The sequence below is a fragment of the Enterococcus sp. HMSC072F02 genome, assembly GCF_001837725.1.
Lineage (GTDB): Bacteria > Bacillota > Bacilli > Lactobacillales > Enterococcaceae > Enterococcus_B > Enterococcus_B lactis.
Map to the genome: position 1 here is coordinate 217,582 of NZ_KV833968.1, position 54,053 is coordinate 271,634.

Here is a 54,053-nt window from a genome sequence, read left to right on the forward strand (position 1 = left end):
GCCTATGTTTGTATAGGAGCCTCACCTAACAAGGTTATTACTATATTCTATTTACGAGTCCATGATAGACTTTTCCTAATGAATAGGCAATGAAATTTGAAATGAAATAGTGAAATTTAACAATCTTTAATATTTTTTAGGAAAAAATAACAAATAACGTAAAAAAATCCCAGCGCAGTTTCGTTCAATTGTGCTAGGATTCCTTGATAATCTTTTTATTTTTAGTGTTTTTTTATATGATTTTCACTTTTCGGAATAAATGTTTATTTGTTTAAGTAATTGAATAACCCGCTAATCGTGTGGTCTGTTAATCCTATTTCTTTGCCGTCTAAAGTAACTTTGGTGACGACAAAATGATCTTGTAATGGCGGAACTTCTAAATACTGCCCTTGCAGAAAATCATTCACTGTCTCGTATTCTTTTCCCATTTCTTTTGAATCTGCTGATGGTTTATAACTTATTTTTAACATAACTATTACTCCTTCTTATTGGGGACGTGCGATCGTGAAAATTTCTCCTATTGCTGCATAATCATTTCCTGCCAAACGGCTTATAGCATTCAATTCTCTTGGATCGATTCTTCCCGTCTTTTCATCATAAACTGTTTCATTCAAATGATATTTCTGTACTTCTAGCAAAAATAAATCAGCTGTTACTTTTTTTTTATTCCGTATCTCGACATGTTCATATAAGGTTGTCTCAAAACGAACTTTTGCTTCTGTCAATGCTGGTACTGAAATGATTGCTGAATCCGTTAAAGTCAATTCAGTCAAGTGTAGTTCGCTTTCCTCATTAGGCAGATTAGCAGCTGTTTTATTTGCTTCTTCTACGTTGTCCTCATCAAGGATATGGATGACCGCTTCTCTTGTCTCAAGAATGTTTTTTGCTGTGTCTTTTACTGTATCTTGTTTTCTCTGGATCGCCAAGGATAAGATAGGTGGATTCGAACTGACAATATTAAAGTAACTGAAGGGTGCTATATTCACTATATCATTTACGGATTTAGTCGTTACTACTGCAACCGGCCTAGGGATAACTGAACCAATCAGCAACTTGTAATTTTCACGTTCTGTCAATTCTGAAGGACTTCGTTCAAACATGGTCTCGCCTTCTTTCTATAAAATACGCTAAAAAGCAGATCTGCGAAGACAAAAGGAAAAGCAACGCTTTCCTCTTCTTCTTAGAATCTGCTTTAAACTATCTATTAATTTTTCTTTTTTGTCAAGAATCTGTGCCGTACGTGTTTTTTAGTTCTTTGCTTTATTCGCGGCTTCGACATATCTTTTAGTGATGAATTGTGGACGGGTGATGATAGATCCAATCACGACTGAAAAAGCACCTAATTCATAGGCTTTCTCTACGTGTTCTGGAGAGTCAGTATGGCCTTCCATGACTACTGGTATATTGACTTGTTCTATGATCTGATTCAACAAATCAAAATCAGGCTCCTGTGTTTTTCGAGAATATTCTGTATATCCTGCTAATGTCGTAGACAAAAGATCAAAACCATCTTCTTGCGCTTGAAGCGCTTCCACAAAAGTCGAAACATCTGCCATGGCTAATCGACCGTGATCGTGGATCATTTGGACAAGCTCAGCTGTTGTTTTTTCTGTCGGACGTTTACGAGAAGTTGCATCCAGTGCAATGATCTCAGCTTGCGTCTCCAAAAGTTCTTTCACTTCTTTTTCTGTCGCAGTAATAAATACTTCTGATCCATCGTAATCTCTTTTGATAATCCCTATTACCGGCAAATCAACGATTCGCTTGATTTCATTGATATCTTCTGTTGTATTTGCGCGAATACCAACTGCTCCGCCTTCTTTTGCAGCCAAAGCCATTCTCCCCATGATAAAAGAACTGTGTAATGGCTCATTTTCCAAAGCTTGACAAGAAACGACAACCCCACCTTTTATTTTTTCCAGTACATCCACACTATCTCCTCCAATGACGTTCTCTAGAAATACATCTTCTTATAAAAATGTAACCCTTTTCTATCTAAGAGTCAATAAAGTAGCTATCCTTTTTCTTTTAGCAAGCCTTTCTTGCTAAAAGAAAATTACTTCAAACTCTTCATATACGATTAGCTTCTCTTCTGTAAATGCCATGTTCAGTGCTTCTTTGTAGACATGCTTGAAAAAGTCAGTATGGACTTTCCGCCAATAGGCTAACGTTCGATCTCCTTCTCCTTCTTTCCAAGCATGTTCTTCCGTGATTTCACTAAAAGGCAAGATAGTCACATTTATATTTTTGATGATACAAACTGGTTCATTTTTTCCATTCAGAACCACATCTAACTGACCCACTTTTGGTAAAGGTTCCTTCTCTTTTTTATATAGATCATATCCACTTGATGTACCGGTTTTTATTTTTTTTACAACTAACTCACTCAATTCATCTGCCATTTCTTCTGTATTCCCAAATGAAAAAAAGCTTAGTTCTTCTGATTGATACCTAGGATATTTTTCTTGAAACTTTTTGAAATATTCTTCTACTTTTTGATACATAATAGCATCTACTCCTTTGTTTCGTATAATAAAAACCATCCAGATACTAGTATAAACGATTATCTGGATGGAAAATACGATGGATTATTGAATATTTAAGACACGTAGACTATCCTCAACGATTTGGCTTGGTGTCAAATGATAACGTTCATAAAGTTTAACTGTTGGAACACTATCTGTGAATTCTTTCTTTGCACCGAAATTCAGCACATGCATTGAAGAATCGCCATAATAACGACTGATTTTTTCACCAAATCCGCCTGATAAACTACCATCTTCTAATGTGATGACTAATTCATGGGCTTCTTTTAATTTATCTAATGTTTCTACATCATTTTCTGTGATTGTTCCTGGATTGATCAATGTTGCTTCGATTCCTTTTTCTCTAAAAGCTTCCACTGTTTCTTTTCCTAGTCCAAGAAAACCACCTAAAGCTAAAATTGCCACTTTTTCGCCTTTATTCACTGTCTGATAGGCTGGAATACTGTAATCATTTGCGATAGCTTTACCATGTTCCACACCATGAGTAGGGATTCGAATAGCTACAGGCTGTGCTGTTTGCTCAAAAGCCCAATCTAGCATAGAGATCATATCTTCTTTTGTTGCTGGAGCAAGATATTTGATATTCGGGATACTTGATAAATAAGGAATGTCAAACGTTCCTTGGTGTGTTCGATCACTAGCAGAGATCGTTCCGCCACCAACTAAAATGATGACTGGATTCTCGTTGATTGCTAAATCATGTGATAATTGATCATATGCCCGTTGCAGGAAAGTACTTGATTGGAAGACGACTGGACGTACTCCCTGAGAAGCCAAAGCAGAAGCAAACGTAATGGAATGCTGCTCGGCGATCCCCACATCAAAATAATGATCTGGATGTTTTTCTTGGAATGTTTTCAGTCCAAAGGCGCCTGGTATTGCTGCATTGACAGCGGCAATAGGTGCTGTACTTGTTTGCACTTTTTTATCCAGATAATCCATGATGATCGTATTGAATGTTTCTCCAGAAGCTGCCTGTTTTGCTTCTCCTGTAGACAGATCAAATGGGACGTGCCAATGATATTTCATTTTATTATCGATCGCTGGCTGATAACCGCGGCCTTTTTCCGTATGTACGTGAAGTACGATTGGATGATCAATATCTTTTACTTCTTCAAATAAACGGATCACCGTTTCTAGGTCGTTTCCATCATCCACATAGCGATAATCAAATCCCATAGCTTTAAATAGGTTATTACTGCTTTCACCGTGAGTTTGACGAAGCTCTGCTAAGTTCTGATATAAGCTACCGTGGTTCTCATCAATAGACATCTCATTATCGTTTACTAATACGATTAAATTGGTCTGTAAAGCGCCGCCGTTGTTCAGCCCTTCAAAAGCTAAGCCGCCACTTAGTGAGCCATCTCCAATAAATGCTACCACATTTCCTGATTCTTTCTTCAAATCTCTGGATTTAGCCAACCCAGTAGCTAAGCTGATAGATGTAGATGTGTGACCCACTGTAAAATAATCATGTTCACTTTCGTGTTGATTGGAATACCCGCTTACTTCATGGTAATGTCCTTTTTCAAAGCCATTTTTCCGACCAGTTAGCAGCTTATGACCATAAGATTGATGGGAAACATCCCATACGATTTTATCCTTAGGTGAATCAAATACATAATGAAAAGCGATCGTTAATTCGACTACACCTAGATTCGGACCAACGTGCCCACCTACATCGCTGTCCTTTTGCAAGATCTTTTGGCGCATTTCTTCTGCCAGCTGTTTCATTTCCTCAACAGATAACTTTTTGACATCTGCTGGACTATTGATTGTATCCAATACATGTAATGCTGTACTCATTATACATTCTCTCCTCCGTACTATCTTCTTTTTAGTTGAAAATAGATTTGTAACACTTTATCTATTCTACTCCTTAGAGTTGACTCTAAGTCAATAGTATTTTTAAAAAAATTCAGAGAAAGTTTGTTATATAAGTAGTTCTTCGCACAAAACAGATCACAAATAAAAAAACTTCTACAGTCTTTTAAAAAGCTCTGTAGAAAGTTGATTTTTGTCTTGCTTTAAGATTTCCTCAAGAAATATGTTTTTTTAATAAATGAAGCTCTTGAGCAATACGATACAAAAGGATGTTTGCGCCTTTTAACGAGATAGGATAGACCTTTGTTTTTTCCGTTTCCAAACCAGTTTGATAGCTAGCAGCATCGCATAAAACCACTCGTTTTTTTGAACACAAACATTCATCAGGTAATTCTTCTAAAGAACGAAATAGAATGGGGTTTATTTCAGCCATATCTTCTTCAGCATACAAATGAAATTGAGTTCGATAAAAAAATTGTTTGACTGAACTTTCTGAAACAACAAATATTTCTATCTCTTGCTGTATCATCTGTTCTCTGGTAATCAAAGAAAGACTCTTAACAAATTTTCGGATGAAATTATCATTCCATCTTAGATGAATTTGGTTTTTCTTTTTCCAATCGTCTAGCACTTCTACTATTTTTCTGTATAGAAGCTGTTCTTTTTCTGACAGTAGATAGATTCGTTCCGGTAAAAATACTTGACCGTCTGCCCACAACGTACGGACAAATTGTAAAAAGGATTGCTTAAAAATAAAATTGTCTGCATCGTCGATTTCAGCAACTGGGAGAATCTGTAAAATCAATTCATTGAGTGACAGGTCATTGAGAACAAAATTTTTATACACAACTTCGAAATCTTTTCTTAACAGCTCCATGTTCTCATTGGTATAATTTCTGCTATTGAACAAAGAGAAAATATAATAGATATCTTCTTTCTGTAAGTGTAACATCCCTTTTTGCTCTTCCAATCCTTGACAGACTAATTGAAATAATGGCTTCGTCTCCGCACTTTTCTTATCTTCTTCTTTCAGTTCAAGGGGAAACGTCTTTCTTCCAATTGCAATCTCTATTCCCCGTAAGATAAAGGACTTTTCATCTTCCGAATATCTCCTTTTAAAAAAATGAGTCTCTACATAATCGATCAGCTCGTTACAAGCTTCTTCTACATGTGGATTTTTACTCTCATATCCTTCCCAATTGATATAACGTACTAAAGCTAGCAGAATATTCCGCGAATCAAATTCTGGAATAATGATTTCTTTATTTTTCAAATAATCATTTTCTTTGAAAAAATCCAAGACGCTCTTTTTGATCGTATATACTTTGCTCAAAGAAATAAATTCAAGATCAGCCAGTTCTGTACTCGTGAATATGCCCTTGAAATAATAACTTAAAAACTTTAAAAAATAAGATTGACCATACAAAAATTGCGTAAGCTCAGAAAGAGCGATCCCACGTTTAAATATAAGTTTGTACTTATGCTTCTCTCTTATTTTTTCTTTTATGCAATATTCCAAACACTCGGCTAGACTTTCTAGATCATGAAGGATCGTCGGTGTGGTCACCCCTAGTGAAATAGCTGTTTGTTCGATATCTATTTCTTGGAATTCAAATAATTGTTCGCATAGATACACTTTCCTAAATATATTTCGCTCGATGTATTTTTCCAGCATTCCTGATACACGCCTCCAGTTTTTCTTATAGTTTTATTTAAACATATCCACGAATCGCTTTTTTATTTACTTTTTGTTTAGAAAACCCCTTTCAAAAACCAATAAAAAAGAAGCCGGAACAAAAGTCGATCAAGCTTACAATCCCAGCTATCGTTTAGATAACTTGGCATCGCTTGGACTTTTACCCCAGCCACTTTCAAGAAAGGTTATTCGAAGATATCAGCATCTAGTTCTTTGACTACGTCCTTCAGTAATTGGATGCCAGCTGCACTGTTACCGAATGGATCTAATGCTGGACTGAAGACGCCTATACCGTAACGATTTGGCACAGCTGCCATCAAGCCGCCACCTACCCCGCTTTTGGCAGGTACACCAACATGGACGGAAAACTCGCCTGATTCATCATACAAACCGGCAGTTGTCATAATCGATTTGACGATCGTTGCACTTTCTTCAGTAATGAGCCGGTTGCCATTCCAAGGAGCGATCCCTTTATTTGCCAATACAGCAGCTAATTTTGCTATACCTGTAGCGGTGACATTGACGGAACATTGTCTGAAATAGGCATCGAGTATCTCTGGAACGTCTCCTTCGATCATTTGATTGCCTTTCATGTAATAAGCAAGAGAGCGATTGATATCACCTGTTCTTGATTCAGAATGATAGATTTCTTCATTCAATGTGATATCAGGATCATCACAGATTTCTTTCATAAATGATATGATCCGTTCAAATTTTTCATCTGCATCTTTTCCCGCAATCAAAGAGGTTGTTGCAATCGCTCCTGCATTAACAAAAGGGTTCATCGGATGTTTGCGATGATTGATCTCCATATTCATGATAGAATTGAAAGCAAATCCGGTGGGTTCTGTGTTGATTGTTTGAAAGACTTTTTCAATTCCGTTATCTTTGATTGCTAATAACAATACGGGAACTTTTGACATGCTTTCGATGGCAAAACGTACATCGGCATCTCCTCCCTCGATCAGTTGTTTTGTATCAAGATCATAAATCGCCATACCTAATTGTTTTGGATCCACTTCAGCTAATGCTGGAATGTAGTCTGCCACTTGTCCCGTTTGATAGTAGTGGAAATTTTTTCCAATCAATTGTTCTAATTCTTTTCCTTCCATTTGAATAACCAGCTTTCATTTTTTATTTTTCTGCATGCTGGAATTTATGACGGCATGCATAGATCGTAAATGGAATAACTAAGACGATAAGATAAGAAACGATCAGAATCGTTTCATAAATCCCATGCTGTCCAGCTGCGATACTTGCAGGTGGAACAAATGAGATACAAAAAGCAAAAAGTGAAGTCAAAAGACCTAAACAAGCAACGATTACTTTTACAACTTTTCCGCCTGGAACCTGATAGGCTCTTTCAAGACTTTCATCTTTAAATACTAACTTCAAATAGCCCGCGAAAAACATAAAGTACAACATTAGGTAAATCACAACAGTCAATGACATTGCTGCAAGAAACGAAAGATTATTCCCCCCGCCACTTAATGTAAAGACGGCTGCCCAGATTGTCGCAACAATCCCATTTGCAATCATCAAATGCGCAGGAACACCATGTGCATTTTCTTTCGCAAAATATTCAGGAAGTAATCCTTCTTCTGCCGCTACGTGAAGTGCTTTTGAAGGAGAAGTTACCCAAGAAGCTATTTCTCCGATGACACCTAAACAAACAAGGATCGCAAGGATTTTCGCAACCCATGCAAGACTTGGATCAATGTGTCTTAATAAAAATTCTAACGATTGGATCACTCCTGTATTAAGAGACAAACCCTGTTGAGGGACTGTAGTAGCCACAGTCAATCCGCCAAAAGTGTCTAAAATGATGGCCAGAATGACCAATACAAACATTGCTAATGGATAATCCTTTTTAGGGTTTTCCATTTCATTTGCATGACTAGCAGATGTTTCTACTCCCATATACGCTAAAATAAAGGAAACAAAAACAACCAGCGTAGGTAATTTTGAAAAATCAGGAATCAATGTTTTCATAGAAAGTGTCGTTTGTAGTGGAGCACCTGAAGAGACATAGTGGATCCCTAAGCCAAACAAGAATAATGCAGGCAATAAGATCCCAGCTACAAAACCGATTCGAGCAATTAAAGAAGTGTATTTGGTTCCTTTTAGCTGAGAGAGCAAAATAGCCCAGAAAATAATCAATAAGATGGCCAATTTCAGAAATTTATTGTTTTGTATAGCGTCGATTCCCGTTGCATAGGATAATGCACCAGTTAAGAAATACAGCATAGTCAAGTAACCAACAGTTATCTCAAACCATTGGAAAAAGATAGCGGCAAATCCAAATCGTTTTCCCAATGTCCGACTGACCCAAGTATAGACACCGCCTTTTTCCCAGCCTTTCACCGTTGCCATCTCTGCTGCACACAATGCCACAGGGATAAACCATAGCAAACCGCCTAATAACAAGAAAAATACTAAACTGAAGCCAGAGGTCGCAAATGTGGGATATTCATATAGTGAAACGACCATTGAGATCGTCATGGCTAAAAAGCCGAAGAACGTTAATTTTTTTGCAGGAATTTTCGTTTTGCTTTGTTGCATGAATCTTCCTCTTTTCTATTTGATTTTGTTTCAATTGCGTTTGTTACCAAAGAAGAAAAAGTCTAATCCTTCTTCCTGCTCTTCTTTTGTAGTAGTGATCGTTGTGAAATGCATGGCTGATTTTAGAATCGCTGTTGTTAGCACATAGGCATACACGGCAGTAATGATGACACCAATCACTTGGATTCCTAAGAAGTACCAGCTGCTTGGATTTGTTAATAAATGGCTGTTAGATGCAAAAATTCCGATCAGAATCGTCCCTGTGAATCCGCCCATTCCATGGACGCCCCACACATCAAGTGCATCGTCCCATTGTTTCTTTTTACGAAAATCAACAGCAGCATGACAGACGATTCCAGCAATGATTCCGATCAACATAGCACTTTTTGCTTCTACATAACCAGCACAAGGCGTAATGGCTGCCAATCCAGCAACGGATCCTGTTAGTACGTCGACAAAATCAAAGCCATTTCCTTTTACTTTTGCAATAATCAACCAAGTAACCATCGCAAATGCAAGAGCGATGAATGTTGAACCAAATGCATTGACTGCTTGATCATCTGCTCGAAGTGCACCACCAGAGTTGAAACCGAACCAGCCAAACCAAAGTAGACCTGTACCGATAGCAGCTGCCATAAGACTGCTATGCTGGTTTCTTTCGCCCATAGGAATCTTCCTCTGTCCAAGTGTGAGGATGCATGCCAATGAACCGAATCCAGCTGTCGTGTGGATGACTGCTCCGCCAGCGAAATCTCTAAATCCCATCTGATCCAAAAATCCGCCGCCCCATATCCAATGGCAAACAGGGAAGTAAATCAGCAGGTTCCAACAAACAACAAGGATAATATAGCCTTTTAAATTCAGTCTCCCTGCAAAAGCTCCTGTCATCAAAGGAACAGTAATCACGATAAACATCAGTTGATAAAGAAAGAACATCAAAAATGGGATCGTCGCTCCATGGAACATGTTGGGAAAGCTTGTAACATGTCTCATCAAAAAGAAATCTGCCGGATTTCCAATCATACCGCCAATATCTCGTCCAAATGCCAATCCGAATCCACCGAATATCCACATGATCGTTGTTATCCCAACTGAGAGAAAAGATTGAGTCATGATCGTCAGTATATTATTCTTTCGTGCCAGTCCGCCGTAAAAAAATGCTAAACCAGGAGTCATCAAGCAAACCATTGCTGTACATAAAATCATGAATGCTGTATCTCCTGTATTGATAGGTAATGTATTCATTTTTTCGCCTCCTTTCTACGTTTGCGAGTATAAAAAAAAATCTACTTGTATTTTTCTTCTGTTTTTATAAATACATTCTTGTATTTATAAAAGACAGACAATCAATAAAAGCTTGGTGTGCTGTGCTTTTTTATCGTTTTGACCAAATAAAGACAAAAAAATAAACGATTTTCTTTTATAGAAAACCGTTTATTTTCGTCTTTTTTTATTTTTCAAGCTATTTTTTCATAAGGAATAAAGAATACTTCATATAAAAAAGAACCGCAGCAAGTTTCGCTGCGGTTCTCAAATGTGTTCTTCATTTCAACATAAGTTTTTCTTCAATTTGCTTATAATTTACGTGCAAAGAATGAAACGACTAATACTAAAATGATTGCACCAATCAATGATGGAATGATAGCCATTCCTGCAATTGTTGGTCCCCAAGTTCCTAATAAAGCTTGTCCAATGGCTGAACCTACTAAACCAGCAATGATGTTTGCGATGATTCCCATTGATGATCCTTTATTCGTGATTGCTCCTGCAATTGCTCCGATGATACCTCCGACGATTAATGCCCAAATAAATCCCATTTTAAATTCCTCCTAACTGACTTTTTACTTCTTATTGTACACGTGGTTCGTTATTTTCTTTGACTTTTTGTGCACCTTTGCCTACAGCAGCTTTTGCCTTATCTGTTTGGCGTGAAGCAAATTGTCCTGTTGATTTTGCTGCTTCTGTTACTTTGTCTTGTACTGTTTCTTGATCTTTTTGGTATTCTTCTTGTGTTTTGATGTCTGCAACATTCACATTTACTTCGATAACATCTAAATGTGTCATATTGTTTACTTCAGTACTGATCAATTCTTTAATTTGGTTGTAGATGTCTTCGATGTCTTTACCGTATTCTACAATCACATCTAAATCCACAGCTACTTGTTTCTTTCCTACTTCTGTATTGATACCTGCTGTTACATTATCTGTGTTGACTAATTTTTCAGCCATATTTGAGAAGAATCCGCCATCTAATGTCAATAGACCGTCTACATCTTTCAATGCATAGCCGATGATTTTTTGGATAACTTTGTCTTCATAAGTCAATTCACCATTCATCATGCGGTTTTCCCCTTTTTCATTTGCCAAAACTGATCCATTTGTTGTGTTCATGTTTTTGTTTTCCATCTTTGTTTCCTCCTATGATTTAAAAAATTGATCCACTATTCCTGTCTGTTTCAAATAAAATCCGATTCCTGCGCCAATTGCTGTCATAATGATGATCAACAATGTTTTGAAAAATCCAATTGTTAACCATAAAACAGCTAGCAGTAGTCCAAGACCCCCAAAGATAATAGGGAGCTTGTATGCTGAAAATAGTTCTTTCATTATTTGGCCCTCCTATTCCACTCGAGAGTGCTTGTAGTCTCTTGTATCTTCTTGTTCTTCATAACCGCTGTATGTGACTGCCACTTTGACTGTTTCTTTTGTTCCAAGTACTCTAGTCACTTCTTCTTCGATGTCTTGCATCAGTACACCTGTTTTCCCTACTAATGAAGAAGTTCGCTTCAAGTCTCCGTTGACATGGATATGGATTCGATTTTTCGTTGAACGTATCCGTACTTTAGGTGAATGAATGAACTCTTCTTCGTGTAAATGGGAACGTACCAGCCCTTCGATCGCTTTTTTGTCGATCGTCAATTTGCCATCTTCCCGTTTCATAACGAAAGTTCCTCTTGATTTTGGATAGAAAAGAACGACTAGCAAGATGATAATAGCAAGAACGGCAAATACTACAGCTGCCCAGAAAATATATTGTTGCATGTAGTAATTCGTTAAGGTAAAGAAGCGAAATCGTTCCAATTGTTCAGGCATAATATACGGCGCATTAATTAACGCAATTGCTAGAAACACTGAAAGTAGTAGCAAACTCATGATAACACCGGTTATTTTTAACCCCTTATTCATTTTCCACCTCCTATAAACTTATTTTTACCCTGTAAATAACTCTACCGACAATCACAGTATAGAGAGCGAACAGTTAGTTTAGCACCAATAAATAAATCGCTACCAAACGATATTGGATTATAACGGCATTTTATTGTCATTCTGATACTGAAATAACAACTACTCACTTATTCTCTATTTCTTTTTGATTGCTGGCTATACTTAAAGGATATTATTCAAGATTAAAAATTGCAAAGATTATGCTCAGTTATTATTACAAAATTCTATTTATTTGTTAAAATTTTTCAGTGAAGAAAAAAACGCAATAAAATAACTTAAGTTACTTTATTGCGTTTTTACTTTATTTTTCTATTATCATTTTTCTTATTCTCTTCTTTGGTTTATACTATTCTTATAAAGAAAAACGAGGTATGTCCTATGATGAAAAGATTGTATTATTCATTGATCATAACGATTGGCTATTTGATTGTATCGAATCTTGGAAATATGGTATTTGGTATCAGTAAAGAATTCAGTTGGACTACTACTCTATGGGAATCTTTATTCTTTTTCATCTTTGTATTTTTGTTACAAAACTATCGAAAAAAATAAAACTGTGTCAACGATCTGTTGGCACAGTTTTTAGGACTTACGGTACTTTTTATTCGGTAATCCATTTTATTTTTACTTATTTTTCTACTTCTTTTTTTAATGCTTCTGGTACTTTTGGTTCATAAACTAAACCAATACAGGTACTTCCGCTTATTACAGCCTTTTCGGCAACGCTGATAGCAATTGTTGTGATTGCATGTGAGAGACTAAATTTAGTTTGTGTGTGTTTCATTTGATGATCTTCCTTTCTTTTTTTGGAATGAATACAAGTAAGATTGCGGTCAACATACCCAGTAATATCATGACTCTTGAATCATTTGCTGGAATCACTGAACCTATCAGCGTGAGGCTTATTCCTATTATAACTAGTTTGTTTCTTACGCTTCTTCTTTTTTGTTGGTCTTGTGCGATAAAGGAACCAATGATTCCTAAAACCATACTAAGAATAGCTGCTCCGATGAAATATTCGTAGCGTGTAAGTTCCAAATTGTAATGATTAGCCAAAACAGGTAGCGCCACCAATAATCCCATACTATAGAGCGTGCAGGCCATGCTTCGGCTTGCATGATATCCTTTTGCATATCTTCGTACAGCAATAAAAGACAAATGAGTGGTGATCACAGCAAGAATGCTATGTAAGAAAAACGCTGATACGTAAATAAGCATGAACTTGAAAAGATTAATGAACAGGATCGCTAATCCATAGTTGACTTTTGCTTCCTCCAGTTCTGTTAACCTATATTTCTCTCCGAGTTTTCTGCTCATCTTGCTTGACAGCTTCTCTTCAAGAGACAGATATTCATTTGGCATATCGTTCACCCCTTTCTCACTTTTGATTATACTAAAAATAAGGATGCATATATTAAAAAGTAAAAAGTGCGCGTTTTTTTTACATAACTGCAGTGTTATCTTTCTTAATAAAGCCCTTATATTCTTTATATCTAAATTATTCTATAAAAAAAGAACGTGACATTCGTCACGCTCCTTTGCTAAATGCAATCAATAATTTTTTTAAACTTCGGGTGGAAACAAGACACTTTTCTCCGTTAGACATAAGGATCGTTCTTTCCTTCTTGTCGATGGAACAAATATTATCCACATTTACAACAAACGATTGATGGCAACGGTAAAAGCTCGGGCTAAACGATTCGATCTCTTTGATTTTTCCATTATATTCTAGCATTCGATTTTCAAGATGAACGATCACTTTGTGAGGAACAGGACTGGATTCAAAAAACAAGATTTCGTCTACGAACAATTTTGTATTGATTGGTCCACTCTTAATACGAATCTGTTCTCTTGTAGGTAAAATTGTATCAAGATATCTTTGGTTAGCCACATCGATACATTTTGTCACGCTTTCTTGCAGCAGTGTATCGTTCCCCTTCACAATATAATCCATTGCTTCTACTTTATACAAAAAAGTGAGATAAGCTAAATCCGTGTAACTGGTCACAAAAATAATTTTTGCTAGTGGATCGTATTCTCTAATCGTAGCGGCTAGATTGATTCCGTTCATATTGGAACTTAAGTCAATATCTAAAAAATAGATGCCTTCTGTTTTATTTGAACGTATATATGAAAGCAACACTTCAGGGGCCGAGGTATCCATTTGAAATTTGATGTCATAATCTTGCATCATTAAATAATTTTGAATCATCTTTGCTAATTTTAATCTAAATGTTCCGTCATCTTCGCAAACAAAAATTTTCAACATAAAGATTCTAACCCTCCCAAATGGTCAGTATTTGAATAAACTGTCCTTCTTCGATTTTAGTATCTAAGTACACATTTTTATTCAACTGAACTAATTCATCAAGATTGCTTAGACCAATCCCACGTTCTTTCCCTTTTGATGAATAAGATTTTTTCTTTAATACATGTAAATCAGGTATACCAGAACGACATTTATTGGCAATAATAAAGGTTATCGCTTCTTCTTGTCTCAATCCGGCAAACAAGATTTTCGGCTTATCTATAATAGAAGATTCTTCAACTGCATTATCTAGTATGATCCCCAGCATCCGAACTAGCATGATAGAAGGAACGGGGAAAGAATCCAATTTTTGTGGCACATTTACGTCTATTTCTATTCCTTTTTCATGAGCTAGATACAACTTGCTCAAAACGATGCTTTTTATTTCCTTGGCTTCAAGATTTCTTATCGGTGACATTTCTAATAATTCCTGATCAAAAAGGGTTCCAGTTTCCTTGATGTGGGAGTAAAAAAAATGTTTCAATCCATCTATATCATTAATTTGGATATAATTTTCCATAGAAACTAGTATGTTTTTGTAGTCGTGCTTGAACTTGCGTATTTCCATATAACTTTTTTCGATTTGCTCACTATATTCGATAAGATATTCCATTCGATTCTTTTCTTCTTTACTTTTATATTCTGCCTTTTTTGTATAAACAGCTAAAAAGCTGATAAGAATAGCAAAAAGGCTATATGCCAGCATAAAGATCCCATGAGCACCCTTCATGAAACAGTCTAAATCTGAAAAGCGTTCAATCATAAGAAAAATGAAATAAATCAAAAACGTAGCAATAACAGTATACTTACTAATATCATATACCATCGATTCAAGGGGTACTTTTTTTAATATATGATTCCTTAAATAAAATGCGAAACATAAATATAAAATAATTGATAAAAAACATATACCCAAATCATTCATCATTATAGATAATGATTTTAAGATAACGTAAATCAGATAATTAGAAAAAATAAGTAGGATAATAGATAACGAAGCATAGAATAAAGCTGATTGAAGCGTCTCTTCATGATAAATCACGAGAGCACACATGACTAGCCATACCAAACCAGTGGCAATTACATTTATCCATTGATAAAGAACCGATATTAATAGGATAACTAAGATTGATAATAAAGCATACTTTTTATTTCTTAGTTTCTTGTTCAAATAGCCCAATCCAACAAACATCGTCATCAGCTGCCCTGATATGAGTAGAGAATAACTTAACTGTAAAATATTCAATTTTAGAACCTCACTTTATGCATGTTTTACATAACAAAATAAACAGCAATTATGAATAAAAAAATTTATTTTTTAAGTTTTTCCCCATAAAAATTGTAACATAGTTTACTAACTATTTGTAAATAACATATTTAAAAGTTTCCTTATAAATCAAAAAGAATCAAAGGCTAACTTCAATTAAAACTCTCAAATACTATAAAACCACATTTGCTAAAAAAGGCAAAAATTTATTGTTTTTCGATAAAAATTAATTGCTTTTCAATAATTATCCTGCTATATTTTAGCTATCAAAGATAAAAGAGGGATAAAAATGAAATTAAAAACATTATTATTAAAGTTTGTTGTTTTAGGTATAAGTGCCGTATTTATTTTATTCGGTATACTTTTTTATACTCAGATTGCTACAAGCGAAAAAGGATTCACTTTTGATTGGCAGACGACTTTATTCGTTTCTGTCATCTACTTCGCCCTTCTCTTAGGGATTATTATTGCTTATTTCTTATTGAGACTGTTGAAACAAATCGAAGAAAACCAGGCCTTTTCCAATCAAAGCTTGGACATTCTCAAAAAAATCGAACGAACGATTTTGATTATTGGCTTCGCCTTTTTCGGCTTGCTTCCTAAATTTTTGAAAGTGGCTGATTTAGATGATGCTCCTGGTTTGATGTTGGTAGGAATTGCTGTCGTATTCATTCCTTTTGCCGTATACACTTTGACAAGCGTGTTGGAAAATCTGCTCGAACACGCGATTTTACTTAAGACAGATCATGATTTGACAGTGTGAGGTGCGACATGGCTATTATCGTTAATCTAGATGTAGTATTGGCTCAAAAAAAGATGAGTGTAACAGAATTGAGTGAAAAAGTGGGTATTACGATGGCAAATATCTCTATTCTAAAAACCGGAAAAGCAAAAGCTATCCGTTTTTCCACCCTCGAAAAAATCTGTGAAGTATTAGAGTGTCAACCGGGGGATTTATTAAGTTACCAAAAAGACCGCGATCCTATACAAAAAAAAGGAATATAAAACATAACAATCAGTAAAAAAATAATCTGAATAATAGATGTACGAGACCTTTAGCGGTCATTACATCTATTACTCAGATTTTTTTGATGGAATATCCTGTTGTCTATAGATACGTATTTACACGTAGAGAGACTTTTCTTCTACTACTTGGTACTTCTTCTGATAAAAATGGAGAAGATTTTGGATCTCACGTTGATTTGGAAATAGAGAAATACCGAAGACCGGAATGTTTGTCTCATCATCAATCATTACATTTGTAATAATACAGTCGATATCTAGATGATATGATTTCTTTTCTTTCTGATAAAAGTTTGGCATGACACTAAATTGATAATAGTCTCCCAATTTTTTTTGCAATCTTTTTGCTATGTAATCCGCCTGTTTTTTTCTTGTATTTATGACTATCACTGCTTTTAATTTATTTTCTTTCCCTTCAATGTATGATAGCAATAACGGCCAGTCGAAAAGAATTTCTAAGATAGCATGGCGAACAAATGAATCGAGTTCAGGGATGACGTATCCTTTTTCTCTGCAGTCATCAACCATCCTGCCCTTCAGTTCTTCATATAAACAGGCTAAAATCGGCGGATCGACTATCGTTGTCTGGCTTGGATCATTTAGGATATATTCTGGAAATCGTGGTTGTGTCAGTATCTCTTTACATCGTTGAACGATCAGATCTTTGTTCTCACATTCCAACTGATATTTTTTTTCCAAGCAATCCATCCATGTCATTAAACAATTACTGATACAAAAATGATACTTTCCTTGCTCGCTTGCATTTCTTATTTTCAAAGCAGTATGGATGACTTCTGTATCAAATATCCACTGCCAGATTTTTTCTTCCCATGGCAAAGAAAAATGGCTCAAGTGATTTTTCTCCAAGAATGAAAAGGTGAAACAGCTGATTTTCTTTTGCTCCATTTCCATTTTATTTTTGTTGAATCGTTGTATACGACAAGCAATAAAAAAATGTAAAAAACATAAGGTTTTCGGATCATTTTTTGCTACCTCATACAGCTGATTTTCTTTTAAAAATAGGATAACCACGTCATAAATTGATTCGCTAAAAGAACGATTAAAAATACTAGCAGGAGAAGGATATTTTTCCATCAGCAAACGAGCTGTAAGACCGTTGATCACCTGACCCTCTCCGACAATCCGAGTCAACCCTTTGATCTTCAAATCGTATTTTTTTAATTTTGATTGGGTTTTCTTTACGATTCTTCGCAATGTACTTTCTGAAATAAACAGATACTCTGCTAATTCTAAATAATTCTCTTTTGGATGTAGCAGTATGGTTTCTAAATATTTATATTCAGTAGATTGGGAGATCACGATCTGATAAATATGATCTTTTGTGAAGGCAGGTGAAAATATAGCTGTCACACCAGCATTCCGATCAGTGACGATTTGGATATCGGAAGAATATGTATTGATTTCTATAAAATCGTTCCGCAATGTTTTTCCAGAACTTGCCAATCTTTTTTCCAATTGACTAAGACGGCAACGTTCCTCCTCGAATAGTATTTCTAACAGATTCAACTGACGTTGTAATTTTTTTGAGAGAAGATTCAACATGTTTCCACCCCTTTCTAACAAAATCCTTTTGATACATCCTGATAGATAAATGTAAAAGCACTCAATGTCGGTTTCCCTTATTGAGTGCCTTTAATTATATTATATCGTTTATCTGTTTTAGGAATAGGAACTTTGAGAACTATTTTTTCTTACTTAAGCAAAAAACGGTTATTGATTTTCAACTTTCTCTTTTGCTTTTCTTCTCACAACAATCGCCCCTATGCCTGCTACTAACGCGATACCAATCAACGTCCATGCAGTATTCCTAGTTGCATTGGTTTGTGGCATATTCAGTGAAGATTCATTATCTGCACTTGTTGTTGGATCATCTTGGATGCTTGGTGTCGTTCCTTCATTTCGTTCCGTACTGCCGCTTGTTCCATCATTATTCGTGTTATTATTTTGTGATTCATTCGTACTGGATTCCGTCGTGTGATCACGTACTTCATACGGCATATTCAATTCTGTTGAAAAACCGCCATAAGAACTGTCAGTCGTCACGTTGACTGCGACATTGTTCCGACCAGGAGTCGATGTGTCGATTTCAGAATTTAAAGAGACTGTATAAAGATTTTCTGGAATGACCTTGTCATTTACTTTTACATTTTTGATAAATGATTTAAGATCGAGATCCGTTGCACCTCGTGGGATTTCTACTTTATTAGCTTCTACATCAATTTTCCCGCTTGGTTCGAACCCATATTCTGTGACTTCATAATAAGCATATTGAGAACCGTAAGTGAAGTTCTTCTCCTGCTCATCTTCCATCAACATATTTCGTCTAAACTCTTTCGTATGATAGATCCTGACAATGTCTCCTATATTGACATTCAATGGCTGTCCACTATTGAATCGAGACAATGCTTGTTCGATCGTTCGGTTTCCTGTTACATCATATGTGAATCTGCTAGTGGTATTATCTTTGTTCATCACATCGAATTGATAATAAATCGATCGATCGGAATAATCATGCACTACTTTGGACAACTCTGTATTTGCCACACCTTGAGATGCTCGGATCATCATTTGAGTATTCTGATTGTTCGGATTTGTCTGTTTAATTAGACTGAATGCGCCAATCGTTGCGCCGTCATTGTTTTTGACTCGGATCGTACTTCCCCATTTCACTACATAAGGGATCTTCACTTCTGTGAACCCAGTACCATCAGTCGTGCTTACTCTCACACGAACCCCTTTTTCTCCCACTGTTGTCGTATCGAAGTTAGACAATTGTTCCACCGTATAAAGATCACTCGTTAGCGGACGTCCGTTGAATGTCACATTTTGGATCAATTCTGCCGGATTCACTGTATTCGTCTCATGTCCTAACAGCAGTTCTTGTGAAATCGGATCAGCCTTGATATCTGTAAATGGCTCGAATCCTTCTTCCGTTACTCTGTAATAGGCATAATTAGAACCACCTGTGTAATCTCTGACCATTTCATCCATCATCAGAAGATTTCTTCCTTGTGTCTCCGCGTGATAGACTTTGATGGTATCTCCTACATTGACTGCTAACGGCTGCCCGTTGTTGAAGCCGTTTACTGCTTGACGGATCAAGGTATTCCCTGTTACTTCATAATTGTATTTTCGCGTGTCGTTTTCCAGCACTTCGATGGCATAATAGATTCCTCTGCCGAACGGATTGTTCACTGGACGATTCAAGTCCATGTTACTTGAACCAGGAGAAGCATGGATTGCTAACTGATCGCCTTCTTTTAATAAACTAAACGCGCCTACGGTCATTTCTTCCAGTCCTCGAAGAACGAATGTACTTCCCCACTGTACTTCATAAGGCACTTCGATTTCGGTTTCAGCTAACCCATCATTCATCGTAATCTTTACTTTTGTCGTTCGTTTTCCAGTTGTACTTGTGTCAATCTCTGAAAATTGTTCGATCGTGTAACGATCCTCTGAGATACTTTGATGATTGATCGTGACATCTTTGACTAGTTCTTTGACATCTAATGTGCTGACGTCATCTCTCAAAGAGAATGTTTGCGAAGTCCCTTCTGCTTCCATCACTGGAATCGGTTCTAAGCCAAATGCAGTCACTCTGTAATAAGCATATTCGGAATCATAAGTGAAATCCCGTTCTTCTTCATCAATCATGACAATTGAACTGTTTGGCGATTTCTGCGGATGATAGATCTTGATTACATCATCCAATCGAACGTCAACGTAACCATTTCCACTCCCAAAGTTATCGATCACTTGGCGCAGAGTTCCTCTACCAAGTACCTCATAATTGTAGATTGACTGATTGTTTCTCAGGACTTCCAATGGGTAATACAAGGCATGCATCGATTCTTCCGTACCGACCCGTTCATCTAATGCTGAAGGCAACCCACTGGTAACGGTTAATCTAGCTGCATTCCCACTTCTCAGATGCAAGGAATAAGCTCCTGCTGAACCACCTTCGCTTGACTTGATCATGAACGTATCTCCCCAAAGATAATTGACCGATGTTTCGGCTGTTCCTTTGATCGTCTCCCCTGAAATCGGGTGTTTCGCTTGTACCGTGATCCGAATATCTTGTTTGCCAGCAATCGTATTCGTCGGCTCTGTCGATTCTGCTGCGACAAATTCTAGATCATCGATCGCAACCGATTCCCCTTCAAAAGTGGCTTCTTCAATATAATTTTTAAATGTACTTGCAAGTGACGCAGAAGTTTCTCCTAATGTACGGTCTTCCATTGGCTTCAATTTCAGCTGGATAGCCGGATCAGGAAGTACAGGAAGTGGTTCAAATCCGAAAGCCGTGACACGATAATAGGCGTTATCTGTCCCGTAAGTGAAATCCTGTTCTTCTTCTTCTACCATCAAGACTGAGCTTCCTGCACTCTTTTGTGGATGGTGGATATTGATGATATCTCCCAACTGTACATCAAGGTATCCATTTCCATTTCCAAATGTCGTGATCACTTGCTGTAAAGTCCCCCTACCAGGTACTTCATGGAAATATATTTGCTGATTATTTCGTAAAACTTCGATAGAGTAATACAACGAACCTTCCAGACCAATCCGTTCATCAAGAGAAGAATCTAATCCTCGAGTTGCCACGATTCGAGCATTATTCCCATTCCTCAACTGGAAAACGTATGCTCCAGCTGATTGTCCATTATGGGCTTTCAGTAAGAACGTGTCTCCCCAACGAACATTGATCTTCGTTTCAGCTGTTCCTTTGATCATCCGCCCCGTAACTGGATGTTCCGTTTGAACAGTCAGCTTGAGTTGCTGTTCTCCTGCGATGGAATAATCTGGTTCAACTGATTCAGATTCAACAAGCTCTAAGTTATCGACATCAATCGTTTGTCCTTCCATCCTCGCTTCTTGGATGTATTCTTTGAAAGAAGAAACCAAAGTTTCATAACTTCCAGCAAGTTGACGATTTTCAACTGTTCTCAATTTAAGATCTAATGATGCCACTGGAAGAACCTCCATCGTGATGGAACCAATCGCTTCCCGCCCATCAGCAGCCGTTGCTTTTGCCCGCCACGTTTTCGTACCAGCTGAACTCGTATCAGCATCGAGCCACTCTAACTGATAGGTCTGTCCAAGAGGGTCTCTCACGTCAAAGTAGTCAGCAGGATTAGGGATTGCTTCATTCAGATAGATAGAATGTGGACCTGCTTTCCCATCGATTTGTAAATTTCTCGTTTGAACGGTGATTGGTACATCTATGGTCTTTGTTCTGCCAGATATATCTTCTGTTACCTTGATTCTAGTATTTTGGGGACCTGCTACAAACATTCTTGGCGGGACTTCCCATTCTGTCTTCAGATCCCATTTGACATTGCTCTGATCAATTTCCACATAACTAGATGGATCTGGAAGATCATTTCCTATCCATAGATAATGTGGACCATCTTTTGCTTCGACTCCAAGTTCTCCCATTGCTTCTGTTGCTGAAGGCATATTAAGAACTAGTTCATATTCATACATTTTTCTGGAACCGTCCGCAAAATCGTGTCCATACGCAGTTCTATAGTTCGGGAACACTTCATTGCCGGTTATGGGATTATTCGCATTCCTAGTTAATTCAATCACCAATGGTCTATCTAGTCCAGTATTTCCTCTAAAAGTTAATGTCCAGTTTCCACTTGCAGTGCTTCTATTAGTAGTGTAAACAAAATCAGAGATAGGGTTATAGAAGAAGCTAATTCTTCCACTTGGAATAGCGGTGATGGGAATGGCGGGTCCTACTACTGGTCCTTCCGCAAATGCCCATCCTACAAGTTGGTCAGTAACAGTAATTCTTTCTCCTACTTGAAACGTATGATCATGATTTTTCATTGCCTCAGAAATGATATACTCCATTCTACGTATAACTGCTGCGTATACTTCTTCTATGTCATAGATTGGAGGTGGCGGTGTTGAGAAATTTGAAAATATATTTGTTGTTTCTAATTCTAGATTATTTTCAACTATTGGAAGCTGTGGTAATGTTGATACACGAGCATCCTGTTTTTCTTCTGCTTTTTTATCTTCTTGAGGGCGCAATTGCCTTAATACTGGTAATTCGATCGAATGTAAGGCAGAGGCGGCTTCTACTACGGTACCGCCCATATTCCCTAGAACCAGTCCCAAAGATAGTGTACTAGTTAATAGCTTTTTTATTTTTTTCAATGAACGTTTTACCTCCTTTATTTTTCCTATACAGATCAAAAACGATCTGTTTTAAACCGTCAGCAAAGAAGGTATGCTATTTTCTCTTGTTTTAAACATAAATAAATAGTGTAAAAATAGTTTTGTCTGTTTCTAACCTCCGTAGCTTTTGCTCAATTGACACAAGTCTGATCGATCAAATAGTATTGATTTTGCTAAACACCTAACGATCATTTGTTGTGACAAACTTGACGGTCAGCATTGTACGTGAATTGCTTCTGTTCCCCTTCTTACGATCTTTGAATATGTAGTTCTCTCCCCAATAATCGTAACTGGGTGTCTCCCACTCCTTTCTTTTTGTTTTTATGCGGGAGCAAACTCCCACATTTATACTGTAAAGGGGTTCTTTCTATTATGTAATGCCACTTTTTACCATTTAATATGGAGTTTTTGACAGAATGTTTCGAATAACAACGATCCACTACTCATTTTTCTTTTTAACGTTAATTTGATAATAATGATTATTTATTTAAAAATACATTAGATAACATTTGTTACGACACGAAAAAGCTTCACAAACAAATGTCGTTATTTTAAAATGAGGACGAATTCACACAATTAGGAGAAATAGTATGCCATTCATCGTTTACTTTTTTCTTTCATTACTCGTGATCTATATTCCATTACCAACATTCTTTCTGCTCGTCAATCGTCTAGCTGAGCAACATGATGCGATTACTGCTCTTACGAAACTTTGTTTACTTCTATTTGTTTGTCTAGATTACTTTACGAGCTATTATTGGCTAAAACAGACAAGAGTAAAAAAGAGATATTATTTCTTCCTTGTCTTTTTCAATCTCTTTGAGTTTCTGATCCATTGCTTTTTACTTCATCAGTATCATACGATTCATTTGTGGATCATCTGGGTCTTTCAAGTGGTCGTACTATTTTGTATGTTCACCTTCCCTCTCTCAAGAAAATTTAGGGAGACATTGTTTTATTAAAAAAAGGTGGAGAAAGCTTCTCTGTATCAATAAAGACACAATTAAGGAAAAACTGGTCAACATACTGGTTTTTCTTTAAAAAACTTTTAAAAATCTAATTGGGAATTTACCCACACAAACAAGGGGCTATGACAAAATCTTGTCACAGCCCCTTATTTCGAATAAAAAGCTTGCATCTTCGATAATAAGCCCAACCAAACGAAAAATATGAAAAGCTATTTTTGTTTGGTTGTTCTTATTACTTGATGCAGAACAGCTTTTTCACGACCTTTTTATTAAAAGTCTTTTTACAGTTTTCTAGCAAAAAATGAGACAATCAGTACTAAAATGATGGCACCAATCAATGATGGTACGATTGCCATTCCTGCAATACTTGGTCCCCAAGAACCTAATAATGCTTGGCCAAGTGCTGATCCAACTAAACCTGCTACGACATTTGCAATAATCCCCATAGAAGAACCTTTATTCGTGATTGCTCCTGCAATTGCTCCGATAATTCCTCCGACGATAAGTGACCAAATAAATCCCATGTTTCGTTCCTCCTAATGTTTTGCTTCCTTATTACTGAACGCGTGGCTCTGTATTTTCTTTTACTTTTTCAACGCCGCTTCCAGCTGCTGATTTTACTTTATCTGTTTGATTAGAAGCAAATTCACCGGTTTTTTTCGCTGCGTCAGTTACTTTGTCTTGCACTGTTTCTTGATCTTTTTCAAATTCTTCTTTTGTTTTGATGTCCACTACGTTAGCGTTAACTTCGATGACGTCTAAGTGTGTCATATTTTTTACTTCTTTGCCGATTACTTCTTGCATTTCTTCAAAGATTTTTTCGATATCTTTGCCATATTCCACAATGATATCCATGTCAACTGCTACTTGTTTTTTACCGACTTCTGTTTCGATCCCAGCCGTTACATTATCTGTATTCACAAGTTTTCCTGCCACATTAGAGAAGAAACCACCGTTTGCAGATAATAAACCGTCTACTTGTTCAATTGCGATTCCAATGATTTTTTGCACCACTTTGTCTTCATAATTCAACTCACCGCGCATCGAATCTTCCTGCTCAGAGCCATGGTTTTCTTGGTCATTTGTATGTTGTGAACCAAATTTTTCTTGTCCATTTGAGTGTTCAGAACCAAGTTTTTCTTGTGCTTTCGCATGATCAGAAGGGTGCTTTTGTTCCTCTAATGGTTTAGAAGGATCGATTGCATCATGTTGTTCTGGAACTTTAGATTCTGGAGAGCCGGGATGATGAGGCGCATGTTTTTCTGCGTCATGTTTCTTTTCTTCTACACCTTGTTGAACATTTGGCACGACTGGATCTGGATGTGCAGATACTGGTGCTGTTTTGTTCTTTTCATCGTTCACACCATTTGATTGGTTTGGTGTCGTTGGGTCTGGATGTGCAGACACTGGTTTTTGGTTGTTCATTTTATTGTTATTATTATTTTTGTTATTGTTATTCATGGATGTTTCCTCCTAAGATTTAAAATAGTGATCTAAGATTTTCGTTTGTTTCAAATAAAAACCGATAGCGACACCGATAGCGGCCATGATCAAGATCAATAAAGTCTTGAAAAAGCCGACGGTTATCCATAAAACGGCTAATATCAACCCAAGTACCCCAAAGATGATAGGGAGCTTGTATGTCGAAAATAGTTCTTTCATTTTGGTCCCCCCTATTCTACTCGTTTGCGGTCATTACTTTGTTTAGCTGGTTCTTCAAAGCCTGTGTATTTCACGGATACTTTCACTGACTCTTTTGTGCCTAATATGTGTTGTACTTCGTTTTCGATTTCTTTCATCAATGTTCCCGTTTTACCAATGAGTGCTGAAGTTCGTTTCAACTCCCCTTTTACATTGACGGCGATCTTGTTTTTCGTTGCTTTGACATTTACTTTTGGTGAATGGATAAATTCATCTTCATGCAAGTGAGAACGAACCATTCCTTCGATTGCTTTTTTATCCAACGTCAACTCCCCATCACCATGTTTCAGTAAAAAGGTTCCGATCGTTTTTGGATAAAACAAGAAAACAAGCAACGTGATAATCGTCAAAATAGCAAATGCAACAGCAAGCCAGAATACATATTGTTGCACATATGAATTAGTGATGGAAAAGAATCGAAACTTCTCTAATTGAAAAGGCAGTGGATAGGCTGCACTTAATAGTATCGCAAACAAAAGTATAGATAGCAAAAGTAACGTTCCGATCACTCCAAGCGTTTTTACTCCTTTATTCATTTTCGCACCTCCTCATAGGGGTGAAACGATCAACTTTTTATAAGTTGATCGCTTCTCCACCAGTTACTCCGTAGATTTGAGCTGTGACATAACTTGCTTTATTCGATGCTAAGAAGACATAGACCGGTGCTAATTCTCCTGGCTGACCTGCACGTTCTAGTAAACTTTGCTGACCAAATTCAGGAATTGAATCAGAAGGCTGACCTTCGTCTAGTTGTAGCGGTGTCCAGATTGGACCAGGGGCTACGCCATTTACACGGATTCCCTTAGGAGCAAGTTGTTTTGCTAAGCCAATCGTAAAGTTAGCGATTGAAGCTTTTGTTGCTGCATAATCCAATAAATGTTCACTTGGATTGAAGGCTTGGACAGATGTTGTTGTAACAATCGCTCCTCCTGCTGGGATATGCGGAACTGCTTCTTTCACTAAAGCAAACATAGCGATGATGTTGACCATGAATGTGTCTTTGATTTGTTCAAGTGGCAGTTCAACAATGGACTGGCAAGAAATTTGCTGTCCTGCATTCAATACCATCGTATCTAGCCCACCAAGCTCACTTACTGCTTTTTCAATGATTTCTTTAGGTGCTTGTTCATCACGAAGATCAAATGGTAGTAAGACGATTTTACGTCCTGCATCTTTGACGTATTTAGCTACTTCTTCTGCATCTTTTTCTTCTCCTGGGAAGAATTGAAGAGCGATGTCTGCACCTTCTCTAGCAAATGCAATCGCTGCTGCACGACCGATCCCTGAATCGCCACCAGTGATGAGTACACGTCGGTTTTCCAGCTGATTACTGCCCTCATAGGATTCTTCTCCGCAATCAGGAACAGGAATCATGTTCTGTTGTAAAGCTGGCGTATCCTGATCTTGCTTAGGAAATTTCTCCGTATGGTACAGATTTCGCGGATCGATTAATTTTGGTTCTGTCATTGCTGTATTCCTCCTAGTTTTTCTAAATTGTATTGCCAAAACAAATTTCTTTGTTTGATACCTGTTTTAAATAGTTTGTTTAATTCGTATAATCTTTTCGATATAGATGGTAGCCTAAAACCGCCGCTGCTATCAAAGAGCCGAATACTACGAGGATAAATCCTAAAGCAGAGCTTTTACCCGGCAACCCTCCTGTATTCATTCCCCAAATCCCTGCAAACAACGCCGGAACGGAGATGATTAGTGCAGCTGAATCTAGATATTTCATGATGTGGTTTAGATTATTGTCCATCATCCCATTGAATAAATCACCAATACTCTCCAATAAGTCTCGATAGATCTCGATCATTTTTTCTGTTTGGCGCTGCCTCAAATGGACATCATAAAGCAACTGTTCATCGTCTAAACGTTTGATAAACGTTTCAGAATTCCATAATTGATCCATCGTTTTCCGCTGATCTCTTAAGGTATGATCGATATACACAATGTCTCTTTCAAGATCTGCCTGTTTATACAGTTCCTCATTCTCCGTCGTTTTACGAGCTGCTTTATCCAAAGCGTCAATTCTATGCTTCATTTCTCTTAGTTCTTTCACGTAATGGGTATAAATATCCAGTAATGTATATGTGATGATCTTTTCAAACGAGTTTAAATGATCTCCATGCTTTGTCAGCAAGCGATCCACGAACTCGGTCTTTCTATCAATACATGTAATCAAGAGATTTTCGGAAATTACAAAAGATATCGGTGTCAATTTTTTTTCGATACGATTATCTGACTGATCCAGATTGATCACAACCAAAGAAAATGGATGCGCTAATTTGGTCTCATAAAGGCGCTCCATCCGAGAAACTTCTTCCGGATATTCCGTGCCTACGAAAATATCATCTGGAAGCTCGAATTCTTTGATTGCCTGCTGAATCTCTTCTGGCTTTGTATTATCGAGAATAAGCCAATTGTATTTGTTTTCATCTGTTTCTGTGACTTTCTTTTCATCATCCACAAAGTAGTATCTCAATGTATACCTCCTTTCTGGACTTTTCAAAAACGATTAGCTGAAGAAGCAGTTCTTTAATTTGATATTATAATCGAGTACTGCACTTTCATTTTCTAATGAGAAGCTGTCAAGCTGTTTATTAAAGTCCATGTTTAGTCGTTTATCGAAATAACTTTGTTCTACTTTAGATGTATAGATCTCCAGTAAAGGATGCTCGATTTTTGTTGCATACTCTCCAAATTCCGAAACAAAAGGAATGATTTGGAAAAAGCTGCCTTTTGCAAAAGCACCTTTATCCCTTAAAAATGGATCGGAATCATTGATGAGAGCGAGTGCAATTTTTGTATTTTCCCCCACTTTTTCGATTAACGTCTCTACTGCATTTTTAGACAGTGTAATTTCCATTCCTACTCCCCCTGTTCAGTTGTAGTCTTGTATTATTTAACAACTACGTCTGTTTTTTGTTGAATTTTTGCATATTTTGGATATTTAGGGAATTTAGCCACACAACGGAACGCCGTCATCCCTGCATATTTTTCGTAATATTTCTTCGTTGGTCCTTCAAAATCCTTGCTCCAAGGTTTCACATGTCCTGAGAAATGGATAATGTAAGGATTGTTGCGTGTTTCTTCGTATTCACGTTCACCTGCTGCTGTTGGATGTTTCTTTGCTTTAGCCATGATATAGCCTTGTGCATTCCAACGCGGATGAAGCGGAAGCCAACGATCATGTAAGATTGCATTTAATGCATCTTGGTCATGGAACCTTAATTTTTCTGGATTATGTTCGATGAAGTCTAATACTTTTTGCGTAATATTTTCATCTAACCATTTTTTTACATTGATCAGCATCAATCCTGAGTTGAAGTAACGCATTGATTTAGCTGGAATCTCCATTTTTTCTAATCGTTGATGGAACCCAGCGTCTTCAACAGCTGCTACGATTGAATCACCGAAGTCAAGACGCCATAATTTAGAGATATCTTGTAAAGCAATCATGTCGCAATCCATATATAAGATACGTTCAACTTCCGTGCCGCGGAACAATTCCGGAATCGCTATGCGGTAATAAGCTGTTTCTGGAATACGATCGCTGATTACTACATTTGTAAAGAATTCTTTATTGATTTTCAAAAATTCTACATCTGAATTCATTCGTGCATTTTTCACTGAGAAACGTAAAAGCTGTTTGCTTTCAAAATCGATATCGTCGTCAATCACATAGAACCGAACAAATTTAGACGGGTTGCAATTATCTAATACTGAGACAAATAACGCAGCTAAATGCGGTACGAATTTTGTGTTACAACTTGCGACTACTGCTATTTCTTTTTTATTCATTGATCTCGCCTACTTTCGTTAGAGTACTGTGTGCTAATTTTTTTAAGTATAAATTGGTATACGGATGATCTTTCAACGTATTCCAAGGTTTATCATGTCCTGTAAAATGAACGATTGAAGGTTTTTCATTTCCTTCTTTATACAGACGTTCATATTTTTCATTTGGTGCTGGGTGTCGTTCAAAAATCAAAGAAGTCTGCATGTTCCATTTTGGATGAAGTTGTTCCCAATCTTCATAAAGGACAGCATTCAAAGCATCTTGATCGTGATAAATGATTCGATCACCATTTTCACTTAAATAATGGATAGTTTTTTCTGTAATTTCTTTTTTATTCCATTGATCGATGTCAATCACCATCACCCCTGAATTGAAGTACAAGTCATCGGAATCTATTCCTAATCTTTCCAATGCTTTCACTTGTCCTGGATCGATAATGGCGCCGATCGTTTTTCCATTTAATGGTTCATCATATAGTTTTACGATATCGTCTAGCACTAACACATCTGAATCTAAGTAAAGGACTTTCTTATAATCCTCTTTAGCTAATAAGTTGGGTAAAGAAATTCTTAAGTAAGCGGTAGTTGTGATATGGTCGCTGACTAGGAAGTCTTCGTAGATATCTTTTTCCACTGTCAGGAATTGGATACTTGCATTACTTGAATATTTATTTACCGTTTCTTCCAATCCTTGTTTACTATATTCTGATAGACCATCGTCAATCACATAAAATTTTATGCGTCTTGCTTTATTGCAATTTTCTAATGCAGTTGCGATCATCACGCTCAAGTAAGGAGCATAATTTTCGTCTGAAGCAGTCACCACAGGAACTACGCCGTATCTCTTCTCCATCAAAATCACTCCTTTTTCTAATCTTTTTCTAACCTGTTCTACATCTAGAATATTCCTCATTTGGCTTTAAAGCAAAATATATGCTTTGTTTTCATTGAATATTTTAAAATTTTTTTATTACAAAACGCATTGGTAAGCGCTAACTATTCGTTTTTCATGGCTTTTTATTCAAAGGTATTGACCAGAAACTACTATATATAGCCACCTTTTTCTTAAGAATGTTTTTTGAAAAAATTCATAACGGCAAAGCAAGTTAGTTTCATTTTTTTAATTTCTCATTTAATCTTAAGGTAACAGGAAAATAGATATGTAAAAAGAAAGTAGGAAGATAAAATGAAACTAGCAGCGATTGATTTAGACGGTACCTTGCTTGATCGAAATGGAAAGATACCAGAAGAAAATATCCAGGCACTTCGGAAATTTGATGAAAATGGCGGAATCGTAACAGTAGCTACAGGAAGGAACAGCATTTCTGCTAAAGATATTTTTTCCGAATTAGGGATCGGCGGCTATTTGATTTCTTCCAATGGTTCGCTGATTGCTGAAATGAAGGATGGAAAGATGGCAAAGGTTCTCAGACGTTCGAAAATAGATATCGATACTCTGAAAAAAGCCTTCTTCTATGCTCAAGAAGCAAAAATCTCAATTATTGCCAGCCGAGAAACCCAAGATGATCAGCTGACATTCGATGAGTCAAATCTTGTCAAAGACGACCCCTATTATGAACATTTCAATCTGCAGAATCATTCTTTTGATCAAATTTTAAGTATGTTAGAAGATCCTTCTCTTAGCTATCTTAAATTAGCGTTAACAGATAAGAGTGAAGAAAAACTACAGAAGTTACAAAGAGATCTGCAAGCAGACGGCATCAATTCAGTATTCTCTGATCCGCATTTCTTAGAAATCACGCCTACAGGTATCACTAAAGCTCATTCACTTGTTTTTCTGGCGGATTACCTTGGAATCGAGTCGAGTGATATCATGGCTTTTGGCGATCAAGAAAACGACATTGCTATGTTGAATTATAGTGGGTTGAGTATTGCGATGGGGAATGCACAGCGGCAAGTAAAAGAAATTGCAAACCAAGTAACACTGACGAATGAGGAAGCTGGGGTTGCTTATATTTTAAAAAACTTCTATTGAAAATAAAAAAATGACGTCATGAACGTAGGAGGAAAGAAAATGTTAGTTATTATCGATATGCAAAATCATATTCTTGATCCAAATAGCGAATTTTATATTCCAGAATCAGACCAATTGGCGGAACGCATTGCTAAACGATTAGCTAAAGCACGCAAAAACAAGGAATATATTCTATTCACACGGGATATTCCAGTCGAACTGAAGGACAAAGAAGAGGAACGGGAAGATTTGCAATTGATCCCTCTTCTTTCTCCCCAAGGAAATGAACGAGTGATCAAAAAGTATTACTTTACGATCCCCCCTGAAACTTTAGCTGAAATCAAGGAGACTTTGTTTGAAAGCAAAGAAGAACAAAAAGAGATCGAAGTGGTTGGGATCGAAACAAACTTATGTGTGCTCTCTAATTTGATAGGCTTGCAGAGTGCGTTTCCTGAAGCTGACTTTTTTGTTGATCCAACGTTAGTTTCTAGTAGAAAACATGGAGAATCTGCGTTGGAACTTCTGAAAGATTTCAATGTTTCGATCATTGAACCTAAAAAATAGACAGTCACACGTATGCTACAGTCTATTCTTTATATAAGTTCTATTATCATTTAGCAAGCAAATAAAAAAGAAAAAGCACGAAGAACTGTTTTCAGTCTTACGTGCTTTTTCTACAAAAGTATATTGGCTTTTCCATGACACCTTGGTAAACAGTGTTCTCCTGCCAACTCCTCAGTCCCAAGTCACAATATTCAACAAACATGGGAAGCTGTTTTTTGAAATTGCTCCTTGTGACTCAGAGTTAAACGGTAGGCTCACGACCTCTTTCTTAAATGGTGTTCAATCAGCTGACTCTCGGTATTAGCTTAACAAACGGCAAAATATGAGGAACTATTTTTCCGTTTGTTTCTCTAATACTCAGGTCAGGACGCTGATTTCACAACCTCTTCCTTAAACGGTGTTCAAAAGCTTGCATCTGCGGTAATAAGCCCAACCAAGTTAAAAACATAAGAAGCTGTTTTTACTTGGCTGTTCTTATTAGTTGATGCAGGGCAGCTTTTTCACAACCTCTTATGTACCTTGTAGGACTCGAACCTACGACCGGACGGTTATGAGCCGTCTGCTCTAACCAACTGAGCTAAAGGTACATCATCATGAGATATATTTTAGTTACTTTTTAACTATAGCACGAATTATAGACGCTCACAAGCTTCAAAATATAAATAATATGATATATTTATTCTTATTTACTTGACTTGAAACTTGACTATTTTTTACTTGCTTATTTTAGAAGAAATGCTATTCTTTTAAAAATTCTCAATGCTAGGAGTGATTATTTTGCCATTTATTGCGATTTTATTCGATTTGGTTGCGGCAGCAGTTTACTTTCTCCAATACAATCATCAAAGTTCAGAAGTCCTGTTTGTTGGAATGATTTTCCAAGGTGTGATCACCCTTCTCCTTCTCATCATGATAATCAGCTACAAAGGAAAAAAATATGCACGTGTCCAGACAGAAATATTTGTTAAATATGTTTCTATTCGTTACGGGATCATCATTCTTTCCTTTTTAATGAATGCAATCGTCCTCTTTTTATATGTATTGAATTACTTAAATATCAATCCATTGATTTTTTCTAGATAGATAACTTGTATTTAGCGGAACAGTTCTCGCGTATGAGCAGAGAGCTATTCCGCTTTTTCATCGGTCTATTCTTCTTTGATTTTCCTAGCATTTCATTTGTGATGTATGCAATAACATGTTATCTTTTATTAGAAGAAACGTTGAGGAGTCCGTTACATGATTACGTTGGTTAGAGTTTTGTTTTGGTTGCCTTCGGTCGTCCTGATCGCAATTATTTTTTATCTTATGCATTGGAACAAAGAACGGCTTTATTTAGCTGTTTTGACTCTTCCGGTTATTTATTTTATGTGGAAGGTTTTTAATTACAACTACTTTGAACCTGATAGTGTTTTTGTAGAAGAATTATCAGGGTTGGTTTTGTCTCTATTAATCGTCATTCTTTATTTGATACGTTTAAATAAAAAACATTGAGTCCTATTGATTGCTTGTGTAGCTTTCTATGGTCATTACAACTATCCTATTATGATGAAAGGTGATTAAATGAGTATCGAAGAAGCTATTTTACTGGATACTTTACGTTGTCGTCTGAATTTTTTAAGAACTGGCCGATCTTTATCCCAAGTAGCTGTTTCTAGCGCGTTAAGTATTCCTTTATTCAAATATCGTAAATACGAACAAGGGGAAGAAATTCCAAGTATCATTGAATTGATCTACATCGCCGACTTTTACGATATTTCCGTTGACTACCTGATTGGTCGGTCAGAAACAGCAAGCAAACTGAAATGATTTTTTCCAGCCATTGTGCTGGTTTTTTCATTTAATGTTTAAAGTGAACAAACTATGTACAAAAAGGAGATGTATCTATGCGTTTATGGCATGAAAAATTGATTTCAAAGCTTCCTCGTCAGCAGCTTTTAGGACAACATCGAGAATGCTGTGCGTTAAGAGGAAATGGTTGGGGAAAGAAACACGCTACTGTAGATTATGTCTTCCACTATTCTCCTTATAAATTATTTCAATATCATCAACTTGTCATGGACGAAATGGAAAAGCGTGGCTACAGCCCAGCACCAGAATGGACAGATCCTATGTACCGTGGCAAATCATGCGAAGCATTTTTTGATTTGCCTACTGTAGAACGTAGCGTTCCGATTTATCCGGAACATGATGAAGTGTATCTTGCAGAGTGTTTAGCAAATTTGGAGCAAAAAGGAATTTATCTTACCTAAAAAAGAGGCTGGGATAGAAGCGTTTAACTCCAAGAAATAAGAGGTAATTCACGAAAATTGCTTTTCAAATCTTTGTGAATTTCAGCTTATTTCCGAAGGAGTTGCTTCTGCTTCCGCCGTTTACACATGTTTAGAGCGTGAGACAAAAGTTTTTCTTTACTTTTGTCCCACGCTCTAATATAACATGAAAAACTCTTCTACTCTTTACTCATCGAAAAAGTCTTAACCAACGTAGGGTAAGCTCGAATGGTGCAAGTTGATTCTCAGGTTACCTTCGTCATCACGTATAAATCCGAAAGTATATTCTACTTTTGTTTCATCACCCGTTTTCCCAGAAGTAAAGTAATATTCTCCTGATGCGATTGCTGAATCCGTATCGATGATCGTTTCATGATTGTCGAAGCGGATGTCTGTCCAAGGTTCTAACGCAAAACCAGAATCTTCGCTGATATCACCGCCAACGAAATAAGAAAGTGCTTCTTCTTTTGTTGCCCTGAATGGTAACTCTGCAGCTTTAGTTGGTTTAAAAAGCACAGCACCTTCGTCGTATGCATACAATGTCTCGATGACTTCTTCTGCTTTTTCTGTTGCTTCCTCCATACCTTCTTCGCTTGCTGTACCGATACTTATGATTGCTTCTGCCCAGCGTTCCCGTGCTTCGTCGACTTCGGCTTCTGTGATCGTCTCAACTTTTACCTCTTCTGTCGTGTCTTCAGTTGTTTCTGTTGTTGATTCAGTTGCCGAATCGGTTGTAGAACAACCTGCCATTGCTAGTGTTAATGTTGATAGTAAAAATAGTTTTTTTATCATAAGTTTATCTCCCCCTGAAAACAGACTAAAATAATAACATTTCGTTTTTTTATTTTCAGTTAAAGCTTAATAATTTCTAAATGTTCTTAAATTTTATTTAAAAACTCTTATAACTTTCATAATACATAACATAGTTATTTTTAAATAAAAAAATAAGCTCAATACATTTAAAATAAAAGACATAATTAAAATTAATCAAATAAATATCGTTATCTAAAAACAAAAAAAATCCTTTTAAAATCTTACTACTATTAGGCTTTTTCGTTTTAATTTTCTTTAAATAATTATGCAAAAGTAATAGTTTATCTGTTTTTTTATTGTTTTAATAATCGATACACCACTTTATGTAAAATACTTCTCGAAAATACCTATTGACAAACAAACACAGCTATAAAATGAAAAAGCAAAGGACGAAGCAAAAAAGCACCAAGAAAAACATCCTTCCGCCTATTCAACGATTGATGAATTTCTTCGTACAAAAAAAACCGTCTTTTCGAAAGAAAAGACGGTTAAAAGTCAATTTTTATTAAGCTTTAACAATGTTTGTTGCTTGAGGGCCACGTTGACCATCTTCAACATCGTAAGACACTGCTTGGCCTTCTTCTAAAGTTTTGAAACCGTCGCCTTGGATAGCTGAGAAATGTGCAAATACATCATTTCCATCTTCACCAGTGATGAAGCCAAAACCTTTGTCTGCGTTGAACCATTTTACTGTACCGTTATTCATAAATAAATTCCTCCTGATACGTATCAATGTACGTTTTTTCGTTGCAATAAATATTTGATAGGCAAAAGGAGTTTTATCTATGTAGATATATCGCTCAAATTACGTTTCAAAATAGATTACTTATTTAATATATCATGCTTTTTCTAATAACACAAGAATAATGCAATGAAATATAAAATTTATTGTCTTCGAATCGATAAAAAAGTTGGATAACCGCGTTTGAGCCGCCTATTGTTCTCCATTTATTTGTTTTTATCTACTAGCATTTGTTTAAGTTGTCTGTTTGCTTCAGAGATTTGTTTCTTTTGATATAGTATTCCTTGTGAATCCATCATGAATCGTTTACTAATATTTTCTAGCATTCTCTCTATGCCTGGTATGGCTTCTTCTGGCGCTGCTCCTTGGACGATCCATAGTACTGGTAACTGGTGCAATGGCGCGTTTTCTGAATCAAGTCCGATTTGGAATAATTCTGTCCAACGGTCAATAAACGTTTTAAGCAGTCCACTAATATCCCACCAATAAATCGGTGTACCAATAACTACGTAGTTCGCCTTCGCCAATCTATCCATAACGGCATCAAAATCATCATTAGCTTTGACTTGACCTAATTGAGCAATATGAAAATCTACAAGATCGATCCTCTCATGATCTATTCCTTCTAGAACTTTCGCTCCCCACTTACTAGTCATACCTTCTTTGTTTGGACTTGCATTTATAAATATAGTTGTCATTGTGTTCCCTCCCCACTTTATTTTACAACATGATTGCTAAATTTTGACTTTAAACTTTCTTAACTATGAAAACCTTTCAATTGGTGATATACTTATAAATGGAATTTCGTTATCAACGTGTTCGTTGCCTTTCAGCAAGTATTTAAAGAAAGGAGAATGGCTATGACATTCTATAACAAAGATATACAATATCGAGTAACCTTGGATACAGATTTGAATCTCTTTGTCGTTTTTGACAAAGAAAATAGCAATCATGTTGCAACAGGTGTTACGATCGAACAAGCAGTGCAAGAATTAAAAAAATCTGCATAAGGAGTGGAAACCCTCATATGGACGATTCTCGTTCTTCTCTTTAAACGCATCTACTGGATGATAACAGTAGGTGCGTTTTGTGTTTTCAATAACTTCTTCTCTTCTGACAACCCTCCATCTAATTGACGATTGTATTCGACTAACTCAATCAACTAAATATTTTTTAAAAAAAGGAAGAATCCTACTATAACAGAAAAAGTAAAAAATCCATTAAAACCTAAAAAGCCATTACCAAATATTTGGTAGTGGCTTTTCGGGTTCTGTAAGGGTGGTACAGAACATCAATAGTCGGTGGGTTAGAACGTATGTTATCACATCTTTGGAGAAGGTTGTATTGGTATTATTCGAGTGACTTATTAGATGCGATAACAAGGATAGTATACAGTAGGGAAAAAATTTATTTTTTCTTTTTTTTATTAGTTTTGTTTCTTATTTTCTAAAAAATAAAAATAAATATTTGATGAATCAAGCATTCTCCGGATAAAACTGGCTTTCGAATACATATTAGGTTATCGTTTGTAATTTTATTTCACAGTTGTTATGATTGTTATGTAAAATAAAAAAGTTTAGGATACATCGATTTTTTGGGGAAATTCTTTTTGGGGGGTATCCTAAACCTTTTCTATTATTTTCTCATATTTTCCATTATTGGTCTAGACATATACTAATGAACTTCCTATCTATATGATGGATGAATCCTTTTTCATTTATCATGAGATAACTTTGCTCCAAACTTACTTATGATAGATGGATGGTATTTTTTGTTCACGTTCTAACAAACTTGACACATTTATGAATTCTTAATCTATCTATCCTATAATTATAAAAAAAGGAGGTGCTGCGTATGAAAGCTATTCATATTTCTTTGCTTTTTTTCGCTAGTGCATTGATTTTATTTGCTATTCATCTTTGCTCCCAGCCTTATATCAATAACAACGGAATATTAGTAGAACCAGCATTCTTTTGCTTACCGCTCGGTCTTTTATCCCTTTTTGCCTCCGCTGGATTCGGATTTGTTTCCTTTTTTAAACGATCGAAACAACAAATCTGACTATAAAATTTACGTAAAAGAGACCGTAAAAAAAAACATATCACCTTTCCTTATTCCGAATAAATATTTTCCATAAACAATCTTTTGACAATAGGCTGGACGTCTCTTTCGCGAGAACTGATACACGGTACCTACAAGCTCTTCAGTCACCAGTCCCACTATTCATCAAACCTGAGAAGCTGCTTAGTTCCTTCTGACTCGGAACTAAGCAGTTTCTTCACATCCTCTTTTACATCATGAGCGTTTATTCCTTGAAAAATGCTACTAATTTTTGGTATGTTTCTTGCGCTTGTTTATTACTAAAATCAAACTGATATTCATGGTTCAAGACAACATTTTTCTTCGTATAGTCTACTTTTGTGACTTTCACTCCTACTTTTTCAAATGCAGAAGCTGTTTGTTCCATTTGTTTCGTAAACGTATTTGTGTTCCCATCCGTCAAGAATGTTTTTTGCGTCCAACGGTCTGCATGTCTTGCTAAAGCTAAATGTTTGACGTCTTCTAAACGTTCAAAGTTCTTACTATCAAAATAAGCCCATCCACATTTTGCATAAAGAAAGCTAGAAATCTTATCACTTACTTGGGTAAATGCAGAAGGGTCTAGTAGTCCAGACAAAGAAACAAATTTTGTGATCTGCTTGTTCTCCAAAGTTGGATCAAGTTGATCGGCTTTTTTGATTTCTTCGTTTTGAAGTGCTAACAAATACTCTCCGATAATTTGTGCGCCTGCTGAATCGCCACCAATCGAAATATTCGACCAATCCGCTTGCTCTTTTATCTCTTTTTTGGCTGCTTGAATGGCTTCGTTCAATTGGATAACTGGTGTAGGATGATTTGCTTCAGGTGATCGTTCATAATCGATATTTACGACGATCTGCTGCGTGTCTGAACATAGGTATTCCAAATAATCACGACAATCGTTTTTATCCCCTCCTACATATGCGCCTCCATGCATCCAGAAAAGGATGGGCAACTTTTTCTTCTCCGTTTTCGGTGTGTAGATATCCATATGATTGTTTTTGTACTTTGAAGGATAAGTTATTTCTTTATTTCTATCGATTTGTTTGATTTTTTGCTGGAAATCGTCTGGTCTGGCATATACTTGTTCTTTTTCACTTGTGTCAAATTGTTTTCTAACAAGCAAACTAATCGGCTTTGGTGTGATTTGATTAATCAAAAATACAGTGACTAAAATAACTACGATGATAACTGGCACTGCAATCACTATTCGCTTGAACCATTTCATTCATTTACCCTCTCTTTCTTCGCCAAATCCATGTGATAATCGTGCTAGCAGATAAAAATCCACCTGAATAAATGAGAAGCGAATGTTTCTTTTCCCCAGTTTTCGGCAACATTCCTTTTTTTGTATCTGTCTTTTTTTGTACTTTCACTGTCATCTGAATCGGTAGCGTATCATCACTTGATTGATCATCTCGAGGTTCATCCTTTCCCTTATTGTCTGCATTCTCTGCCGGATCTTGTTTTTTTGGTGGAACTACTGGGATTTTTTTGTAATGGTAAATAATAGTTGGTGTCGTCTCGTTAAAAACCCCTTCAGTCGGTCCTTCAACATTTGCTAATTCGTATCCTTCGAATGTCTTTTGCTCTGTCACATAATTCTCTCCATAAGCTCCGTAAAGCCGGATTTCGTCCTGGTCTTTGAGTAGACTTTTATTGTTTTCATCCACATATTTCACGTTTATCTGATCATGGAACACTACTTTCAAAAAGTCCGTTACATGTTTCGTGTAGGCAGCATGGTCAACTTCCTGTGCCTTTCCATGCCCTGCTCCTTCTACCAATAAAAGGTCTTTATATCCTCCTGCTAACTCATATAGTTTTTGCGCGTTAGACACAGGTACTACATCATCTGCCGTTCCATGGATGATCAATTTAGGCAATGAACCAGACATTCCAATCGTAGGTAGAGCGGCTGTCGGATCCAAATGCATCTCCTGATCAAAATAATATTGTTTCAAAAGCCCCATAAACAAATCTTCATGCTCTTGATCCCCAATGATGTCTAACTGATTTTTTATGGCAGGCGGTAATGCAGGGACTACTGTCTGGCTATACGTAAAACGTAGTTGTTCATCGATTGATGCAAATCCGCAATTTTCAATAATTCCTTTGACATTGACTGGGATATCTTTTGCTAATACAGACATCATCGTAGCTGCTCCCATGGAACCACCATACAGCAGGATCTTTTGAGATGGACGTTCTCGAACTTCTTGATTGATCCAGTAAAGGACATCATCTGATTCATATTGTCCATAGGTTACATAATCGCCTCCACTGTTACCAGTTGCTCTGGAATCAACAAATAATAAATTATACCCTGCCTTATAAAAATCATTGTATTCTTCTGTAACGATCCCATTATTCCAATTCCCTCTAAATCCGCCATGGATCATGACTGTTTTATCTGAACCCTGGTCGACATAGTAAGCATACACATCCATCATTTTGCCGTCTTGTTTGTTTAGTACAGTTTGATGAAGTTGTTTTGTGTTTGGATAGAAGCCTGTGTTTTCTGTAGGCGTCGTACCATCATCTGTACCTCCAAGCATTGACATCAACACACTATTTTTAGAAAAAGCGATATCATACAATAGATAAGTAGCAATCAGATGTTTGATAATCTCTTTGTCTACACCATAATCCTTACCAAAAAGCTCACTTAATACTAAACCTATTAGTCGTGCGTTAATTTCATCTACTGGTCCATTAAGTATATCTGTCATCTGTTTACCGAAGTAATTAAGATATTTCTTACCATTGAAGTTTTCGCCTTTACCGATATCATCATTTTCTGTCCCATTCTCTTTGTCACTTACTTTAGCAGAAGAGGATTTGTCGTTTGGCGTTTTTGTAGCTGTTGCTTCATCTGTTTGTTGGTTATCTGTGGTAGCGGTCGTTTCTTGATCTGTGCTAGTAACAGATGTCTCAGCCGTTGTTTCAGTACTTGTTTCTGTTTGTGAAGTACTCGATTTCGTTTCGTTTCTAGCATCAGTTGTTTCCGTGGTTTCGACCTCCCTAGATCCCGATTCGGAAAAGATACTCTCTCCATATACTGACCATTGCGGGACGTTTGTACTTACAGCAAATAAGACGGCCAACGCTCCCTTTAACACTTGTTTTGTTCTCAATCGATTCACTCCTTTTTATGATTCTAGGAGAATTATATGTAAACGCAAACATTTTTATACAAAAAACAAACGGTTTATCCCATAAAAATAGAACAGGATTATTTTCTCAATTTACGTAACAAAGCAGAATGGATAAACCAGTATCCATTCTGCTTTTCTTTAAACGATGAAACAACTTATTGCTCCAAAAATGTCAGAAATCGTTTATCCCAAATCTTTTCGTAAAAAGCGATTGTTTCCTTCGCTTTCATAAAAGGATGATCATAAGTCGTCGCTGCTCCTCTGCACATCATAAGCTGGTATCCTAATCCATGAGCAAACTTCACAGTCGTATCTATACAATACTCTGTTTGCGCCCCACATAATTCGATCGAATGACAGTCCAATTCAGTTAATAACATACTCAAATTAGTCTTATAAAATGAATTCGCATGGGTTTTTCTCACAAAATAACTGTGTTCAGGAATAGATAATTCCGACAATAGCTCCCATGGTTTTGTTTTTGGTACTAATTGATCATCTTCGTGTTGAACGAAAATAACTGGCTTTCCAATCGTTTCGTATGCTTTGATTCTTTTATTCACTAATGCTGTCACTGTTTTTAATCCGTGTATCGTCGAAGAATCAAAACATACCCCTTTTTGTAAATCGATCACTACGAATGCGTCGGCTGTGTTTGACATACGTATGCCTTCTTTCTTGATTTAATAGTATTTCTTATCTAGTTAGTTCCTTTATACGTGACAACAATTTCTTATTTTACACCTATAAATGGCACTTTTCGACTATTTCTTCATGTTATTATTTCATAAATATTTAGCTATTGGAGGAATGTGTCATGATTAAATTATATATAGGTTCTAGTTGCTCGTCTTCTAGACGCGCAAAACGTTGGCTTATCACACATGATATACCGTTTATCGAACAGAACTTAATTCGTCAACCACTAACCAAAAATGAATTTATCCACTTACTAAAATTGACAAACAATGGCGTGACCGAAATGCTCTCTACTCATTCTATTAGTTATAAAAATCTTGTTCACAGAATAGATGAGCTCAGTTTGAGTGAACTATATATTGAGATTCGTACGTCCCCTTCTTTATTGAAAAAACCGATTATCTACGACCAACCTGCAAAACTTTTGACTGGATTTAGCGAAGATAAAATCAGGATGTTCCTTCCTAAAACTAAAAGAAAACAAGAGCTCAACGAACTCTTGCTTTCTGGTCATCTTGTTGATTTTAAAGAAAATAATCTTTGCGTTCCTGTTATTTCCTGTTTCTCAAATATGTTAGTAAACAAAAATAAACCTGGCAAAGCTACAACTTCGCCAGGCAATACAGCACTCTCGAATGAAATATTCACTCAAAAATCTATCGTTTTATTCAATTTTAAATCTGTTGCTTTTATTCTTTATTTCACTCGATGGAAGAGAGAACGAAAATAGCTTGCTCCTACAATCAAAATGAGTAACACACCCATCCATGTAATTAGCTTGTTTATGGTTCTACTACCAGTTTCTGGTAAATCGCTTTTTCTCTTATCTGTTTCTTTCGCTTTTTCTTGATGATCAATTCCACGAGAAACAAAATCAGACTGTTTTAGCACACTTTTTAGGTTGCTCCCTGCATTTCTCTTTTGTTCCTTAGTTGGTATGATAGGTACCAAATCAAGTTCATTATTTACTTTTCCTGTGCTGCTTTCGCTACTTGTGTTTCCTGTGCTACTTTCACTACTCGTACTATCCGTACTGCTCGACGGTCCAACAACTGTCCAACTACTTGGTTTCAAATTCTCCGTAATCGTCATCTGTCCATCATAAAAAACAATCAAATCAACTTTATCTTTACTCTTGATCTCATCAATCGATAGTTCTGCAGAAATCATTATTGTATACTCAATACCAGCGGTCCATTGTACGTCCTTTAAACAAACTTCCCCAATAACCTTTTCTGAACTTCCATTACCATCCCAACCATATGTTAGAACAGCATGTATATCACTAGCATTCACGCTTTTATTTGGTTTGATCGGAATAGTAATGACTTGTTGTGTCACGTCATAAACGATCCGATCAGTTTTCACAGTAAATGAAAGATTTTCATTTGTCCGTTCATTTGCAGAAGTACTGATTCCAATCATTGCTGCAATTATACTTAGCCCAAGAATAACAAATAATACGGTCGCTGTTGTCTTCATTTCAATCACTCTCCATATAATTACCTTCTATTTGATAAAGGAATTATATAAAATGAAAATGATGAGAACACGACAGTCAGTTGTGAAAATCTAACAAAAGATGTCGTGTATTCGTTTGAATCTGTTTACTTTTTCGTTTAATCAATGAAAGAATTAAAAAAGCAAGACCGATATCAGCCTTGCTTTCTTCATCTTTTATTGATAAACAGCAGTGTATTTCTTCATCCGCTTTGTTTTATATGCATAGAGTAACAAACCAACAATCAAGACTAACAAGAATAATGTAGTCGATATAGACGCTTCAGCCCCAAAGTTTCCCCCAGTAATTATTGTGTTTTGCGATTGAACCAGAGTGGAGAAAAAACCTTGTTCTTGCGTTCCGCTGACTGGTATACCCAAAATAGCTCCTTGAGTTTAATTCCAAGTAATGTGAGCACCGATGGCCGTAAATAAACTTTCTGTACTGTAGATAAGTGCACTGAAAAAGCAACCTGCTAAAAAGATATTGAAAACTGCCAGAAATGTCATGTTAGGATTCAATCCATGTAAAAGAGCAAATAATGCAGCAGATCCAATCATTGCTATTAATGGACCAAAACTAAGCAACTGATGCTGAAAAAAGCCACGGAATAAAAGCTCTTCGGATGCCCCCACTGCAATAAATAAAATAAAACTCGTGATCAGCGGCACAATATTTGCGTTTCCTGAATCTAACCGATACGCCCCTATCAAATATAATGGACTAGTAATAAGCAGAAACACTCCAATTCCAACAACGAGACCTCCCCCTAAATATCCCCAGTCTTTTCCTCGTCCAGAAATACCATAATCTTCCACTTTTTTCCCTTCTATCTTACTAGCAAGAAATAAAGCTAGTAAAAAAACAACTAAATGTCCAACCGTACCAGCAATTGCTCCAATCCATTCACTGTCTCCAAGAAACATATCCGCAAGTGCATTATTGACAAGAATTCCTAAAACAAAACCAACTAAGACTATTAAAACAGATCCAATCAATCGAATAATCCTGATCATCTTTCATCCCTCCTTTATATTAAGTGTAATAACCCTTTTCTTTCTTGTCTCGTGAAAAATATCTAAATGTTCTCCATCATAGAGAGAAAAGATTTTTACGAACTAAGAATGTCTACAGCAACCTTACGAAAATGAAAGACTGTCTGCCTGGTTCTTCTGTTAGACTGTCTTTAATAAGGAAAGGATGGGAAATTTTTTGAAAAAACAACTACTGATTATGTGCCTTTCAGGATTTGCTATTTTACTATTCTCAGGTTGTAGCAAGTCCAATGAAACAATTGCAACGTTTAAAGGTGGAACACTTACAGTTCAGGATTTTTATGATAACCCAAAAGTTAAATCAAACAATCAAACACTATTAAGAAAAATGATCGTCTTCAAAGCGTTTGATGATGTATACGGAAAAGAGATTTCTTCAAAGGAAGTAACAAAAGAATATAATGAACAAATCAAAAAACTTGGTCCAAACTACAAGGAACAATTAAAAGCAGTTGGCCAAACGGAAGAGACATATAAGAAACTTTTGAAACAGATGCTGGCTTTCCAGTACGGTTTGAAAGCCAATGTAAAATTAACAGATAAAGATCTAGACACTGCTTGGAAAGAATTCCATCCAGAAGTTAGTACACAGATCATCCCATTTTCGACTAAAGAAGAAGCTGATAATGCAAAAAAAGAAGTAAATGAAGGGGAAAATTTCTCCAAGCTTGTTCAAGCTTATGGAAAAAATAAAACACTAAAGGAAACTGATGGAAAAATGAATTTTGATTCAACCAATCCAGGGATTCCTACTGAAGTAAAAAAAGCAGCATTTCAATTAAACAACGGGGAAGTTTCTGATATCATTCCTGTAACAGATCCAACGACTTATCAGCAAAGCTATTATCTAGTAAAAATGGTAAAAAAACAGGATAAAGGTGCCAATAAAGATAAATACAAATCAGAGCTAGAAAAAATCGCCACGGAAACAAAAACCCTTGATACGGAATTCATGGATAAAACAATCCATAAAGTGATGAAAAAAGACAATGTAACTATTAAAGATCCTTATGTAAAAAATATATTCAAATAAACAAGCTTGACCCGATTGGGGATGTGGCAAGCAAGTTTCGGAAATTACTTCTTATTTCTTAAAGATGAACACTTCTGCCACGACCTCATGCGGGTTATTTTTTTCCATACCAAAACAAGTAACTGAATTTATCACAATCATATCAATATAAAATAAAAAAGAAGTTTTTTTATTTATGAACATGCTATATAAAAAAACCTAAGTCAACTTGACGACCTAGGTTCAAAAATGGATATAAAGATGAATAATTACATAAAATGAATATATTATGTTTATAAATCACTAGGATTGATTTCATCCGTTTCTACGATTGGAACGGATGATTTTTTTAACACTTCAAATCGTTTAACGTCATTTACCCCATACACTTGATACTCGATTCCAGATTTATTTAGTTTATTGATTGTTTCTTCTGTAGCAGCATCATTAGATACTGAGAGCAACGCTTTTTTATAACTTTTTACTTGTTCAATCTCATCTTCAAGTTTATTTTTTTTTTCATATAACCAAGATACTGTGCAGTCAGGATGATTCTTTACGACTTCGTCTCGGATCTTTTTATCCGTCAGTACAAAAAATGAACGTTCATACACACTATTTTGTTTTAGCGTGTTTACGATGTCATTAACAAAATGTTCATCCTGCCAGTTTCCTTTTGAACCATCCACGTTGACAATCAAGTTATTTTTTTTGATTTCCTTTACGGCTTCTTCAAAAGTAGGTATCTTAACTTTTTTATTTACGTATTCTGGATAGTTTTTCGTATCTAAATTAAACTTCTTTAGTTGTTTGATCGTGTATGTATCTGGTTTCCCCGTTCCATCTGTTGTTCGATCCAATGTGTCATCATGCATCAAAAAATTCACGCCGTCTCTACTTGTCCGAACACTTGTCCGAACATCAATCTCGACTGCTTGGTAGCCTAATATTTTTGCTTGATGGATACTCTCCACCGTATTCTCAGGCGCAATAATGTGTGCGCCACGATGAGCCACTAAGTAAGTACCTTCATGTTCCAACCAATTATTTGCTAATGAAACACATCCTGTTAATAAAACAGTGAATAGCATTACTATTCCAATCTTTTTTTCACTTGCCAAATCACCTCAAAAACAAGTATAGCAAACTTAAACCTGTTTAAAAAGTTATTTTAAAACGAGCTAAAAATATCCTTATGGACTTTTTCTTCTTGTTCTGTTATACTAAAGAAACACGAAAGATATTTTTATGCGACACTTTTCATTTGTTTTTATGAAATTTATTCAAAACTGGCGTAACTTCAGAGTTACAAGGATGTATTAGAGGTTAGGGAATACATCGTTTAAATGAGAAATAAGTAATAGTTAGTAATAGTCACCGAAACTTTAAATTAATGAATATTGAATCGTCAGATAGCCTTCTCGAGTTTTCGAGAAGGCTATCGTTTATTTTATGGATAAGTGAGTCCGCAAGTCATTCCTCATCCCTCATCGGAGCTCATCAAGTATTTCTGACTGTCAATGTTGAAAATCAGACGTTTTGTAAGTCTATTTCTTTTTTTGATTGAAGGCATTATCTGCGATACCTTTACTTGTTTTTCCTCTTTTTGCATCATTTGCTAAAATCCCTGAGCGTTATATAAGCAATGTTTCTCTTTTTGATATATAATTATTTTATCATTTAAGAAAGGAGAATTCTAATGAAAACTTTAGATGCTATTGCATTAACTTTATTGATTGTGGGAGGGCTGAACTGGTTGTTGGTAGGCTTGTTCGAATTTGATTTAGTAGCTATGATTGCTGGTGGTTCAACAACTATTTTTGCGAAGATCATTTATATCATCGTAGGTATTTGTGCGATTTACTGCTTGAAATTTTTCCCTATGATTACTAGAAAAGTTGATGAAAGATATTAGAAAGCTATAATTATTAAAAAAGCAATTATCTTCATGAACCTTCCCATTAGTGGGAAGGTTTTTTTATTTGAAGTCATCTGATTCCACATGGAAAGTGGTATACTGAATCAAGATAATCTATTTTAGGAGGTACCATCATGAATAAAGGGATTTACGTAGGATTGTTGGGGGTTGTACTACTTTTTTCAGCCTGTGGAAATGCTACAAAGAATTCTATCAATGAATCTTCACTAACCAATTCAACACCTGTGGTCGGTTCAACTAAAAGTACTTCTACTGCTTCCATTACTAATACTTCTACTAATAATGTAGATTCTCAATATAACCAATCAAGCATTCAGTCGTCTACCATTTCTTCAACATCTGAAATGCAGGAAAGAACTGAACCTTCTCTTCCATTGGAAAACTCTGATGAAGCACTTCTATTTCTTATTGCCCATCGTTCCGAATTACAAAGTGAAGATATCGTTACTAGCTTTTATCAAAAAATCGATCAAGATTATTTGTTCACGACTTCTAGCAAGCAGACTCGTGCCCAAGGAGGATCAGGAAGTGTCGGTTTCTATCGAGTTTCCCCCGATGGAGTGATCTTGATAACTGATGCGTACGGCACACCGTTTTGATGATATAGAAAATTTCACATTTCTGTCTGTTCATTGTGTGTTTTAACGCTATTTTATTTTGAAAAACGCGAACGAGTATCTCAATCGTTCGCGTTTTCTATTTCAAAATTCTCTGGTACGTCCCATTTATTCGCCACCATTTTTTTGTTAGATGCAGTCATACGATATAAGTGACCATTTGCGTCAACTACATAGTTTGCTACAGCTACTTCTTCCATAAAAATATCTACTTCTACTTCTCTAACTTGATTGATACGAACGTCAAACCAATAATGGTTAGCGCTTACAATAGTTGGATCTTCTAACTTCAAATGATAGTATGCCCACTTCTCTACTTGCTCTCTTGTTAAATTTGTGGTATCTACTTCGCTTTTTGTCAGTTGTGTAATAAAATTAGTCGCCGGATGGTTTTCTAAATCCAATTTTTCTACATTTGGGTAAAAGAATTTGCTTATTATAAAAAATGACACGATGATGATTCCTGCTATACAACATGTGTAATAGACGATTTTTCTTCTACGGGTTTTACGTATCGTTTTTATTTGGTAATTTCGCGCTTCTCGATCTCGCCATTTTCGTTGCTGCAAAGCTGTTTTTTCTTTTTCTAAAAGATAGCCGAGTTCACGTTTCTTTTGTGGATTGCTTGTCCTAGCGATTTCTAATTCTAAATGATAGATTCTGCTTTCTTCTCGCCAATAGGGATTTGTGGTTTTTGCCATATTTTCTCCTCTCTAAATTATTTTCTTACTATTATTCTAGCAAACCCTTTCTCAAATTAGAAAGATAACCTTTGTAATTCACTAGATGAAACATTCACAAAGACAACCGTTATACTTGAATTTTTTTCAAAATAGAGTTATTACATAAATAGGGATAAATAAAAAATACTCTATTGAAAGGATGATCAAAAATGGCAAATGTACCTAGCATTCGCGACATGTTCCCTGATTTCAATGATGTGTTTAGTCCAGCGTTCAATGATTTTTTAGGTGTTTCAAGTTATCCAAAAGTAGATTTAGTTGAAAACGAAAAAGAATACAAACTAACAGCTGATATGCCTGGCTGTGACAAAGAAGACACGACAGTTGAATATTCAGACAATACTTTGACGATCTCCGCCAACCACGAGTCCCATACGGAAGATAAAGAAAATGGCAACTATGTACGGAAAGAAAGACATTCGGTCTCTTACAAACGTTCATTCTATCTTCCTGATGTTGATGAAGAAAAAATCACCGGAACCTTTAAAAATGGTGTACTGAAATTAGCATTACCTAAAACGGCGCATCATCCAAAAGAAACGAAAAAAATTGAGTTAAACTAAGAACTTTCGCCTCTCAATAAATGAGAGGCGATATTTTTATTTTTGATAAGAACAAGTGATTTCTAATTGAAATTCATAGTTATTCAGAACTAATTCAATAATCCTAATTAAAATTTCAAACGATACAAAAAAATATTTTGTTTTGGCGATAAAGATGGTATGATCTCTCTTGGTAAAAAATATGGGAGTTGATCATTTGATTGTCTTAAGTAAACTTTTATTTTGGATACCATTCATCATAATGACCAGTATTTTCTTTTACTTATTCAAAAAACTGAACAAATACTTACTTTTATCTGCTTGTCCGATGATTTATTTTATCCATAAAATCAGAGGCTTTTATTATTATGACTCTGGTATTTCATTGTTTTACTACGAAATCGGTTTATTAGCTTCGGCCATCTTTTTCATTTGTGTGTTAGGATATTTCAGAAAAAAATAAGCTTCCAGTCAAAATTGGCTGGAAGTTTTTTATTTTGGCGTAGAACTTTTCATTTGATATTCATACAAGTTGATCCATTTTTCTATTATTAAGTACATACCATTGTTACTCTTTGAATGTGAGGGATAAAGAATAAAAGGAGCTGGTATTTTGTTAGCTATGAGTAAAGCTTTATTTTTACTTCCCTGAACATTCATGTTTATTGTTTTATGTTACTTCAAAAGGGGGGGGAAATGGTGCTGGATCGATGTTTTGCTGTTTCTTCCCTTTTTTCCGCTTATTTATTTTCTGGAAGAAATTTAGGATGACATGGCATGTGATTCTGCTTTTCTTTTTAGTCATTCCTTGGGGCTTATGCTCTCACTTATGTTCTTTGCCATTGTGCTATTTTTTTGAATAAAAAATAATGTATAAACACGTTTGTCCCAACTAATTTATCTTGTAACTTGATTTTTTGCATTAAAACTAAATAAAAAGATAAAAAAGTTCGGTATTTCGCACATTTTTATTATAGATAAACGTTTAGACAAATTGGATTACTTTTAGGTTCGTGATACATTGGCATAGAAATTATTTGCAAATTATAAGTTTACATCATTTAATTATAGTTACATACTATTTTCCCCCCCTCATTCTCTGATATTCCAAAGATAATTTCTACTTTGTTTTGATTTTTGCAGTGATTCACATGACAAAAATGTTCGACTTTTCGATTGTATTTCTTACTTCAATTCATTAATAATGTGATTGTCACTTGTTTCATTTATTTAATCATTAGGAGGGGAAAATTTGAATACTGTTCGTTTGAAAAGAGGACTTTCTACCTTTGAATTGAAAATTTTAGGGATTACATTGATGTTTGTCGATCACATTCATCAAATGTTTTATCCGTTTGGTGTCCCCGACTGGCTGGATTGGTTTGGTAGACCAGTTGCTACTTTGTTCTTTTTTATAAGCGTTGTAGGCTTCTCACATACACATGATAAAAAGAAATATATGCAGCGGCTTTATCTCTCAATGGTTCTTATGGCCTTTTTTACTTATTTTTTAGGTAATATCGTTCATTATGATGAAGTAGTATTAATGAATAACCTTTTCAGAGATCTGTTTATTGGTACGGTCATGATGTATGCAATCGATCTTTTCACTGAAGGAAAAAATACAGGAAGTTGGAAAAAGATTGTTACAAGTATTCTCTTATTCATTTTACCAATCTTGCTCTCATTATTTATCCCGTTGTTATTTTCTAGTCCTGTTATCCTTCAAAACAAAGTTGTTTTTATGCTGATTACATCATTTTTACCTGCACTGCTTTTGGCAGAAAATAATTTTATGGTTCTTTTGATTCCTTTGCTTTATTTAGCAAGAAATCACCGTAACATTCAATGTGTCATCATTTCGATTGTTGCTGGAATATTCTTCTTTTTAGGTACGACCCAGTGGATAATGATCTTTTCAATCATCCCAATCTTGCTATATAACGGACAAAAAGGAAAAGGAATAAAATATTTCTTTTATATTTTTTATCCGGCACATATTGCCCTATTATATTTGCTGTCTGCCTTTTTATATAAATACTAGACTGATGAATGACCATTTCGATTTAGTTCCTGTCTTTAGTCTTTTTTACCCATTCCATGTTACAATCGCTTTGCAATCGATCTCAAAAAAGGAAGCAGGAGGGAAAAAGATGAAGCAACTATTACCGTTTTTGACATATAATGGTCAAGCAGAAGAAGCAATCAATTGGTATCACAAAGCTTTTCCTAACTCCCAAATCACTAAGTTGAATCGGTATGGGGATGCGAGCAAAGAGGAATCGGATCTTATCCTTGAAGGTGAACTTAAGTTAGGCAATCAAGTAATTGGATTTTTGGATATGTCAAAAGATTTCCCTGCGCCTGTCTCCACCTGGGCATCTACCATTTTGATTGAAGTAGATAATCAGGAAGAATTTGATCAGGCATTTAATACATTAAAAGATAGCGGAACCGTAATGATGCATGAAAAAAATTACGAAAAGTATACGGAAGTTTGCTGGGTGACTGACAAGTTTGGCTTTACTTGGCAACTGTTATTCTAGTCATGAGATAAAACGAAAAAGCGATAGTTGACTTTCCATATTTAGTGGATGGCAACTATCGCTTTTTCTCTCGAGTAGCATTACTTTTCTAATTTGAATAATTCGTCTAACGCATTGGAGAATGTTGTTATTTCAAAATCTGGAAATTTCTTTTTAAATTTATCAGAATTAAACTTGTTATCATAATGATATCTAGGTAGTAACTCTTTTAGCTCTTGCATATTTTTATTGAATATAGAACCAAGATCAAACATCCATTGTTTGATCACTTTATATTTTACCGGTTTGCACAACTTTTCTTCCATCAACTTTATCATCTCTTCATATGTTCGACTTACATCACAAGGTAGATGCCAAGTTTGGTTATAAGTGTCAGGATGATTTGCTAAAAGTGCCATGGCTTTACTAGCATCAGGTGTCCAAATCAAGGTCCTTAAAGTTTGATCAGAAAACTGTTTGTAATACTTTGCGTCTTATTAGGTCCATAAAATTCAGGAGCGCGACAAATCATCACATCGATGTCAGGATTCTCCATTTCAGTCACTAGCCGATCTGCCATTTTAGCTCGAACAGTGGATTTGATACCATCATAAATAAATTTGCTATCCTCAAATTGTTCCGTGTCATTTTTTTCGTACATATAAGTGTTATCGAAAAAAACTAATTTCGCCTTTGTTTCTTTACAAGCCTGTATGACATTTTCTAACATGATTTCAAATTTTGTTTTCCACTGTTCGGAGTCCATCGGTAATCCTGCAGCAAAATAAACAATCTCACTTCCTGCTACAGCACGAATAGTTGCCTCACGATCTAAAATATCCGCTGAGATTAGTTCGTCTGTATCGTTGATTGATTTCGGATTTCGACTAACTAAGCGCAACTGTTTCCCGTACGTTTGATTGAGTTCTTTTGCTAATTCGTATCCAATTTGGCCATTACTACCAATAACTGTTTGCATTTAGATAACCTCCTTGATGGATGTTCGTGCTAGTTCTCTTGTTGAATACGGGTTTTGTCCAGTAATCAGATGTCCATCCTTTACCACATGACTCTTAAAGAAACGCTTCTTGATAAAATGTCCTTTTCTCTTTACAGTCATCTCTTCATTATCAAAAGGAACTACTTTGCTTTTCATCGCTAATCGTTCCTCCGTTTTAGTAAAACCAGTCAATTTTTTATTTGCTATTAAATAGTCATTATTAGCAAGTCTGATATTCAATAAACCTGCTATACCGTGGCACACAGATAATACATAGCCATTTGATTCATAAATATCACTCGCTATTTTTTGTAATGCGTTATTTTCTGGAAAATCCCACATCACACCATGTCCTCCGGTAAAGTAAATAGCAATATAATCTTCACTCTTTACGTTTGCAGGAGACAACGTATTCCTCAAACCTTTTTCAATAAATGTTGCATTAGAATAAATGTCCATAACATCAGAATCTAGATTTTTCATACTTCTAGGATCAATCGGCACATAGCCACCTAACGGACTAACAAAATCAGCTTCAAACTGATATTTATAGATTTCTGCTAAAAATTCTACTGTTTCTCCTAGCCAAAGCCCAGTAGCTTTATTTGTTCCTTTATATTGATTGACGTTTGTTTCAACGATCAGAATTTTCTTCACTGTCTTTTAGCTCCTCTATTTCAGTTATTACATCATTCAAAAAATCTCTTAATTTGTATATATTTTTATTTTCGTGTTTTAGATAGTAAAAATTTTTAGTTCCTTCTTCTCTGACCTCTAATAAATCGGCGTCTTTTAAAATTTTCAAGTGGTGTGATACTGCTGGTCTTGATAAACCTGTATCGTCAGTTAGTTCTCCTACTTGCAAGCCATGACAGCTTTTTTCATTTAATAGTCTAATCAAGATTAATTGTCTCTTTGCGTCACCTAACGCTGCTAAAAAACCACTCAATGATTCTAGTTCTGTTTTTAAACGATCATGTCTAATCATTGTAGCTCACCTCTTTAGTTTATATGTTTAAACCATTAAACCATATTTGGTAAAATATGTAAATTCCTTTGCTCAGAAAAGTATCTTCTTTATGATTTGACGGTTTCAGAAAAAGATATCAAAGCAAGTAAAAACTGAGTAACAGAAAATAAACAAACTAAATCAAACAATAGTGTTAAACTTAATCAATGAACGAAAAAAATCCCTCACCTAATATTACAGTGAAGGATTTTTTCTACCAACATAAACAAAAAAACCACCTCATATGAGGCGGTTAACGTTCAACATTATTTTACGATATTTACTGCTTGAAGACCGCGTTGACCTTCTTCAATATCATAAGTAACTGCTTGGCCTTCATCTAAAGACTTAAAGCCTTCTCCTTGGATTGCTGAAAAATGAGCGAACACGTCATTTCCATCTTCACCAGTGATGAAACCAAAACCTTTATCTGAGTTAAACCATTTTACTGTACCTTTATTCATATATATTTCCTCCTGATACGTATATAATACGTGTTTTATTGCAATTAATATTACTTGGTAAAAGGAGTTTTTATAGTGTGAATATATCGCTCAGATTACGTTTCAAATTAGATTACTTATTTACTGTAACACGTATATAATACTAACACAAGGATAATCACTCGATATAAAGTTTAAAAGACGCCGATTGTAAAATTAAGCTAGACAACTAA

The 54,053-nt window shown here is 35.8% G+C and carries 59 protein-coding genes, 1 tRNA gene and 4 pseudogenes; 21 read left to right on the forward strand and 43 right to left on the reverse strand.

The features are described from left to right. Positions 1-263: 263 nt before the first annotated feature. The 13 genes from HMPREF2731_RS11310 to amaP (HMPREF2731_RS11370) all read right to left on the reverse strand — a co-directional run bounded on the left by HMPREF2731_RS11310 (position 264) and on the right by amaP (HMPREF2731_RS11370) (position 11,814). Positions 264-470, reverse strand: a complete 207-nt coding sequence (locus tag HMPREF2731_RS11310; RefSeq protein ID WP_002309183.1) for a hypothetical protein — start codon at positions 468-470, stop codon at positions 264-266. Positions 471-485: 15 nt separating this feature from the next. After that, complete coding sequence (locus HMPREF2731_RS11315) at positions 486-1,100, reverse strand: flavin reductase family protein (protein ID WP_070872996.1); 615 nt, start codon at positions 1,098-1,100, stop codon at positions 486-488. A 147-nt stretch (positions 1,101-1,247) separates the two neighbouring features. Continuing rightward, complete coding sequence (locus HMPREF2731_RS11320; RefSeq protein WP_070872997.1) at positions 1,248-1,931, reverse strand: N-acetylmannosamine-6-phosphate 2-epimerase; 684 nt, start codon at positions 1,929-1,931, stop codon at positions 1,248-1,250. A gap of 114 nt (positions 1,932-2,045) precedes the next feature. Continuing rightward, the gene (locus HMPREF2731_RS11325; protein WP_002306654.1) at positions 2,046-2,504 is read right to left on the reverse strand and encodes an ASCH domain-containing protein; all 459 of its coding nucleotides are present in this window, start codon (positions 2,502-2,504) and stop codon (positions 2,046-2,048) included. Positions 2,505-2,588: 84 nt separating this feature from the next. Further along, the gene (locus tag HMPREF2731_RS11330; RefSeq protein WP_047929757.1) at positions 2,589-4,352 is read right to left on the reverse strand and encodes a 1-deoxy-D-xylulose-5-phosphate synthase; all 1,764 of its coding nucleotides are present in this window, start codon (positions 4,350-4,352) and stop codon (positions 2,589-2,591) included. 232 nt (positions 4,353-4,584) lie between these two features. Next, complete coding sequence (locus tag HMPREF2731_RS11335; RefSeq protein WP_070872999.1) at positions 4,585-6,045, reverse strand: hypothetical protein; 1,461 nt, start codon at positions 6,043-6,045, stop codon at positions 4,585-4,587. 206 nt (positions 6,046-6,251) lie between these two features. Next, complete coding sequence (glsA, locus tag HMPREF2731_RS11340) at positions 6,252-7,178, reverse strand: glutaminase A (RefSeq protein WP_002309179.1); 927 nt, start codon at positions 7,176-7,178, stop codon at positions 6,252-6,254. A 22-nt stretch (positions 7,179-7,200) separates the two neighbouring features. After that, positions 7,201-8,628, reverse strand: coding sequence for an amino acid permease (locus tag HMPREF2731_RS11345; protein ID WP_070873001.1), 1,428 nt, complete (start codon positions 8,626-8,628; stop codon positions 7,201-7,203). 30 nt (positions 8,629-8,658) lie between these two features. Continuing rightward, a complete protein-coding gene (locus HMPREF2731_RS11350; RefSeq protein ID WP_070873003.1) occupies positions 8,659-9,873 on the reverse strand; it encodes an ammonium transporter in 1,215 nt (404 codons plus the stop codon). A 329-nt stretch (positions 9,874-10,202) separates the two neighbouring features. Further along, complete coding sequence (locus HMPREF2731_RS11355; RefSeq protein ID WP_002290686.1) at positions 10,203-10,445, reverse strand: GlsB/YeaQ/YmgE family stress response membrane protein; 243 nt, start codon at positions 10,443-10,445, stop codon at positions 10,203-10,205. A 31-nt stretch (positions 10,446-10,476) separates the two neighbouring features. Then, positions 10,477-11,034, reverse strand: a complete 558-nt coding sequence (locus HMPREF2731_RS11360) for an Asp23/Gls24 family envelope stress response protein (protein WP_002290684.1) — start codon at positions 11,032-11,034, stop codon at positions 10,477-10,479. A 12-nt stretch (positions 11,035-11,046) separates the two neighbouring features. Beyond that, positions 11,047-11,235: a DUF2273 domain-containing protein gene (locus HMPREF2731_RS11365; protein WP_002290682.1), complete on the reverse strand. Its 189-nt coding sequence runs from the start codon at positions 11,233-11,235 to the stop codon at positions 11,047-11,049. Positions 11,236-11,247: 12 nt separating this feature from the next. Then, positions 11,248-11,814: an alkaline shock response membrane anchor protein AmaP gene (amaP, locus tag HMPREF2731_RS11370; protein ID WP_002309174.1), complete on the reverse strand. Its 567-nt coding sequence runs from the start codon at positions 11,812-11,814 to the stop codon at positions 11,248-11,250. A 417-nt stretch (positions 11,815-12,231) separates the two neighbouring features. On the opposite strand from amaP (HMPREF2731_RS11370), the gene HMPREF2731_RS15130 reads away from it, so the two are divergent. Next, complete coding sequence (locus HMPREF2731_RS15130; protein WP_002291299.1) at positions 12,232-12,405, forward strand: hypothetical protein; 174 nt, start codon at positions 12,232-12,234, stop codon at positions 12,403-12,405. Positions 12,406-12,481: 76 nt separating this feature from the next. On the opposite strand, the gene HMPREF2731_RS11380 is transcribed toward HMPREF2731_RS15130, so the two are convergent. From HMPREF2731_RS11380 to HMPREF2731_RS11395, 4 genes are all read right to left on the reverse strand, one after another. Then, positions 12,482-12,637, reverse strand: a complete 156-nt coding sequence (locus HMPREF2731_RS11380) for a cyclic lactone autoinducer peptide (RefSeq protein ID WP_002291297.1) — start codon at positions 12,635-12,637, stop codon at positions 12,482-12,484. Beyond that, positions 12,634-13,215 carry an accessory gene regulator B family protein gene (locus tag HMPREF2731_RS11385; RefSeq protein WP_070873004.1) on the reverse strand — a complete coding sequence of 194 codons (582 nt, stop codon included), beginning with the start codon at positions 13,213-13,215 and terminating at the stop codon, positions 12,634-12,636. Before HMPREF2731_RS11385 ends, HMPREF2731_RS11380 begins: the two co-directional genes overlap by 4 nt. Positions 13,216-13,381: 166 nt before the next feature. Further along, positions 13,382-14,122, reverse strand: a complete 741-nt coding sequence (locus HMPREF2731_RS11390; RefSeq protein WP_070873006.1) for a LytR/AlgR family response regulator transcription factor — start codon at positions 14,120-14,122, stop codon at positions 13,382-13,384. 7 nt (positions 14,123-14,129) lie between these two features. Further along, on the reverse strand, positions 14,130-15,407 hold the full coding sequence (locus tag HMPREF2731_RS11395) for a GHKL domain-containing protein (protein WP_083325492.1): 1,278 nt from the start codon (positions 15,405-15,407) through the stop codon (positions 14,130-14,132). Between the two features lie 310 nt (positions 15,408-15,717). Here HMPREF2731_RS11395 and HMPREF2731_RS11400 point away from each other — a divergent pair, with 310 nt between their 5' ends. Further along, positions 15,718-16,191 carry a DUF2975 domain-containing protein gene (locus tag HMPREF2731_RS11400; RefSeq protein WP_002306633.1) on the forward strand — a complete coding sequence of 158 codons (474 nt, stop codon included), beginning with the start codon at positions 15,718-15,720 and terminating at the stop codon, positions 16,189-16,191. Between the two features lie 8 nt (positions 16,192-16,199). Further along, positions 16,200-16,433, forward strand: a complete 234-nt coding sequence (locus HMPREF2731_RS11405) for a helix-turn-helix domain-containing protein (protein ID WP_070873008.1) — start codon at positions 16,200-16,202, stop codon at positions 16,431-16,433. A 117-nt stretch (positions 16,434-16,550) separates the two neighbouring features. Here HMPREF2731_RS11405 and HMPREF2731_RS11410 read toward each other — a convergent pair whose 3' ends face one another. Beyond that, positions 16,551-18,014 carry an AcpB/EbpR/MafR family transcriptional regulator gene (locus HMPREF2731_RS11410; RefSeq protein ID WP_070873010.1) on the reverse strand — a complete coding sequence of 488 codons (1,464 nt, stop codon included), beginning with the start codon at positions 18,012-18,014 and terminating at the stop codon, positions 16,551-16,553. A 168-nt stretch (positions 18,015-18,182) separates the two neighbouring features. Beyond that, positions 18,183-22,643 (reverse strand): LPXTG cell wall anchor domain-containing protein, encoded by a 4,461-nt coding sequence (locus HMPREF2731_RS11415; RefSeq protein ID WP_070873011.1) that lies wholly within the window; start codon positions 22,641-22,643, stop codon positions 18,183-18,185. 611 nt (positions 22,644-23,254) lie between these two features. Between HMPREF2731_RS11415 and HMPREF2731_RS11420 the strand changes: the two genes are divergently transcribed. Further along, positions 23,255-23,626, forward strand: a complete 372-nt coding sequence (locus HMPREF2731_RS11420) for a hypothetical protein (RefSeq protein ID WP_002309162.1) — start codon at positions 23,255-23,257, stop codon at positions 23,624-23,626. Positions 23,627-23,913: 287 nt separating this feature from the next. Here the strand turns inward: HMPREF2731_RS11420 and HMPREF2731_RS11425 are convergent, their stop codons facing one another. The 9 genes from HMPREF2731_RS11425 to HMPREF2731_RS11465 all read right to left on the reverse strand — a co-directional run bounded on the left by HMPREF2731_RS11425 (position 23,914) and on the right by HMPREF2731_RS11465 (position 29,987). Next, a complete protein-coding gene (locus HMPREF2731_RS11425; protein WP_002291278.1) occupies positions 23,914-24,156 on the reverse strand; it encodes a GlsB/YeaQ/YmgE family stress response membrane protein in 243 nt (80 codons plus the stop codon). Positions 24,157-24,187: 31 nt separating this feature from the next. Next, positions 24,188-25,093, reverse strand: a complete 906-nt coding sequence (locus tag HMPREF2731_RS11430; protein ID WP_002335067.1) for an Asp23/Gls24 family envelope stress response protein — start codon at positions 25,091-25,093, stop codon at positions 24,188-24,190. A 12-nt stretch (positions 25,094-25,105) separates the two neighbouring features. After that, a complete protein-coding gene (locus tag HMPREF2731_RS11435; protein WP_002291274.1) occupies positions 25,106-25,294 on the reverse strand; it encodes a DUF2273 domain-containing protein in 189 nt (62 codons plus the stop codon). A gap of 11 nt (positions 25,295-25,305) precedes the next feature. Next, positions 25,306-25,869: an alkaline shock response membrane anchor protein AmaP gene (gene amaP / locus HMPREF2731_RS11440; RefSeq protein ID WP_002306622.1), complete on the reverse strand. Its 564-nt coding sequence runs from the start codon at positions 25,867-25,869 to the stop codon at positions 25,306-25,308. Between the two features lie 37 nt (positions 25,870-25,906). Beyond that, complete coding sequence (locus tag HMPREF2731_RS11445; protein WP_002306620.1) at positions 25,907-26,800, reverse strand: SDR family oxidoreductase; 894 nt, start codon at positions 26,798-26,800, stop codon at positions 25,907-25,909. Between the two features lie 79 nt (positions 26,801-26,879). Next, positions 26,880-27,803, reverse strand: coding sequence for a magnesium transporter CorA family protein (locus HMPREF2731_RS11450; protein WP_176747862.1), 924 nt, complete (start codon positions 27,801-27,803; stop codon positions 26,880-26,882). A gap of 48 nt (positions 27,804-27,851) precedes the next feature. Further along, entirely contained in the window at positions 27,852-28,202 is a 351-nt protein-coding gene (locus tag HMPREF2731_RS11455; RefSeq protein WP_070873015.1) for an iron-sulfur cluster biosynthesis family protein, read from the reverse strand. Between the two features lie 32 nt (positions 28,203-28,234). Further along, positions 28,235-29,137: a glycosyltransferase family 8 protein gene (locus HMPREF2731_RS11460; protein WP_002306618.1), complete on the reverse strand. Its 903-nt coding sequence runs from the start codon at positions 29,135-29,137 to the stop codon at positions 28,235-28,237. Further along, positions 29,130-29,987 carry a glycosyltransferase family 8 protein gene (locus HMPREF2731_RS11465; protein WP_002329245.1) on the reverse strand — a complete coding sequence of 286 codons (858 nt, stop codon included), beginning with the start codon at positions 29,985-29,987 and terminating at the stop codon, positions 29,130-29,132. The genes HMPREF2731_RS11460 and HMPREF2731_RS11465 overlap by 8 nt, the downstream gene beginning before the upstream one ends. A gap of 333 nt (positions 29,988-30,320) precedes the next feature. Here HMPREF2731_RS11465 and HMPREF2731_RS11470 point away from each other — a divergent pair, with 333 nt between their 5' ends. Next, complete coding sequence (locus HMPREF2731_RS11470; protein WP_002306615.1) at positions 30,321-31,130, forward strand: Cof-type HAD-IIB family hydrolase; 810 nt, start codon at positions 30,321-30,323, stop codon at positions 31,128-31,130. Between the two features lie 39 nt (positions 31,131-31,169). Continuing rightward, a complete protein-coding gene (locus HMPREF2731_RS11475) occupies positions 31,170-31,673 on the forward strand; it encodes a cysteine hydrolase family protein (RefSeq protein ID WP_002306614.1) in 504 nt (167 codons plus the stop codon). Between the two features lie 513 nt (positions 31,674-32,186). Here the strand turns inward: HMPREF2731_RS11475 and HMPREF2731_RS11480 are convergent. Beyond that, a tRNA-Ile gene (locus tag HMPREF2731_RS11480) sits at positions 32,187-32,260 on the reverse strand. A 172-nt stretch (positions 32,261-32,432) separates the two neighbouring features. On the opposite strand from HMPREF2731_RS11480, the gene HMPREF2731_RS11485 reads away from it, so the two are divergent. The 4 genes from HMPREF2731_RS11485 (at position 32,433) to HMPREF2731_RS11500 (ending at position 33,925) form a co-directional block, all read left to right on the forward strand. Beyond that, positions 32,433-32,756, forward strand: a complete 324-nt coding sequence (locus HMPREF2731_RS11485; protein WP_070873016.1) for a hypothetical protein — start codon at positions 32,433-32,435, stop codon at positions 32,754-32,756. Positions 32,757-32,912: 156 nt separating this feature from the next. After that, positions 32,913-33,167 carry a hypothetical protein gene (locus HMPREF2731_RS11490; protein WP_002306610.1) on the forward strand — a complete coding sequence of 85 codons (255 nt, stop codon included), beginning with the start codon at positions 32,913-32,915 and terminating at the stop codon, positions 33,165-33,167. 69 nt (positions 33,168-33,236) lie between these two features. After that, positions 33,237-33,482 (forward strand): helix-turn-helix domain-containing protein, encoded by a 246-nt coding sequence (locus tag HMPREF2731_RS11495; RefSeq protein ID WP_002306609.1) that lies wholly within the window; start codon positions 33,237-33,239, stop codon positions 33,480-33,482. A gap of 77 nt (positions 33,483-33,559) precedes the next feature. Continuing rightward, positions 33,560-33,925, forward strand: a complete 366-nt coding sequence (locus HMPREF2731_RS11500) for a TIGR02328 family protein (protein ID WP_002306607.1) — start codon at positions 33,560-33,562, stop codon at positions 33,923-33,925. Positions 33,926-34,147: 222 nt separating this feature from the next. Here the strand turns inward: HMPREF2731_RS11500 and HMPREF2731_RS11505 are convergent, their stop codons facing one another. The 3 genes from HMPREF2731_RS11505 to HMPREF2731_RS11515 form a co-directional block, all read right to left on the reverse strand. Next, a complete protein-coding gene (locus HMPREF2731_RS11505; RefSeq protein WP_002320081.1) occupies positions 34,148-34,735 on the reverse strand; it encodes a hypothetical protein in 588 nt (195 codons plus the stop codon). A gap of 526 nt (positions 34,736-35,261) precedes the next feature. Beyond that, positions 35,262-35,462, reverse strand: a complete 201-nt coding sequence (locus HMPREF2731_RS11510) for a cold-shock protein (RefSeq protein ID WP_002293303.1) — start codon at positions 35,460-35,462, stop codon at positions 35,262-35,264. A gap of 242 nt (positions 35,463-35,704) precedes the next feature. Next, positions 35,705-36,196: a flavodoxin family protein gene (locus HMPREF2731_RS11515; protein WP_070873018.1), complete on the reverse strand. Its 492-nt coding sequence runs from the start codon at positions 36,194-36,196 to the stop codon at positions 35,705-35,707. 162 nt (positions 36,197-36,358) lie between these two features. Here HMPREF2731_RS11515 and HMPREF2731_RS15135 point away from each other — a divergent pair, with 162 nt between their 5' ends. Both HMPREF2731_RS15135 and HMPREF2731_RS11525 read left to right on the forward strand, forming a co-directional pair. Beyond that, a complete protein-coding gene (locus tag HMPREF2731_RS15135; RefSeq protein WP_002293298.1) occupies positions 36,359-36,508 on the forward strand; it encodes a hypothetical protein in 150 nt (49 codons plus the stop codon). Between the two features lie 844 nt (positions 36,509-37,352). Next, positions 37,353-37,559, forward strand: coding sequence for a DUF3955 domain-containing protein (locus HMPREF2731_RS11525; RefSeq protein ID WP_070873020.1), 207 nt, complete (start codon positions 37,353-37,355; stop codon positions 37,557-37,559). A 244-nt stretch (positions 37,560-37,803) separates the two neighbouring features. Here the strand turns inward: HMPREF2731_RS11525 and HMPREF2731_RS11530 are convergent, their stop codons facing one another. From HMPREF2731_RS11530 to HMPREF2731_RS11540, 3 genes are all read right to left on the reverse strand, one after another. Continuing rightward, complete coding sequence (locus HMPREF2731_RS11530) at positions 37,804-38,805, reverse strand: alpha/beta hydrolase (RefSeq protein ID WP_070873022.1); 1,002 nt, start codon at positions 38,803-38,805, stop codon at positions 37,804-37,806. Between the two features lie 4 nt (positions 38,806-38,809). After that, the gene (locus HMPREF2731_RS11535; RefSeq protein ID WP_070873023.1) at positions 38,810-40,723 is read right to left on the reverse strand and encodes an alpha/beta fold hydrolase; all 1,914 of its coding nucleotides are present in this window, start codon (positions 40,721-40,723) and stop codon (positions 38,810-38,812) included. 167 nt (positions 40,724-40,890) lie between these two features. Further along, positions 40,891-41,397: a cysteine hydrolase family protein gene (locus HMPREF2731_RS11540; RefSeq protein WP_070873025.1), complete on the reverse strand. Its 507-nt coding sequence runs from the start codon at positions 41,395-41,397 to the stop codon at positions 40,891-40,893. Positions 41,398-41,552: 155 nt separating this feature from the next. Here HMPREF2731_RS11540 and HMPREF2731_RS15575 point away from each other — a divergent pair. Next, positions 41,553-41,918 (forward strand): annotated as a pseudogene (locus tag HMPREF2731_RS15575) (Spx/MgsR family RNA polymerase-binding regulatory protein); the annotation flags it as partial. Positions 41,919-42,130: 212 nt separating this feature from the next. On the opposite strand, the gene HMPREF2731_RS11550 reads toward HMPREF2731_RS15575, so the two are convergent. After that, positions 42,131-42,916, reverse strand: a complete 786-nt coding sequence (locus HMPREF2731_RS11550; RefSeq protein ID WP_070873027.1) for a cell wall anchor protein — start codon at positions 42,914-42,916, stop codon at positions 42,131-42,133. Positions 42,917-43,111: 195 nt separating this feature from the next. Then, positions 43,112-43,951, reverse strand: a pseudogene (locus tag HMPREF2731_RS14600) (lysostaphin resistance A-like protein). A gap of 184 nt (positions 43,952-44,135) precedes the next feature. On the opposite strand from HMPREF2731_RS14600, the gene HMPREF2731_RS11570 reads away from it, so the two are divergent. Then, a complete protein-coding gene (locus HMPREF2731_RS11570; RefSeq protein WP_065773076.1) occupies positions 44,136-45,023 on the forward strand; it encodes a peptidylprolyl isomerase in 888 nt (295 codons plus the stop codon). Between the two features lie 272 nt (positions 45,024-45,295). Here the strand turns inward: HMPREF2731_RS11570 and HMPREF2731_RS11575 are convergent, their stop codons facing one another. Next, a complete protein-coding gene (locus HMPREF2731_RS11575) occupies positions 45,296-46,093 on the reverse strand; it encodes a glycerophosphodiester phosphodiesterase (RefSeq protein WP_070873047.1) in 798 nt (265 codons plus the stop codon). A 608-nt stretch (positions 46,094-46,701) separates the two neighbouring features. On the opposite strand from HMPREF2731_RS11575, the gene HMPREF2731_RS11580 reads away from it, so the two are divergent. Continuing rightward, positions 46,702-46,917 (forward strand): DUF378 domain-containing protein, encoded by a 216-nt coding sequence (locus HMPREF2731_RS11580; RefSeq protein ID WP_002293281.1) that lies wholly within the window; start codon positions 46,702-46,704, stop codon positions 46,915-46,917. 137 nt (positions 46,918-47,054) lie between these two features. Continuing rightward, complete coding sequence (locus tag HMPREF2731_RS11585; RefSeq protein WP_070873031.1) at positions 47,055-47,540, forward strand: hypothetical protein; 486 nt, start codon at positions 47,055-47,057, stop codon at positions 47,538-47,540. Positions 47,541-47,620: 80 nt separating this feature from the next. Here the strand turns inward: HMPREF2731_RS11585 and HMPREF2731_RS11590 are convergent, their stop codons facing one another. Beyond that, on the reverse strand, positions 47,621-48,259 hold the full coding sequence (locus tag HMPREF2731_RS11590; RefSeq protein WP_070873033.1) for a hypothetical protein: 639 nt from the start codon (positions 48,257-48,259) through the stop codon (positions 47,621-47,623). Between the two features lie 191 nt (positions 48,260-48,450). Here HMPREF2731_RS11590 and HMPREF2731_RS11595 point away from each other — a divergent pair, with 191 nt between their 5' ends. The 5 genes and pseudogenes from HMPREF2731_RS11595 (at position 48,451) to HMPREF2731_RS11610 (ending at position 51,389) form a co-directional block, all read left to right on the forward strand. Next, a complete protein-coding gene (locus HMPREF2731_RS11595) occupies positions 48,451-48,864 on the forward strand; it encodes an Hsp20/alpha crystallin family protein (RefSeq protein ID WP_002291922.1) in 414 nt (137 codons plus the stop codon). Between the two features lie 181 nt (positions 48,865-49,045). Next, complete coding sequence (locus HMPREF2731_RS15580) at positions 49,046-49,306, forward strand: hypothetical protein (protein ID WP_070873035.1); 261 nt, start codon at positions 49,046-49,048, stop codon at positions 49,304-49,306. 195 nt (positions 49,307-49,501) lie between these two features. Next, positions 49,502-49,702: pseudogene (locus tag HMPREF2731_RS15585) on the forward strand (hypothetical protein). A 393-nt stretch (positions 49,703-50,095) separates the two neighbouring features. After that, positions 50,096-50,887, forward strand: coding sequence for a TraX family protein (locus HMPREF2731_RS11605; RefSeq protein ID WP_070873036.1), 792 nt, complete (start codon positions 50,096-50,098; stop codon positions 50,885-50,887). A gap of 109 nt (positions 50,888-50,996) precedes the next feature. Then, positions 50,997-51,389 (forward strand): VOC family protein, encoded by a 393-nt coding sequence (locus HMPREF2731_RS11610; protein ID WP_002291926.1) that lies wholly within the window; start codon positions 50,997-50,999, stop codon positions 51,387-51,389. An 80-nt stretch (positions 51,390-51,469) separates the two neighbouring features. Here the strand turns inward: HMPREF2731_RS11610 and HMPREF2731_RS11615 are convergent. The 4 genes and pseudogenes from HMPREF2731_RS11615 to HMPREF2731_RS11630 form a co-directional block, all read right to left on the reverse strand. Beyond that, positions 51,470-52,347: pseudogene (locus HMPREF2731_RS11615) on the reverse strand (NAD(P)H-binding protein). Next, positions 52,348-53,025 (reverse strand): type 1 glutamine amidotransferase domain-containing protein, encoded by a 678-nt coding sequence (locus HMPREF2731_RS11620; RefSeq protein WP_070873038.1) that lies wholly within the window; start codon positions 53,023-53,025, stop codon positions 52,348-52,350. It abuts the pseudogene before it with no gap. Continuing rightward, positions 53,003-53,356 (reverse strand): ArsR/SmtB family transcription factor, encoded by a 354-nt coding sequence (locus tag HMPREF2731_RS11625; protein WP_002314933.1) that lies wholly within the window; start codon positions 53,354-53,356, stop codon positions 53,003-53,005. The genes HMPREF2731_RS11620 and HMPREF2731_RS11625 overlap by 23 nt, the downstream gene beginning before the upstream one ends. A gap of 287 nt (positions 53,357-53,643) precedes the next feature. After that, positions 53,644-53,841, reverse strand: coding sequence for a cold-shock protein (locus tag HMPREF2731_RS11630; protein ID WP_002291933.1), 198 nt, complete (start codon positions 53,839-53,841; stop codon positions 53,644-53,646). Positions 53,842-54,053 lie beyond the last annotated feature (212 nt).

Coding starts and splice junctions, on each gene's coding strand:
- HMPREF2731_RS11310 (WP_002309183.1), bottom strand. CDS start 470: ATGTTAAAAATAAGTTATAAACCATCAGCAGATTCAAAAGAAATGGGA.
- HMPREF2731_RS11315 (WP_070872996.1), bottom strand. CDS start 1,100: ATGTTTGAACGAAGTCCTTCAGAATTGACAGAACGTGAAAATTACAAG.
- HMPREF2731_RS11325 (WP_002306654.1), bottom strand. CDS start 2,504: ATGTATCAAAAAGTAGAAGAATATTTCAAAAAGTTTCAAGAAAAATAT.
- HMPREF2731_RS11330 (WP_047929757.1), bottom strand. CDS start 4,352: ATGAGTACAGCATTACATGTATTGGATACAATCAATAGTCCAGCAGAT.
- HMPREF2731_RS11335 (WP_070872999.1), bottom strand. CDS start 6,045: ATGCTGGAAAAATACATCGAGCGAAATATATTTAGGAAAGTGTATCTA.
- glsA (WP_002309179.1), bottom strand. CDS start 7,178: ATGGAAGGAAAAGAATTAGAACAATTGATTGGAAAAAATTTCCACTAC.
- HMPREF2731_RS11345 (WP_070873001.1), bottom strand. CDS start 8,628: ATGCAACAAAGCAAAACGAAAATTCCTGCAAAAAAATTAACGTTCTTC.
- HMPREF2731_RS11350 (WP_070873003.1), bottom strand. CDS start 9,873: ATGAATACATTACCTATCAATACAGGAGATACAGCATTCATGATTTTA.
- HMPREF2731_RS11355 (WP_002290686.1), bottom strand. CDS start 10,445: ATGGGATTTATTTGGGCATTAATCGTCGGAGGTATCATCGGAGCAATT.
- HMPREF2731_RS11360 (WP_002290684.1), bottom strand. CDS start 11,034: ATGGAAAACAAAAACATGAACACAACAAATGGATCAGTTTTGGCAAAT.
- HMPREF2731_RS11365 (WP_002290682.1), bottom strand. CDS start 11,235: ATGAAAGAACTATTTTCAGCATACAAGCTCCCTATTATCTTTGGGGGT.
- amaP (WP_002309174.1), bottom strand. CDS start 11,814: ATGAATAAGGGGTTAAAAATAACCGGTGTTATCATGAGTTTGCTACTA.
- HMPREF2731_RS15130 (WP_002291299.1), top strand. CDS start 12,232: ATGATGAAAAGATTGTATTATTCATTGATCATAACGATTGGCTATTTG.
- HMPREF2731_RS11380 (WP_002291297.1), bottom strand. CDS start 12,637: ATGAAACACACACAAACTAAATTTAGTCTCTCACATGCAATCACAACA.
- HMPREF2731_RS11385 (WP_070873004.1), bottom strand. CDS start 13,215: ATGCCAAATGAATATCTGTCTCTTGAAGAGAAGCTGTCAAGCAAGATG.
- HMPREF2731_RS11390 (WP_070873006.1), bottom strand. CDS start 14,122: ATGTTGAAAATTTTTGTTTGCGAAGATGACGGAACATTTAGATTAAAA.
- HMPREF2731_RS11400 (WP_002306633.1), top strand. CDS start 15,718: ATGAAATTAAAAACATTATTATTAAAGTTTGTTGTTTTAGGTATAAGT.
- HMPREF2731_RS11405 (WP_070873008.1), top strand. CDS start 16,200: ATGGCTATTATCGTTAATCTAGATGTAGTATTGGCTCAAAAAAAGATG.
- HMPREF2731_RS11410 (WP_070873010.1), bottom strand. CDS start 18,014: ATGTTGAATCTTCTCTCAAAAAAATTACAACGTCAGTTGAATCTGTTA.
- HMPREF2731_RS11420 (WP_002309162.1), top strand. CDS start 23,255: ATGCCATTCATCGTTTACTTTTTTCTTTCATTACTCGTGATCTATATT.
- HMPREF2731_RS11425 (WP_002291278.1), bottom strand. CDS start 24,156: ATGGGATTTATTTGGTCACTTATCGTCGGAGGAATTATCGGAGCAATT.
- HMPREF2731_RS11430 (WP_002335067.1), bottom strand. CDS start 25,093: ATGAATAACAATAACAAAAATAATAATAACAATAAAATGAACAACCAA.
- HMPREF2731_RS11435 (WP_002291274.1), bottom strand. CDS start 25,294: ATGAAAGAACTATTTTCGACATACAAGCTCCCTATCATCTTTGGGGTA.
- amaP (WP_002306622.1), bottom strand. CDS start 25,869: ATGAATAAAGGAGTAAAAACGCTTGGAGTGATCGGAACGTTACTTTTG.
- HMPREF2731_RS11445 (WP_002306620.1), bottom strand. CDS start 26,800: ATGACAGAACCAAAATTAATCGATCCGCGAAATCTGTACCATACGGAG.
- HMPREF2731_RS11455 (WP_070873015.1), bottom strand. CDS start 28,202: ATGGAAATTACACTGTCTAAAAATGCAGTAGAGACGTTAATCGAAAAA.
- HMPREF2731_RS11460 (WP_002306618.1), bottom strand. CDS start 29,137: ATGAATAAAAAAGAAATAGCAGTAGTCGCAAGTTGTAACACAAAATTC.
- HMPREF2731_RS11465 (WP_002329245.1), bottom strand. CDS start 29,987: ATGGAGAAGAGATACGGCGTAGTTCCTGTGGTGACTGCTTCAGACGAA.
- HMPREF2731_RS11470 (WP_002306615.1), top strand. CDS start 30,321: ATGAAACTAGCAGCGATTGATTTAGACGGTACCTTGCTTGATCGAAAT.
- HMPREF2731_RS11475 (WP_002306614.1), top strand. CDS start 31,170: ATGTTAGTTATTATCGATATGCAAAATCATATTCTTGATCCAAATAGC.
- HMPREF2731_RS11485 (WP_070873016.1), top strand. CDS start 32,433: ATGCTAGGAGTGATTATTTTGCCATTTATTGCGATTTTATTCGATTTG.
- HMPREF2731_RS11490 (WP_002306610.1), top strand. CDS start 32,913: ATGATTACGTTGGTTAGAGTTTTGTTTTGGTTGCCTTCGGTCGTCCTG.
- HMPREF2731_RS11495 (WP_002306609.1), top strand. CDS start 33,237: ATGAGTATCGAAGAAGCTATTTTACTGGATACTTTACGTTGTCGTCTG.
- HMPREF2731_RS11500 (WP_002306607.1), top strand. CDS start 33,560: ATGCGTTTATGGCATGAAAAATTGATTTCAAAGCTTCCTCGTCAGCAG.
- HMPREF2731_RS11505 (WP_002320081.1), bottom strand. CDS start 34,735: ATGATAAAAAAACTATTTTTACTATCAACATTAACACTAGCAATGGCA.
- HMPREF2731_RS11510 (WP_002293303.1), bottom strand. CDS start 35,462: ATGAATAACGGTACAGTAAAATGGTTCAACGCAGACAAAGGTTTTGGC.
- HMPREF2731_RS11515 (WP_070873018.1), bottom strand. CDS start 36,196: ATGACAACTATATTTATAAATGCAAGTCCAAACAAAGAAGGTATGACT.
- HMPREF2731_RS15135 (WP_002293298.1), top strand. CDS start 36,359: ATGACATTCTATAACAAAGATATACAATATCGAGTAACCTTGGATACA.
- HMPREF2731_RS11525 (WP_070873020.1), top strand. CDS start 37,353: ATGAAAGCTATTCATATTTCTTTGCTTTTTTTCGCTAGTGCATTGATT.
- HMPREF2731_RS11530 (WP_070873022.1), bottom strand. CDS start 38,805: ATGAAATGGTTCAAGCGAATAGTGATTGCAGTGCCAGTTATCATCGTA.
- HMPREF2731_RS11540 (WP_070873025.1), bottom strand. CDS start 41,397: ATGTCAAACACAGCCGACGCATTCGTAGTGATCGATTTACAAAAAGGG.
- HMPREF2731_RS11550 (WP_070873027.1), bottom strand. CDS start 42,916: ATGAAGACAACAGCGACCGTATTATTTGTTATTCTTGGGCTAAGTATA.
- HMPREF2731_RS11570 (WP_065773076.1), top strand. CDS start 44,136: ATGGGAAATTTTTTGAAAAAACAACTACTGATTATGTGCCTTTCAGGA.
- HMPREF2731_RS11575 (WP_070873047.1), bottom strand. CDS start 46,093: ATGCTATTCACTGTTTTATTAACAGGATGTGTTTCATTAGCAAATAAT.
- HMPREF2731_RS11580 (WP_002293281.1), top strand. CDS start 46,702: ATGAAAACTTTAGATGCTATTGCATTAACTTTATTGATTGTGGGAGGG.
- HMPREF2731_RS11585 (WP_070873031.1), top strand. CDS start 47,055: ATGAATAAAGGGATTTACGTAGGATTGTTGGGGGTTGTACTACTTTTT.
- HMPREF2731_RS11590 (WP_070873033.1), bottom strand. CDS start 48,259: ATGGCAAAAACCACAAATCCCTATTGGCGAGAAGAAAGCAGAATCTAT.
- HMPREF2731_RS11595 (WP_002291922.1), top strand. CDS start 48,451: ATGGCAAATGTACCTAGCATTCGCGACATGTTCCCTGATTTCAATGAT.
- HMPREF2731_RS15580 (WP_070873035.1), top strand. CDS start 49,046: ATGGGAGTTGATCATTTGATTGTCTTAAGTAAACTTTTATTTTGGATA.
- HMPREF2731_RS11610 (WP_002291926.1), top strand. CDS start 50,997: ATGAAGCAACTATTACCGTTTTTGACATATAATGGTCAAGCAGAAGAA.
- HMPREF2731_RS11625 (WP_002314933.1), bottom strand. CDS start 53,356: ATGATTAGACATGATCGTTTAAAAACAGAACTAGAATCATTGAGTGGT.
- HMPREF2731_RS11630 (WP_002291933.1), bottom strand. CDS start 53,841: ATGAATAAAGGTACAGTAAAATGGTTTAACTCAGATAAAGGTTTTGGT.